The organism is Acidobacteriota bacterium (assembly GCA_016700075.1).
Classification (GTDB): domain Bacteria; phylum Acidobacteriota; class Blastocatellia; order Pyrinomonadales; family Pyrinomonadaceae; genus OLB17.
In genome coordinates this window covers 747,235-804,905 of record CP065000.1, presented here as the reverse complement: position 1 = coordinate 804,905, position 57,671 = coordinate 747,235, and the positions used below count along the sequence as shown (strand labels likewise).

Genomic DNA, 57,671 nt, shown 5'->3' with positions numbered 1-57,671 from the left:
GGAACTTAAGCTCGAACTCGGCCTCGCACGGCTCCGCGGCGGCCACGTATCGCCGATCGCTGAGGAATTCGTGCGGCTGTGCGTCGCGAGTTTCGCCGAACGCGAGAAGGAGATGAAAGCGAGAAGGTGAGACTTGGAGAAGAGGAGACTGAGAGACGGGGAGACTGGGAGACAGGGAGACAGGGAGACAGGGAGACAGGGAGAGGTTGTAATATGTTCCGCTTAGTTTCAAGAATTCCGTTTCTCTTGATCGTCGTTTCTTCTCTGTGTCTCTGCGTCTCTGCGGTGAATGTCCTTGCTCAGGGGCTACCCGTGGCAAAGCCTGCCGCGGTCGGCATGGATGCCGGCAGACTCGACCGAATCGAAGCTCTTGTACTCGCGGACATTGCTGTGAAGAAACTGCCCGGTGTGGTCGTTCTGGTCGGCAGAAAAGGCAAGATCGTTTATCGCAAGGCGTTCGGCAATCGCTCGCTCGTGCCGACCTTTGAGCCAATGACGGTCGATACGATATTCGACGTTGCAAGCCTGACAAAGCCCGTCGCGACAGCCACTTCGATCATGATCCTGATCGAACAGGGGAAACTGCAGTTGAATGACACCGTCGGCAAGTTCATTCCCGACCTCGAGGACGATCAGTTAAAAAGCGTAACGATAAAGCAGCTTCTCACACATACATCGGGGTTGAAGCCAAGTTTTGACCTCAGCGAAAAATGGACCGGCCGCGACGGCATGCTCGCCGCACTTAAGAAGGAAAAGCTCCGAAATCCGCCCGGTACAAAGTTCGTCTATTCGGATATCGGGTTTATGACGCTCGGCGAGATCGTGGAAAGGGTTTCAGGGGTTTCTTTGGATGGGTTTGCCGCTGTCAGTCTTTTCGGACGCCTCAATTCTGTTGATTCGACGTATAGACGGCGCGAGGGCTTTAGGCTTAGCTCGCCAATGCTCGATCCGAGTGAGGTCATAAAGGCATACGAATTAACAAGATATGCCCCGACCGAAACGGTGAAAGGTCAAAGGAGCTATTCGGGAAGCAACTTCTCTTTAGAAGAATCTGTTGGGAACGAAATGCTTCGCGGCGATGTTCACGACCCGACCGCATTTCGCATGGGCGGTGTTGCAGGCCACGCGGGGCTTTTTTCGACGGCAGACGATCTGGCTCGTTATTGTCAGATGATATTGAACGGCGGCGTCTTGTCAGAACCACCTGCGGTAGCGGGTGGTTTGACGCGAAACTCAAAGAGGCCGATATCTGTTCGTCAACCACCCGCTACCGCAGGTGGTTCTGACGGGCGTCGTATTCTTTCCGCACAGACCGTCGCGATGATGACAAGGCCTTACGTCGTTTCCGAAACAGGTGCGACCCGCGGGCTCGGTTGGGACATGAATACCACCTTCTCACGCAATCGCGGTGAGCTTTTCCCGCTGGGTTCTTTCGGGCACACGGGTTTTACAGGCACTTCAATATGGATCGATCCGACGTCGGAAACCTTTGTCGTTTTCCTTTCCAACCGCGTTCACCCCGACGGTAAGGGTGATGTCGGCGACCTGCGTGCGAAGGTCTCCACCGTCGTCGCGTCCGCAATAACAGACATTCCGCTCGAAAAATGGCGCGAAGCCGAGGCTCGGTATTACGCAGCCGTCAACGCCCAACTCGCGGCATTCCCAAAGACGCCGCCGCCGAAATAAGAGCGAATTCCTACAGACTTTGCGTCACTTTGCATACTTCGCGGCTTTGCGGGAAACAGATCTTTTCACCCGCGAAGACGCAGAGCCCGCCAAGCATCGCAAAGTTGATCCGCGGAAGTTCCAAAATCGTAAAATCGCCTTTGTCGCGATACGTTAATTTCTGTAAAGAAATGTAAAACCTGCCCTCAGCCGCTTGTTTTTGACGTAAAATCTTCGTGGTATGGATAAGGTCCTTATCATCGACGACGACGAGGAACTCTGCGAACTTGTCTCGGAGTATCTGGGAGTCGAAGGGTTCGAGATCGATTCTGTCAATGACGGAGCGGCGGGTCTCGAACGCGCGCTGTCTGGCGATTATGACATGGCGATACTCGACGTGATGCTGCCGAAAATGAACGGCTTTGACGTTCTTCGCAATCTCCGCGAGCAGTCCAAGCTGCCGGTGATCATGCTGACGGCCCGCGGCGATGATATGGAACGCATCGTCGGCCTCGAGATCGGGGCAGACGATTATCTGCCGAAACCTTTTAATCCGCGAGAGCTTGCGGCTCGTCTGCGTGCAGTGCTGCGTCGGACAACAGTTACTGAGAATGGCGATGCGGCAAGCGAGAAATTGGACGTTGACGGCATCGAGCTTTCGCCCGCGTCGCGGACGGCGATCCTGAACGGCGAGGAACTTAATCTTACATCGGTCGAATTCGAGCTGCTGCACGAATTGCTCAAAGAGGCCGGTAAGGTCGTCCGTAAGGAAACTCTGAGCGAGAACGTGCTGGAGCGGAAACTGTCGCCGTATGACCGCAGCTTGGATATGCATATCAGCAATCTCCGTAAAAAGCTCGGCAACCGCGAAGACGACAGCGAACGAATTAAGACTATCCGTTCGGTCGGTTATATTTACACCGTAGTATGAAGCTTTTCGTAAAGATCTTTCTCTGGTTTTTGCTCGCCATCTTCGCGACGATCGGCGTGATGACCTACATTACCCGCACCTTTCAGACCGAGCCGATGTCGAGCCGCATGGAACGCTCGCGGCGTAATCAGATGACGATCTTCAGCGGAACGGCGACACAGATCGCCGCCGCAGAAGGCGAGGCCGGCCTTAGGGCGTTTTTGACAAGGCTTCGCGACACAGATCCGCCGCGAAAAGTAGATCTGGTAGAGACGAACGGCAGCCTTTGGTTTGGTGACAGCGGCGAAATGGCAGGTTCGGCGGACGTTGTCAGCCGTGCGCTCTCGTCGGGCGTTATCGAATTGCAGTCTGACGAAGAAAAGGCTCTCGGCGCAGCTCCCGTGGATTTTCCCGATGGGCGCCGTTTGGTGCTCGTCATTCAATGGGACCGTCAGGCACCGCCGGCGTTGTTCTTCGGTTCGACGACGGGTTATTTGCGTCTTGCCGGACTTATCGCGACCGCGATCATTGCGTGCATACTTCTCGCGTTCTACATCACTTCGCCTATCCGCAAACTGCGTGAGGCGGCGAAAAGGCTTGCCGAGGGCGACCTTGCGACGCGAGTCGCCGGCAAGATCGGCCGCCGGCGAGACGAGATCTCGGACCTTGCCCGCGAATTTGACAGAATGACCGAGCGGATCGAATCGCTCATAAACAATCAAGTGCGTTTGAACCGAGATATATCGCACGAGCTTCGTTCGCCGTTGGCTCGAATGAATGTCGCCCTGGAGATCGCGCGATCCAAGGCTAACCCTGAAACAACGCCGATCCTGAACCGTATCGAATCAGAATCCGAGCGGCTTAATGATATGATCGGCCGTCTGTTGACGCTCGCGAAATTGGAAAGCGGCTCTCACGACATTGAGAGCCTGCGTATCGACCTGGACGAACTTGTTAAGGACGTCGCCGCTGACGCCGATTTTGAGGCTCGAGGAAAGGGTCGCTACGTTAACGTGTCAAAGGCCGATCATTGCGTTGTCCTCGGTAGTGAAAATCTGCTTCGAAGTGCCGTTGAAAATGTGTTGAGGAACGCCGTGCGCTATACAAAAGAGGGTACGGCGGTCGATGTTTCGGTCGTACGGCAGAATGGCAAGGCAGTGGTCACGGTCGCCGATCACGGCGGCGGCGTGCCTGAAGATGAACTGAAAAATCTCTTCCGCCCGTTCTATCGTGTAGGAGAGGACAGAACCCGCAGCACGGGCGGGATAGGTTTAGGACTTGCCATTGCAGAGCGTGCGGTAAATGCTCACAAGGGAGCAATTTCCGCACGCAACGAGAACGGCGGCCTTGTCGTAGAGATCAAGGTCGATGCCGTTAAGAACGGAAACAATTAATCAGCGGATCGTGCGGCGATGAAAGACCGCACCGCCAAGATCACAAAGATCAAACACAGCAGCCCCGTCACTATCATCGAGATAATGGCGGGGCTCATCGTCAGGCTGCCGGACCTTCGCACAAGTTCGGCCGACATTCCGATAAAACCAAGCAACGCGACCAAAACGGACGCATGCATCAGGTGTTTGCGAAGGTTTTCCTTCATTCCCGCAACCAGCCCGAAAATCGCCATTGGTATCCCGAAGAAAGCCGGTATCGCGGCCGTAATGCTCGCCATGCCGCTCATAAAGTAGCCGATGAGTCCGATCAAAGTAAGAAGTATTCCTATTGCTAGTGATAATTTAGGCATCTTGTTAGTTCAGAGGTGTGTCGATCAGCTTTTGCAGCCTTTCGGCCAGAGCCTTGTCCAATGCATCCAATTTGATCTTCTGCTGCCTAGCGAGATCAAGCCTTCCTTGCGCCCTGTAAACTATGCCGACGCCGTAAGTGGCGCCTGCATGCTGCTGATTCAGTGACAGGACCTTGTTGTATGTTTCCAGGGCAAGCGGCATCTGGTTCGTGTTGTAGTATGCATCCGCGAGGTAAAGCCAGCCCTGCTGGTAAGTCGGACTGATCTCGACAGTCTTTTTGTAATGCGGTATGGCCTCGGTATATTTCCGGTCATTATAGAACGAATTGCCGAGCCCTAAATGAGCCGTCGTGAACCTGGGATCGATCCTGATCGCGTTGTTGAAGGCAGCCTTAGCCTCCGGATAACGTTTTAGCTCGTTCAAGACGTCGCCCGCGGATTTGTACGCTGATGCGTTCGACGGGTTGAGCCTGGTCGCTTCCTGGTACATTCTGAGAGCATCGTCAAAGCGTTTAAGGTCGTAGTAATTCTCGCCGAGTTCATAATGTGCCCAGCCGGTCTTGTGGCCAAGTGCGATCGCCTTTTCGAACATCTTTGTCGCATCGGCGGGCCGCTTGAGTTCATTGTAAACTACGCCCAGTCGATATGGCGTCACGCTGTTCTGCGCGTCGAGTTCCATCGACCTCTCGAGATCTTTAGCAGCGAGTGGAAAATTCTTCTGAAGTTCGTGGGCGATCCCCATTTCGCGATAAACGCTCGCGTTGTTAGGGTCGTAATCGAGAATCTTGCGGTACTCTGCTATCGCTTCCGTGTACTTGCCGGCATAGTCAAGTGCATTCGCCATGAAAAGCCGCGCGTCCGTGTATTGCGGCCTGAGGCGTACCGCGTCTCTATAAGCCGCAATCGCTTCGTTATATCGTTTCAGTTCGTAATAGCTGCTGCCGAGCCAGCGATAGTATTCGGGGACGTCGGCCTTTATCCGAATTGCTGCCTGAAAATCATTGATCGCATTCTGATACTGTTTCAATTCGAAATAGCACAGGCCGATGTTGAAAGGAGCCGAGGGTTCATTCGGCATCAGCTGCTGAACACGGCGGAATCCTGCAATTGCGGACTCACATTTGCCGGCACGCAGATCTGCGAGCGCTTGGTCAAAAATAGCTTTTCCATCCTGGGCGGACGCAATTGCTGCAAGCAAGAAAATGATCGAAAGAGCGACGGTTACAAGGCGATGGTTCTTCATTGGATGAACTCCTTGAGGAGAGAATATCAGAAACTTCAATATGAAACGACGAAATATCTATTTCCTGAGATCTGCGATCATTCCGGCGATCGTGCTTTTCAGATGAGCGGTAACCAGTTCGTATGCCTTCTCATCGCCCGAGACCAGCTGATCGCCCAAAATGTCCTTTGCGTAGAACGGTTCGCCAATTCGTATCTTGACCTTCGCCGGGCGAATTTTCCATGATTTGCGAGCCCAGACATTTTGAAGTCCGTCGAGGGCGACGGGAACGATCGGCAGGTCCAGTTCGGTCGCAAGTATAGCGGCGCCCTTCTTGAATTCGTGCAGCTCACCATCGAATGCACGTTCGCCTTCGGGATAAATGTTCAGAACCCGGCCGCTTTTCAACCCAATAGCACCTGCCTTCATGGCGCGCATAAGCTCAGTGTCCGGATTTACCGGTACGACATAGAGAAGCTTTGCGACGCGCTGCATGAGTGACCCTTCAAAGAATTCGCTGGCGCCGACGTGGAAGAAATTCTTGAAAAGCCGAAACCTATATGTCGAGGTCAGCACGAAAGGGTCTAGGAAGCTCTGATGATTCGGACATATCAGGAAAGCCCTGCCTTCGCGCGAAGCAATGTCGAGGTTATCGCGGCCATGGACCTCCAGACGCATGAATCCCTTGCAGAATACGTAAAATCCGCGCATCACTAAGTAGGCGAATGTTGCGAACAAAGGTCGGTTCTTCAGTACGGATCGCACCTCAGGCAGGTCCTCGTCGGCGTCACGGACGATCTTGCCCCAGTTCAGATCGACGTTGACATCGCGTTGTTCGCCGCCTGTATGTTTCTCGATCAGGGCGACCACACTGTCCACGGTTATCGCGGCGGCCGCCTCCTCGCCGTCAAATTCCACACCGAACGCCTGTTCCAACGCCGCAAAGGTTTCCGCACGAGCCAGGCTGTCGAGGCCGAGGTCTATCTCGAGATTCATTGCGGGATGGACAATGTCCACGTCTTTAGCGTTGTTGCGTATCGCGGATTCAACCGCACGGGCGGTCGGCGATGCCATTCGCAGCTTGTCGGCGTCGGTCAATGTCCAGGCCTTTGTCTCGCGTGCCTCGCCGGCGATCACACCCGATTCGATCTCCTTTTTCAATTGAAAACGCTTGATCTTTCGCGTAGCGGTTCGCGGCAGCGGTTCGGCACGAATGATATAGTCGCGAACGCGCTGATATTCCGGCAGTTCGCGGCCGAGATTGTCCAAAGCGTGGCGGATGGCTTCTTTAGAATTTGCGATCTTTTCAAGCCGCAGGTAGTCAAAATCAGGTACCACAACGGCAGCGAGCTTTTCTGCTCCCGCACGTGCTTCGCTCTCGTCAGCGATGCCTACCACCGCAAGCTCAGCGACGAGCGGGCATTTGAGATAGTGAACTTCGAGGTCTTCGGGGTGGACGTTTTTGCCCGACGAAAGCACTATCACGTCCTTCGCACGCCCAACGATGTAAAGATGGCCGTCAACCAGTTTACCGAGGTCGCCGGAACGGAACCAGCCGTCCGCGGTGAAAGAATCGGCGGTCGCTTCCGGGTTCTGATAATAACCCGAAAATACCATCGGCCCGCGTATCAGCACCTCGCCGACGCCTTCGGCATCCGCACCTTCGATCTTAATTTCGGCACCGTGCATCGGCTTTCCGACGCTGCCGACGCGGTTGTCGTTCTCATAAGTAGCGGTCGCCGCTCCGCTGGTCTCGGTCAGGCCGTAGCCCTGCAGGATAGTGAAGCCGAGGCGATGAAAATCCAGCGCTACGTCCGCGTCAAAACGAGAGCCGGCGGATATCGCTCGGTGAAGTTCACCGCCAAAGCCTTCGTGAACCTCGCGGAATAATTTCTTGCCGAGATTGATGCCGAACATATCGCGCATCGCACCGTTCGTTCTGAGCATGCCACTCACCAGTGCCCGGACAGGAGCCGGTTTCGCGGCGATGGCGTCGAAGATCTTCTTGTGAAATACGTACCAGAGCCGCGGTACTGTGGTGAGCATTGTCGGCTTGAAACGCTTCATCGCGTCCGACAATTCAGCGGGCGTCAGTTCCTTCAAATAGCCGACCTCCACACCGTAAGTCGCTGCGACCCAGAGGTTTACTATCTGTAAATAGGCGTGAAAAAGCGGCAGAAGACTTAGAATGCGATCATCGGGTGTAATGCTGAGCACGGGATCGACGCCGGCAAGTTCGGCGACGATGTTGCCGTGCGTCAGCGGAACGCCTTTCGGCGTGCCGGTCGTTCCGCTGGTGTACATCAGCAGTGCGATGTCCTTTTCGTCGGTTTCCGGCACCGTTGCCGCGTATTCGCCGGGGAATGGCGTTTCCGCCCAATCTTCAAATCTTTGAAAGCCATTCATCGAGGGCTCGCCGTTCGTCTGCCAAACGACCGCCGGAACCTTTCGCCCAAGGCGTTCTTCTATTTGCTGAAAACGTTCTGTCTGATCGGGTGAAAGGAAAGCGACCTTTGCTTCAGAATTTTCTATAAAATTCGTGATCGTCTCGATCTCGCCGTGCGGGTCCATCGGGACGATGACGGAGCGGTTGTAGATGGACGCAAGATAGCAAATGGCCCATTTCGGATGATTCTCGCCGATCAATGCGACGCGGTCGCCGCGGCCCACACCTTCCTGGTCAAGACGGTAAGCGACCGAACGCATAATCCGCAGCGATTCGCCAAAGGTGTATGTCGCATCATCGGTCCCGACGATGCGCATCGCGACACGGTCGGAATGCGTTTCGAATGAATCAACGAGCCTTTGGCAGAATGTGCGCGACATAGGTTTCGGGAATCTTTAGCTTATTCCCGAACCAGCCTCTGTGCAAGCCCGTGAGCCTGTCCGCGTATCTCGGGAATGGCGGTAGATTCCCACAATATTCCTTTCATCGCCGTTCCTAGTGTGAATACTACGTTGGATGGCTTCCCGCCATTGTCTATCAGGCTACCGTCCGGCGTCGCCTCAAGCCCCAGACAAAGTTCGTCGCGGCATACCACGCCTTTGTCCAACAGGTCGCGGACGAGGTCGGAATCGAGCTTGGAATAATCGCATTCCGAACCAATGCAGTTAACAATGGCGTTGGTTTGAATGTGGTGCCGCTCGCCAACTACGGAAAACTCTGTGTCAAACACGCCGTCGGTGTAAGTTATGTCCTTTAGCCGTCCTTTCAGAATCGCGAGCTTGCCGTATTTCTGCAGTTCGTCCAGAACGTTGCCTACCTCAGCCGGCATGCGATGACGGGCGACATTCCAATAACGGCTGAGATGCTGCATGAAATACCGCTTTTCATTCGTCGGCAGGTCCATCCAGATCTGCTGCGTGTGCGGCCGCAATCTGTCGATGACCGCACGCCAGTTACTGCCGGTGGCGTGCGCGGTTCGAATGTGGCGGCGGACGGTTTTCAATATGTCAGTGATCCGCGTATTTCCTTTTATCTCGTCGTAAAACGACGGATATGTAAAGCCCAGTTTGTGCCGTGCCGGCAATAGCCCGCGCGTCGAGATCGCATAGATCCTGCCTTTTTGGCCGCGTGCGGTCAGCTGAATGACCACATCGACCATCGAAAGTCCTGTACCGATAATTAGTACCGAATCGTCGGGTGAGATCTTTTCCGTGATGGTTCTGTCCCACGGACTTCCGAAATATTTTGGGACTGCGGTAAAGCCGAGATCCGGGACATTCGGATGCGGCGGGTCGAAATTGCCGAACGCGAGCACGACCTTGTCCGAGGGGAGAACTTCCCCGGAGCGTAGTATCACGTCTGCCGAGGCAGAATTCGGCGACAGACCGATCGCCTCGTCGTCAACTAGGTTCAGCTGAACGCCGTTCATACCGTCGGCGATCTGCGTTGCAAAGATCGACCGGAGATACTCGCCAAAAAGGACCCGAGGAACGAAATAGTCAGGGCCATAGGGGAGTTCTCGTTCCTGCAGCCATTTGTGAAAATGTCCGACATCATCGGCGAACGCCCCCATCCTTCCGGCGGGGACATTAAGCAGATGGAGTTCATTCTCCGTTCCGAATGCCACGCCGCGGCCAAGCCGTGAGGACCGCTCGACCAGATTGAGGGTGACCGGTTCGTCGGAACCGAGTTTCAAAATGTTGAGAGCCAACAATATGCCGCTCGCACCGCCGCCGATAATAGTGATCCTTTTCATAGTTTTCCCCCAAGATACAAAAAAGAGCCGTGAAGCACAGTTCACGGCCCTTTGATAGACGATGAATGCCCTTCTTCGTGGCGCCTACGAGGTTAGCTGACGGGCGGGAAGCGAAGAAGTCTTCTTCTGAAATTCAGATTAGCCCCGATCCTGCGATCCGCAGGAAACTGGTTCCCCCGCGTTGTGAAACACAACTTCGGCGACAAATTTAGGAGAGTGTACACAATTATCCGGTTGCTTGGCAAGAAAAATCGTAATAGCTCGGCGTCACTTCGTTTTGATCCGCCACGTTGTCCCTAAGACATGCAGATCGCCCGTCCGTGAGGTGCCGTCGTTCTGCCGCATGTAATAGACATCTAGTGTGAGATGGTTATTTACCTTTCTGCTGATGCCGGCGCTGATGCGATTCCGCGAGAACCTTCCGGCGACAGAGACGTAGAACACTTCTTCCGTTATGAACAGTTTTGAATCTTTGATCCAGTTTTCAGGGAGTTTCTTTTCGACGGTCACAGCAGCACGGTAGCGCCAGAAATTCCCGAGCCTGCGGCTTTGGTATTCGTAGGTGCTGCGATGTGACAGGCCGATCTTTTTGACCGGAAAATTGTAGCCACCGCGAATTGTGTATCGGTGTTCGGTGAAAAACCGTGAAACCGCATTGCGAGATTCGATCAGCTGGTAATTAGCTCCGGCAGAGAAGCCTTTGCCTAGATCGATCGCGACACCTGCACCGATGCGTCCATGTTCGAAACGGGTGATGTTCTTCCCAAATCGTGCCGTCGCAAGCAGCTGCAGGTCAACCTTTTCACTGACAGGAATACTTATCTGCAAATCGTTCCAGGATTGATTGTCGGTATCGTCAGCGGTTTGAGAATGGAATACCGTGGCCGACGCGAGAACGAGGACAACGGCAAATAAGATTGATGACGAGCGAAGCATCTAAGCGTCAGCGACGCCTAGAGTCTAGTTAACAGAGAAAGCGGAACGCAAACGGAGACGTAACATTTCTGTAACATCGTGTTAACACGTCACTTGGGAATCCGCACTTTCAATGCATTCGGAATGATCTCGTAGATTGCGGGCAAGCGTCCGGGAAGTTCGCCGTCGGTTTCGATGTGAATTTCGCTGCCGTCCGATGATTCTACATAAATGCGACGAGCGAGTGTTGAACCGACCTCGCTGAGGCCGAGATGAGTGCCGCGATAGAGCGTGTAGGAATTGAGCAGAATACGTGCGGTGCCGATGTCGCCGATGTTCACGACATCAAAAAGGCCGTCATTCAGCCGAGCCTCAGGGGCGATCATCATTCCTCCGCCGAAGTACCGCGAATTTGCGACGCACAAAGCGATACTTTGAATTGTTCGCGGTTCTTTGTCATCAAACTGCACACGTACCGCGAAAGGCTCGAGTTCCGCGATCTCCTTCAGCGTCGATACGGCGTAATTCACCGTCCCGCGAAGGCTTTCGATCGGCAGCCACGACGCGGCTTTCGATGCTTTTACACGTTCGAGAATTGAAGCTGCGAGGCCGACAGACGACACGTTCAGGAAATAGCGTTCCGCGTCGCTGCCGTCGTGTGCCGTAAAGGTCACTTTGCCGACGTCGATCTTTCGTGTGACGCCCGTTCGTAGAGCAGCGGCCGTCTCGCGAGTGGACAACGGCAATCCGAGCGCACGTCGAAAGTCGCCGCCGGTTCCCGATGGAATTATGCCGAATTCGACGTCTTTGCCTGAACGTAGAATGCCGTTCGCCGTCTCGTTCGCTGTGCCATCGCCGCCGCATGCGATGATGAATTTTCTGCCGGAATTTGCTGCTCGTTCCGCAATAGAAACGGCGTCGCCGGGGCCTTTTGTGAAAGCGATGCTGAACGGCCCAAAATGAGCGCGAATATCGCTCGCCATGCCGGCCCATTTTTCACGGGTCGAACCGCCCGCGGAATGCGGGTTGACGATGATAAGCGGCAGGGAATTGTCGCCGTTTTGAATTTCGTTCGGCATCGGATACGTAAACCTACGCTTACAGATGTTACGGGTTTACTTTCCGCTGTCAAAACTGCCGTCAGTGCATCGCCGCGGTGAATACATTCTTGGTGCGTTCATCAAAGCGGCGGCTAAGCTGCACGTGCTTCGGAGCGGCTGCCATGAATTTTTCAATATCAGCTATCGTGCGCGGCAGGTCGCCGGTCATCCATTTGACGCCCGTCGGAGTGACGAGCAGGTCGTCCTCGATACGGACGCCGATGTTCTTGTACTTCTCGAATGCCGGCCTTACTTTTTCCTTGAAAGCCTTCATGTCCGGAGTGTCGGGCAGATTATCGAGTGCGTCCTCGCGAATGTAGATGCCCGGCTCGTTCGTAAAGACCATCCCGGTAGCCAGCGGCCCTGAATACGAACCGACGTCGTGGACGTTCATGCCGAGCCAATGGCCGAGGCCGTGCATGAACCAGATACGGAATTGTGCGGAATCCTTATCGGTGGTCAGGCCGAGCTTGAAGAGTCCTTCTTTGATGACATTTTGAGCGATAGACGTAAGTTGAAAGAACGAAACGCCCGGCTTCGTCGCGGCGGCGACCGCTTCTTGAGCGTCGTAAACTATCTGATATATTTCGGCCTGTTCTTTTGTGAATTTGCCGTTCACGGGAAATGTGCGGGTCACGTCGGCGGTGTAATTTTCATATTCCGCGCCGACGTCGAGCAGCATCAGGTCGCCCTGTTTGACCTCGCCCTGCGATTCGACATAATGCAGCGTCGTGGCGTTCGGGCCGCAGCCGACGATGGAAGGATAGCCCCAATAGTCAGCGTTGCGGCGGCGGAATGTGTATTCGACCTCCGCCTGCACTTCGTATTCGTAATTCGCACGTCCGATAGTTGCCATCGCGCGTCCCTGAGCTTCCATCGTGATATCGACGGCGTGCTGAAGCAGCTTGATCTCATATGGCGATTTGACGAGTCGAAGTTCTGCAAAGATCGGCTGCAGGTTCGTTACCTTATCGCCGGCAAGGCGTTTTGAGAATGCGTGCTCGCGGTCGAATTCCTTCATTCCCGTGCCGTCGTCCTCGCTCGACGGCAGCACCATATAAACGTTCTGTATTGTGGCATCGCGTTTTTCCGCGATGGCGTTCAGCACCGCAGGCTGTTCCGAGGCGTCAATGATCTGTTGAATCCCCGAAAGACGGCGGGCGTCTTCGTGCGAGTACATCTTTCCGTCCCATGTCTCGCGTGAAGCGTTGCGGCGCGGCAAATAGATGACTTCGGACACTCTGCCGGCAGTTTTTCGCATGACCAGAGTCGAGCCCGTCTGTTTCAGAGCGGTCAGGTAATAGAAGTTATTCTCCTGCCGGTAATGATAATTCACGTTCTTCGCGTAGATCTTCGGCTCGGCCGCGAACATCACCAGAACGCTGTTGTCCGCCATCTTTGCGGCGACCGCTGCACGGCGTTTTGCAAGTTCGGCATGCCGCTCGGCGTCGGTGAATTTCGGCGCCGCCGGCGTAATGCGGATCGGACTCGCGGGATCGCGAGCCTCGACCGCGAACGGAGCAAACGCAAGAAACGTGAAAACCAGAGCAGAAGCGATAAATTTCATCTTTTTACCTCAAATTGAATGTCCTTTGATGTGATATTGCCGAAAAAGTCGGCGGCGTTGACGCGTAATGTATAGATGCCGTTCGAGAGTGTCGAGATATCCAAGAAACCTTCGCGAAATTCGTCGCCGTTAACGAAATTGGTAACGATATAACGAAACCGCGTCTCGCCGGTCGCACCCGACCGGCTGCCATTGGCGTACGCAAATCGAACGGCGTCATTCGGCGGGAACCGAAGAAAATTCAGCGTCCAAACCGCATCGAAAACCGGCTGGCCGCCTGATGTCAATACCTCGTAGCCGGCGCGGTAAACGCCGAGCTTTCTGCGTTCGGGATTACCGTCCTTCTGATCGAAAGCCGCCGCGACAATACGGACCTTGCCGTTCAAGATTATACGCCCGCCGCCCGCAGGTGTTTCAATAGGCTCCCAATTCTCTTCGAAGAGCTCTACAACTTCGATCACGGGCGGACGCGAATCCGAGACGCCCGGCAGATCGAGCGCCGCGAGTGCATTAAGCTCATTTCCGCTGCGTCCCGCGATCAGATGGACGTGATTCATCGCATTCAAAGTACCGATCGGCTCGCCGGCGGAAAACTTCGTGCCGCGGCGGACGCGAACGTCAATTATCTTTCCCCCCGCGTCACGGTCGAACAGAAAACGCTCGTCGTCGAACGAAATATTGTTGACATCGCGGCCGAGCCGAATGTGGATATAGCCGAGCTGCGGCATTCGGATCAGTTCGCGAAGCGTGCCGAAGAGTTCAGCGGCATTCGGGCGCAACACCTTTTCAGTTCTGATGAACCTCGCGGTCTCGCCATAAGCTCCGGCGATGTCGAGCCCGTTATGGAACCATACTTGATCGCTGCCGGGTTCCATATCACCGCGTATCTCGGCAAGCGTGCCTGCGATATCGCGCTTTGCGTTTGGCGGATCGTAAGGCCAGCGGCCCCGTGCGAGCGAGCGAAAATTCTCGGTTGCTTCCGCTGCATCCGGCTTTCTGGCATATGCGTTAGCTTCCTCGATCGGCGATAAGATACGGATCGCAGCATTGTCGCTGTCGGCAACGAAAATGCGGCCATCGGGCATTTCTGCGATGCCGGAAGGGCGATTGAACCGGCCAAAAAGTCCCGTGCCGTCAGCGTGACCGCGCCGCTTTTGAGTAATTGTTCTGACCGTGGCGGCTGCGCCGCCTGTAATTGCTCGGACCGAGTCGCTGTCAGCAACGAGGATCGTTCCGTTCTCTAAAACACTGACCGCCGTCGGATGCGAGAAAGCGGCATCAAGGAGCAGCCCGTCATTGATGTCGTCCGAACCTGAACCGGCCAGCGTCCACGCACGCCCGTCGGCTTCGACCGCGACGATGCGGCGATTGCCCGAATCTGCAACGAGCAGCTTGTCGTGCCGGACCGCAAGACCGAGCGGCGTGCGAAAACGCTTTCCGTCCTCAGTTCTATCGGCGAGTGTCCTGACGGCACCGGTCTCGATAATGCGGATCTTGTCGTTATATGTATCGGCGACGTAGATCCGTCTTTCGCCGTCAACTGCGATGCCGACCGGGCCGTTGAACGTCGCATCAGCCGACGGTCCGTCGTTCGATCCGGCCTTTCCGCGAACGCCCGCAACGATGCTGCGCTCGCCTTTGGCATCGATCTTTTCGATGGTGTGGCTTCCAGTGTCAGCGACGAACAGATCGCCGTTCGAGTCGAAAGTTATATGCGAGGGTGTAACAAAACCTTCCGCAAATATCGAGAGTTCTGTGCCGGAAAGTTTCCAGATTATGCCTTTCTCGCCGTCGGATACGAATATCTGACGTTTCCATTCTGCGATCCCAAATGGCTCGCCGATCTCGCCGCCAGTGACATTCAAGGTAGCGACAAAAGCCAGTTGATTTCCGCTTTTACCTATCGCACATGCGGCAAAAACTACCGCCGAGATAACAGCGATCAGAGTTTTTGCATTGCCTGAGAAATTTGTGCGTGACATCAACGCGGTCGTTACGGCCAAGGAAGAGTGCCTGTGATATCATTATTGCAAGTCGGACAAACTAAATAAAAACGGGGGAGATAATTATGTTTTCATTACAGGACCTTTTAGGACAGGAACAGGGCGAAGCGGCAATTGGCGAGATATCGCAGACCGTCGGAGCTGATTCGTCGTTGGTTAATTCAGCTATACAGATGGCGCTACCAGCGATATTGAGCGGGTTGGCTAACAATGCAGCGACGCCTGAAGGAGCGCAGAGCTTGGACTCAGCTTTGACGAATGATCACGACGGCAGCGTTCTAGGGAATCTGGGCGGATTGGGCAGCCTAATTTTCGGACAGCTCCAAACTCCCGAACCGACGCCTCCTCAGCTTAACGCAGGCGGAATACTGAACCACATTCTCGGCAATAATCAAGCACCGGTCGTTGAAGAGGTAAGTACTAAAACCGGGCTGCAAATGGGCCAGGTCGCACAGATACTGTTGATGCTCGCACCGATCGTAATGGGTTATTTAGGAAAGGAAAAACGTCAACAAGGCGTCGGTGCAGATGGGCTGGGCGGCCTTCTCGGCGGATTGCTCGGCGGCGGACAGCAGGCCGCACCGCAGTCATCCGGCAACGCGATGATGGACCTTGCATCATCTATGCTCGACCGCAACCGTGACGGTTCCGCGATGGATGACATCGCGTCAATGGCGTTGAGTTACATCACCAAGCGTTGACTTATCAGCGGTGGAATTTTAAGCTTTTGTTTTGAAAACGTGGTGAGTTATTGCGACTTGCGGCCACGTAAAATAAACGGCTAAACAGCAAAGAGTCATGTGTTTTAGCGAGAACTCTGTGCTGCGATGCGGCACGGAGTTTTTGTTTGGGAGATCTGCCCGCTAAACACGCGAAAGATAGCGAAAAGGAAAAGCTCTTACTTTTTTATGTTTCGTGTGTTTCGCGGGAATGTGAATATGGAGTTTCTTGATCTACTAAAAGAGAAGATCATCGTCTTTGACGGTGCGATGGGCAGCAATTTACAGTCGCTGGAGTTGACGCTCGACGATTGGGGCGGAGCGAATTTTGAGAACTGCTCGGAAAATTTGCTCTACACGCGGCCCGATGCGATTCGGACGGTACATAAGAGCTTTTTGGATGTTGGATGCGACGTCATCGAAACGAACAGTTTTGGCGGAAGCGAGGTCGTTCTGACCGAATTCGGCATTGCGGATAAGACCTACGACGTAAATAAAAAAGCTGCCGAACTCGCGAAAGAACTAGCCCGCGATTATTCGACCTACGACAAACCGCGATTTGTCGCGGGTTCGATAGGGCCGGGCACGAAATTGCCGACGCTCGGGCACATCAGTTATCGTGACTTGAAAGAGGCGTATCGAGAGCAGGTTCGCGGGCTCATTGACGGCGGGGCGGACATAATGATGGTCGAAACCTGCCAAGATCTGCTGCAGACGAAAGCAGCGTTGGCGGCTATCTTTGAGCATTTTGAGAAACACAAGATGAAGCTGCCCGTGATCGCATCGGTGACGATCGAGGTTTTCGGGACGATGCTTAATGGCACGGAGATCGGGGCTGCGTTGACCGCACTTGAACCGTTTCCTATAGATGTCATCGGTATGAATTGCGGCACCGGGCCAAAGCACATGGCGGATTCGTTCCGCTATTTGTGCGAAAACTCGCCGATCCCTGTTTCCGTGCTGCCGAACGCCGGTTTGCCCGAGGTCAAGGACGGCAAGCAGCATTACGACGAGACGCCGGAGAGTTTCGCGGCTCAAGTCGAGCATTTTGCGAATGATCTCGGTGCAAACGTTGTCGGCGGATGTTGCGGAACATCGCCCGAGCATTTGCGGCTGGTCGTCGAACGACTGAGTGGCGTTTCGCCAAAAGATCGCGATGCTAAATTGCAGCCTTCGGCGTCGTCGATATACTTCCAGCAGCCGTATACGCAGGATGCATCGTTCCTTATAGTCGGCGAGCGGGTCAATGCGTCGGGATCGAAGAAGATGCGTGACCTGCTGGATGCCGAAGATTGGGACGGCCTTGTAAATCTGGCAAAATCGCAGGAGAAAGAAGGCGCACACATCCTCGACGTCAACGTCGATTTTGTCGGCCGCGACGGCGTGGCCGATATGCACGAGCTTGCATCGCGGCTGGTGACGAACGTCAAGATCCCGATAATGTTCGATTCGACCGAGTGGGAGAAGATGGAAGCGGGCCTCGAGCACGCGGGCGGCAAATCGATCTTGAATTCGACGAATTATGAGGACGGCGAGCCGCGTTTTCTGAAAGTTCTCGACCTTGCGAAAGAATACGGGGCCGCAGTCGTCATTGGTTTGATCGATGAAGAGGGAATGGCGCGCGCTTACGACGACAAGATCCGGATCGCACGGCGGGCATACAAGCAAGTGACGGAATACGGCATTCCCGGGCACGATATTTTCTTCGATCCGCTCGCTTTGCCGATCTCTACAGGCATCGAGGAAGACCGTAAGAACGCCGATGAGACGATCCGAGCGATCCGCGATATTCACGCGGAAATGCCGGATGCGAATATCATCCTGGGCGTATCGAATATATCGTTTGGGCTGAGTCCTGCGGCTCGAGTCGTGCTCAATTCAGTGTTCCTGCACGATTGTGTAGAGGCAGGGATGAATTCTGCGATCGTCAATGCCTCGAAAATACTGCCGCTGATGCGTTTTTCGGAGCACGAGATCGACACTGCGCGCGATCTGATCTATGATCGGCGGAAATTTGACGGCGATGTATGCGTTTACGACCCGCTGACGGAGTTTACTAAGCTGTTTGAGGGCAAAACTGCAGCTTCGATCAAGCCGGATATCACGAATCTGCCGGTCGAAGAACGCCTAAAAGAGCACATTATAGAGGGTGAGAAGATCGGCCTCGAAGATTCGCTCAAAGAGGCTCTCGAAAAGTATCCGCCGCTCGACATTATCAACAGTATTTTGCTCGATGGGATGAAAGTCGTCGGCGATCTGTTCGGTGCGGGGCAGATGCAGCTGCCGTTCGTGCTGCAATCGGCCGAGGCGATGAAGTCTGCGGTGAAGTTTCTCGAGCCTTTCATGGAAAAGGTCGAGGGATCGAACAAAGGCGTGATGGTATTGGCCACGGTCAAAGGCGATGTGCACGACATCGGCAAGAATCTGGTCGATATCATCCTCACAAACAACGGTTATAAGGTCGTAAATCTGGGCATCAAACAGAATATCGACGACATTTTGCGTGCTGCGGAAGAACATAACTGCGATGCGATCGGGATGAGCGGCCTTCTGGTCAAATCAACGCTCATTATGCGGGACAATCTCGAGATAATGAACGAACGCGGCATCAAAACGCCCGTTATTCTCGGCGGTGCGGCTTTGAATCGCCGTTATGTTGACAACGATCTCATTCCTTTGTTCAACGGCAAGCTGTTTTACGCCCGCGATGCATTCGATGGACTGCACGCGATGGACGAACTTACGGCCAACGGGACCGTTGCGGAGAACGCGGATGCCTTAACGCATTCGACGGAAGGCTCTGCTCAAACCGCTGAAGGCTCTACGCAAATTACCAAAGGCTTTGCGCAAACGGCGGAAGGCTTTGCGCAAACCGCTGAAGGCTCTGCGCAAACGGCGGAAGGCTCTGCGCAAACCGCTGAAGGCTCTGCGCAAACGGCGGAAGGCTTTGCGCAAACCGCTGAAGGCTCTGCGCAAACGGCGGAAGGCTTTGCGCAAACCGCTGAAGGCTCTGCGCAAACGGCGGAAGGCTCTGCGCAAACCGCTGAAGGCTCTGCGCAAACCGCTGAAGGCTCTGCGCAAACGGCGGAAGGCTTAGCGCAAACCGCTGAAGGCTCTGCGCAAATAATCGAAGGCTCGTTGCCAAATGTAGAAGACCTTGTCGGCGAGGATGCAAAGCTTGGCGTTGAGGCGGCGCGTATTTCTTCGCGGTCAAGCGGCGATACGTCGCATACGACGCGTTCTGACGTTGCCGAGCTTTCAGAAGTTCCGAAAGCCCCGTTTTATGGGACGAAGGTCGTCGCGATCACCGATCTGACGAAGGTTTTTGATTTTATAAACGAGACGGCTTTGTTCAAGGGGCAGTGGCAGTACAAGCAAGGGAAGTCGTCGGCAGAGGAATACGAAGAACTGCGGCGTTCGACGATCCTGCCGAAATACGAAGAGATCAAGACCAAAGCGATCCGCGAGAAACTGCTCGAAGCAAAGCTCGTTTACGGCTATTTTCCTTGTAATTCTGACGGAAACGACCTAATTATCTGGGACGATGACCTAAAGACCGAGCGTATGCGGTTCAATTTCCCGCGGCAACCCATCGAGCAACGCGGCGGTAAGAACCTGTGCCTGGCGGATTTCTTTGCCCCCGTCGGCGGCGTTACCGATGTTGTGGCGTTTCAGCTTGTGACGATGGGACGACGGGCGAGCGAACATTCGGCTGAGCTTTTCAAAGCGGATAATTATCAAGATTATCTGCTGTTTCACGGCCTCTCGGTCGAATCGGCTGAGGCCCTCGCCGAAATGTGGCACAAACGCGTCCGCGAGGAACTCGGCATCGCCGACGCGGACGCTCCGGAGATGGCAAAACTGTTTCACCAGGGCTATCAAGGCTCGCGATTCTCGTTCGGCTACCCCGCGTGCCCGCGTATCGAGGACCAAACAAAACTGTTCGAACTGCTCAAACCCGAACGCATCGGCGTTGAACTCACGGACGAATTCATGCTCGAACCCGAACAATCAACGTCAGCGATAATCATCCATCATCCGGAAGCAAAGTATTTTAATATCGAGTAGGTGGTTGTGGTAATATTCGGCTATGAGCTATAAGGACATCATCACGATCGAACCCAATAAACGTGGGGGAAAGCCGTGTATTCGTGGAATGCGAATAACCGTCTATGACGTTTTGGAATACCTTGCATCAGGTATGACCGAAGCCGAGATCCTCGAAGATTTTCCGTATCTGACTCACGAAGATATATCTGCGTGTTTGGCGTTTGCAGCGGACCGCGAGAAGAGCCTTCTCTTTGCCTAGGTCGATGCGACTTCTTTTTGACCACAACCTTTCACCAAAGTTGATCGACATATTGGCAGATCATTTTTCGGGTTCTGAACATGTCTTTCTACTCGGATTGGACAGGGCCGACGATCCGAAGATCTGGGAATACGCAAAAGAGAATGACCTTATCATTGTGACCAAAGATGCGGATTTCGGCGATATTTCAGTGCTTCGCGGATTCCCGCCTAAGCTGATCTGGATCCGTCGCGGAAATTGTAAGACTACAACGATCGCAACAATTCTAATTGAAAATCGTGATGCCATTTCAAATCTGATAGCGGACGAGCGTGCCGGAATGCTCACACTGCATTGAGTGATCGCAACTTCCCTGATCTAACGAGACGCGACGAATCGACCGAAGAATTCCAATTCGAACCCGAACGATCAACGTCGGCGATCATCATCCATCACCCTGACGCGAAGTATTTTAATATTGAATAGTTAGGTGCTAAAATTTGCCCATGAACACGGAAGTTGTATTGCCTCTCGACAAAATGACCGTCGCTGAAAAGATGGACGTCGTCGATCGCATAATGGACGATCTGTCGCGAAACAGCGCCGACGTCCCGGTGATCGGCTGGCACGGCGATGTTCTGGCTAAACGTGCCGCAGACATTGCGGTGGGACGCGACAAGTTCATAAGCCTCGCCGACGCTGAACAAAGAATTCGTGAAAAGACCGGCAGACAATGAACATCGTCATCACCGAATCTGCCGCCGACGATATTGCGGATGGTTTCTAATTCTACGAAGCTCAGGCCGTTGGGCTCGGTGAATATTTTGAGACAACGATCTTTGCGGAGATAAGGTCGCTAACGATCTTTGCTGGTATTCACGAAGTTCACTTCAATATTTATTTTCGAAAGATCACGGCACATTTTCCATACGCCATCTATTACACCATTGAGGACGACGCGGTCTTTGTACAGGCGGTGCTTGATACCCGACGTGACCCCGACTTGATATCGGAGAGATTATCGTAAATGCTGAGGAATTTCACTCGATTGACGAGTGGGAGACTGGATCTGCTGTCATTCGTTGAATGTCGGCTCGTTCGTTTTGTTTTAATATCTCGCTGATTGGAAATGTTCGCCTCGTGATTGTAGAATAGTTCTTCTTCGTTGGACTAGTTACTTTCCATTATGACAAAAACAATTTTCATCGCCGGTTCCGGCGGGATCGGTGAGGCCGCTGCGCTATTGCTGCGTGAGTGGAGCGAGTTTGATCTGACGCTTATTTTGGGCGATATCAGCGAAGGGAATTTGGCGAAGGCGAAAGAATCCGTCACCTCGGGTTCGGATAAGACGACGGCTGTCGAGACGGTTTTGATGCCGCGAGACGGCGAGTCGGACGAGATGATCGCGGCTTTCGATCGTGCTGACGTCCTGCTCGATTGTTCGCCGGGCGGGCAGGCGCCGCGGATGGCTCGGTATGCTCGCGATCATAAAATTCATTACGCGAACCTGACCGAATACGTCGCCGAAACCGACGAGATAATGGAGCTCGCGAAAGACGCCGAGACCGGATTCATCCTGCAAACGGGCTTGGCTCCGGGCTTTATCAACGTTCAGGCGATGGCGTTATATCGCGAGTTTGTTGCGAAATACAACAACGAAAAGGTCGAGCGCGTCGCGATGAAGGTCGGTGCGTTGACCGCACATGCACATGAGCCGCACTTTTACGGATTCACATGGTCGCCGATCGGCGTGGCGACGGAATATGTGAAAGACAGCCGCGTGATCCGCGATTACAAGATCGCCGAGCGCCCCGCGTTGACCGCTCGCGAGACGATCGTCATCGGTGCGCGGACCTATGAAGCGGACATTACGTCGGGCGGAGCTGCCGACCTGCCGGAATTCTTTGAGGGCAAGGCTCGCGACCTTGAATACAAGACGCTGCGTTATCCCGGCCATTATGATTGGGTGCAATCGATCATCGAGACACTGCCGCGTGGCGACGGAATGCCCGACGCTCTGCAGACGATGATGCAGCAGGCGATACCTTCGGTCGAGGACGACCTGGTCGTGCTCCATGCATCGGTTGACGGATTTGACGATAAAGGCGTCCGGCGAATGCTCGAAAAGGCTTATTTCGTCGAACCTCTCGAGATCAACGGCAAGCACCTGCGAGCGATCCAAACAACGACCGCCGCACCGCTGTGCGAATCGGCGATGATGCTGCTGACCGGAAATTACAAGGGCGTCGTTCTGCAGAGCCAGATCGATCCGGACAAATTCATCGGCGGGACATTTGTTTCGAACATATACAAATAGACCCTTTTTAGAGCGAAGCTGTAAGAAAAGGCCAGCCGCATATAATTAAGAAATAGCACGAATGTGAAGGCCGCAATTCAACGCGTCCACTCTCATTCGTGCTATTAATTTAAGAGCCCGCGGGCTCTTTCTTTATTCTTGTCCGGTGAAATTCAATCCCGATATATTTCCGCTTACGTTCAGATTTTGCGGCGTGAACCGGAATAGCCGCGACGCTACTGAGATAGTGTAGGGCCCCGTCGGAACGTCCTCCATCAGATAAAAGCCGAACGTGCTGGTCGTCACGCGGCGAACCACGCCGCCGCCGTTGCTGAGCGTGACCACCGCATTGCGAAGTGAGGCTCCGCCTGCCGTGAACACCTGCCCTGAGATCGAAGCGTTTGCCGCGACCTGGTTAACTGTAAAGTTCACATTCGACATATCCCAAAAGATATTGTCGACAGCTTCCACCTTGATGCGGCCCTGCGAGGTTGCAACATTCGGGATGGTAATCGATTCACTGCCGTCGTTAGGCGTGCTGTTGACCAGCACGGTCGGGAATGTCAGCCCAGCGTCGTTCGAGAACAGTATTCGCACGTTCGCGGCATTGACAGGGGCTGCATTCGAGCCTGCTACGTTCCATGTCACGGTCTGAGTCGAATTGCCGTCGAATGTCACGTTCGTATTCGGTGCCGTGACCGCAAAAGGACCGCTGTTGCCGTCAACATTTACCGATACCGTGGCGGTATTTACACCGCCGCCGCCCGCGCGATTGTCACGAACCAGCACCTGAAAGGTCATGGTTCGCGTGATCGCGGACATGAGCTCGCCGGTCAGCACACCGCTAGTGAACGTCGGCGGAACGTTGGCGTTATTTCTGATAAAACCAAGCGACGGGAAGTGCCGCGTAGGATTTGTGGTCGGCAGATAATTGCGGAAAAGAGGCCGCGGGATACCGTCGGCGTCGGAATTTGGCGTCGTGGACGCCGCGCCTGCAGATCCGCCGGCATTGTACTGCTGCCAATCGTAGGTCAGCGTGTCGCCATTCACATCCGTCGCGCTCGCTGTAAGCGTGAAAGGCGACTGTTTTGGAATATTGAATGTTGTTCCTGCCGGCACCGTGACCGTCGGCGGCGTGTTGCCCGTAGCCGAAGTCTGAGCGCAGGTGTTGCCGTTGCCAACTTGGCTAAATGCGACGATGACCTCAACACTGCGGACGTGGAACGACGCAATGCTGTTGAACGCTAGATCCTGAGCGTCGCAAAGCCCCGCATAGCCCATTATCGTAATGCCGCTGCCGGGCTCGAAAGAGTTCGTATTCGATCGATTGCCGCCGCAACCGCCGGTATTTGCATTGAACGTGTGGTTCGATCCCCATTGGTGGCCCATTTCATGAGCGACATAGTCGATGGCGAACGGGTCACCGAAAGGACTCGGCAAGCCGGTAACGCCCTGTGCCTTACTGCCGCCGCAGGGGCTGTTCAGCGTAGCGACTCCGCCGCCGCCCGTCGAGAATACGTGACCTATGTCGTAATTTGCAGTTCCGATCACAGTGTTGACGGCGCTCTGGTTCTGGCTCAGCATCGCAAATCCGTCATTATTCGTGTAGGGGTCGTTGCCCGACGTGCAGTTCGCGCCGCCGGTTCCGACAGGGCAGCCGGTATTGTTGCCCGCAAAAACGATCAGATCGTTGTTGGCGATGATGTTCATACGGATAGCGACATCGCGCTCATAGATCTGGTTGACGCGGTTCATGATCGTCACCTGAGCCGCAAGGCAGCCCGCAACAGTGTTGCTGCCGGCGACGTTGCAGTATTCCCAAGTTCCTGCGAGCGCCAGCCGATATTGACGCAGCTGAGTTCCGGAGATGACCTCCGGCGAGAATGTCGGCAGATACGCTGAATGGTCGATATCGATGTCGAAATTCAGTTTGTCGCGGTTGGTCCCGACCTCGCAAAAGAAGGAGTTAAGGCGCGGAAACTCGCTCTTGTCGTAAACGATGTAGTGCCGGTCGTCACCATCAGCGTATGGATCGATCATTTTCGTGCCTTCGGTCGAAATGACCATGGCGTGAAAGCCCTTTGGCAGATAGTCAAAGCGTACGGTTGCGGTTGGATCGTCGATGCCTTGTCCCGTGTAAGTCTCGCCAAGCTCGGGGAATTTCTTCAGCAGTCCGGGCTCTACGATCAGTGAATGATAAACACGAAAACGCTGCAGCGAACCGTCCGGCATCGGCAGAGTGATGATCATTTCTTCGCCGTCATTCGCAAACTCCTGCGGAGCCTGTGATAGAGCGGACCGCATCGCATTAACGTCGAGTGCGAACGTCCGGAATTCCTTGGGCCGCGGAGCGTTGCGGGCCGGGCCGCGGACGAGCGATTCGGCACTGACCTCACGCCACAGATCGGCAGATGCCGATGCTGAATAGACGTTTATACCCGCAAGAAAAATGATGGCCGTCAATACGGCGAGAACTGATCTAGACATAACGATTCCTTTAACTGAGCGGCCGGCGGCAGCTGCGAACTTCGAAACAAAAAGGTAAGGACAAGACACTTTAGTGCGTGCCGGCAATGAGGGGTTCTGCGATCGCTGCTCTGTCCTATTCATTCACTGTGGCAACGGTGATCTTACTGCAAGACGCGAGCGCTATCATCGAATTCACTTAATCCGAAATGATAACTAAGGATCTGGCTAATGTAAACACAAAAAAACCGCAGCCCGAGCTGCGGTTTTTGCTTCGAAAGGAAGGGCTGCCCATTTACATCGTTCTACTCAAGTCCGGTGAAGTTCAGGCCTGTCACATTACCGGACAGGTTGATCTCCTGCGGATTGAAACGGAACAACCGGGAGCTGACGGTCACAATGTAAGTGCCTGCCGGTACGTCATCGAATTGGTAGAAACCGAAGGAACTTGTATTTACACGCTGCAGATAGCCCTGTTCATTGGTGATCGTGACCACCGCATTACGCAAAGTACTGCCTCCGGACGAGAAAACCTGGCCCGAGACGCTTCCGTTAGAAGCGACCGTATTGACAGTGAAGTTCACGTCCGAGACGTCAAAGAATATGTTGCCGACGGCCTCGACCTTAATGCGTCCTGTTGTCGTATTGACGTTAGGGATGGTAACTGATTGACTGCCGTCATTTGGCGTGCTTTCTGCGAGAACGGTCGGGAATGTCTGGCCGCCGTCAGATGAGAACGAGATCTTCACATTCGCCGTATTTATCGGTGCAGTGTTAGTGCTGCTCACGTCCCAAGTCACCGTGTGGCTGCTGCCGCCCGGAAATACGACGTTGGTATTGGGCGACGTTACTTTGAACGGCGTGATCGTATTGACCACGGTAATAACGGTTGCCTGATCGGCGATGCCGCCCTTGCCATCGCGGACCGTCACGCGGAAATTCATTGTCCTGGCCGCAGACGGAAGGTCCTCGCCCGTAATACAAGTTCCCGCACATACCGCGCCGACCGCCGACGTCCCGGAATAGGTGATCGGGGCCTCGTTCTGGTTGTTCAGCACATACGTCATGCTCGGGAAATAGCGCGTCGGGCTCGCCGTGGGCAGATATGACCTGAAACCGGGACGGAATACCAAACTGGTGTCGTCGTCATCGGTCGTGCCGGGATAATTTGATTGCGATGCGCCCGGATCATTCTGTTCCCAATTGTAGGTCAAAGCATCGCCGTCGGCATCGGTCGCACTCGCCGTCAAAGCGAATGGAGTATTGAAAGGTATTGTGCGATTCGGGACAGATGCTACGACCGGGATGGCATTGGGCGTGGCGGTCGTGCCGCAGGTGCCGCCGGTCCCGCCCATAAACGTGATCATTTCGTTCAGGTTGTAGAAATGAAAGATATCAATGGAATTGCGCGATATATTCGACGTGCTGCTGCAGATGCCCGCATAGCCCATTATAGTCACCGCACTTCCTGGTTCGCGGCGTGCGGCCGTCGGCGAACTGCCGCAGTTCGCGGCTGCGTTGAACGTATGATTTCCGCCCATTTGGTGCCCCATTTCGTGAGCTACGTAATCTACGTCGAACGGGTCGCCCTGCGGATTCGGCAGCCCCGAAAGCCCTCGGGCTTTGCTCGTGCCGCAAACGGATGAAAGTTGAGCGACGCCGCCGTTCGCGGTCTGGAAAAGATGGCCGAAATCATAATTTGCCGAACCGATGACCGAATTCACATTGGTTTGGTTGGCGTTCAGATCAGCCGATGATCCGTTGTTCTGATAATTCGACGGAGTTTCCGGGTTGGTCACATAGGTCAGGTTGGTATCTGAAACGAGACTCAGGAACACGGAGAGTTCCTTGCGGTAAACCAAATTGATCCGATTCACACTGACCACGACCGCATTGAATGCCCGTGCCTGTGCCTGTGCGTCGCTGTCGCCGGTCAGACGGAAAAAGTTCGTGTATTCGAACGTTGTTGCGACAGCAAAACGGTATGTGCGTACATTCGAGCCGTGCGAGAATTCCGCCGTCGGCTGAGAGTTGAAAATGCTTTCGTCCGACTTCTTTGTAACCGATCTTTCGCTTTCCTCAAATGCGTCCTCGACCTCGCAGCTGAAGTTTTCGCGGGTCTGCGGGTAATGCTTCTTATAGAAAACTATGTAATTCTGCCTGTCGTTAAGACGGTACGGATCGATATTGAAAGAACCTTCTGACGTAAGCACATATCCGTGGAATCCGCTGTCGGTCCAATCCAGCCTGCCCTGCATCGTCGGATCGTCAACACCCCAAACGTGATAGGTCTTCCATGACGGGAACTTTGCCGCGACATGCGGGGCGAGCATAGGCGATTCGACAAGACGGAACCGCAGGAACTTGCCGTCCGGCGACGGAATCTCAAAGTTAGGCATTGCTTCCTTTGAGGGCCGTGAATCTTCGAGCGGTGCTTGTCGAAGCACGTTCTCAAGAGCCCCGGCGTTAAGCCGAAACACTTTGTAAAGTTCAGGAAACAGCTTGCGGTCATTGCTCTCGCGCATAGCTGAACTTTCAGCTACCTGTTTCCACACACCGTCCCGCGACGTTTGGGCATAAGAGTTGCCGGCCGCCGAAAACGCCAATACCGCCACCGACAAAGCGGCGAAGACATAACCTCTTAGTGACATATAATTCTCAATCCTAACGATACTTCGGCCCGCGACACGCGCCGAACATTTCGGAGGGCAACGAAAAGTTATTCCAAAAATGCCCGAAAGAACGTCATCTTTTGTCGGAACATTTGATTCCGCTATAATAGCGACTTTGAGGTGATTTGTCCACAATTTAAGCCTGTAACTTAAGCCCTCCTGATGAACCATACTGACAAGCCAAGTTCCGCGACGCTGCCCGTAAAGGCTGATGAACGGGGCATCGTGCCCACGGCCGAAGAACTCTCTGTCTTGGGGCCGATAGACAAGGCCGGGTTTTGGCTCACAGATCGAATGAACCGCGGCAGGTGGAAACGGCTGATGACGTTCTTTCAGCGGCACATCGGCTCGCTTTGGATCTATCTGGCGACGAACAATTTGATGAACGTATTCGGCATTGAGAACGTTGAAAATTCGGATGCATCGAGGCCGGTCGTTCTGGTCGCCAATCACCGTTCATTCTTTGATATGTACACGGTCTCGAGTGTGCTGTTCCGGCGGACGAAGCGGCCGATGGAACTTTTCTTTCCGGTACGTGCAAAATTTTTCTACGACAATCCGCTCGGCTGGGCCGTCAACTTTGTAATGGGCTGGATGTCGATGTATCCGCCATTCTTTCGCGAAGCAAGAGACGAGAGAAAGCGGGCATTCGACAAATTTTCGATGCGGAAACTGATCGAAATATGTGCGGTCGGCAAGAGCCGCGTTATCGGATTTCACCCTGAGGGCAAGCGCAACCTCGAAGGCGGGCCGTATGATCTGCTGCCGGCGCAGCCGGGCATCGGAAAGGTCGTTTATGCCGCACGGCCGCAGGTCATTCCCGTTTTTATCGCAGGCCTCGGCAACGATCTGCCGAAACAGATCCTCGGCAACTGGACCGGCGGCGAAAAGATACGCATTTGGTTCGGTGAAGTGATAGACCTGGACGAGTTTTACACGAAGCCCGACCGCCTGCGTACCCACAAAGAGATCGCAGACCATCTGATGGACAAGGTCAGGGAACTGGCCGACAAAGACAAAGCCGAGTTTGGGAATTGATCAGTTCGTGCCGGCAACGGGCGGTGCGGAATTGGCATCGGGACTTGTCGCAGTCGGCTGCTGAGCCTCATTCTGCAGCTCTTCGGGCGTTAACCAGCCGGCCTTGCGAAGCAGCTCGATCGCAAAACGGATCGGCACTGCCATATTCGCCGCCGTGCTTTCCGTAAATACTCCAAAGTTCACGCCTATAACGCGGCCTGCCTGGCCGAACAGCGGCGCGCCGGAACCGCCTTCAGCGGTCTTTGCGTCATGTACGATGCGGCGTGAATCGAGGTCGGTAATAAGGCCGGACGTGGTCAGCGGAGCGATACGCTGCGACTGTGCGAGGAAGTTGATAAGATTCGTCCGCGAGTTCCCAAAACGCTGATTTATGGATTTCGCTTCGTCATCGTCAACCATCGCAAGCAAACGGTCCGGTCCGTTCGGATAGCCCATCGAGACCACCGTCTTGCCGATAGCAACCGACTCGACGTCCAGATCGATGGGCAGCGTCGGCACCTCAGGCGGCAGCATAGCAGCGTCGATGGTGCCGACAGCGACGTCCTCACGCTGGCCGAGCTGACGCATGGTCAGCGTAAAAGGCTGGGCGAAATTCGGGAAGTAAATGACGAGTTTCTTCACACGCGGGCGTCCGTTGGCCATCGCCATCATTTGTTTGACCTGCTCGTCCTCTTCCCATGGCCTGACGACGTGCCGGTTGGTCACTATGTATCCGCCTCCGACGTGAAATCCGGTGCCTATGAAATCATATTCTACGGGCGAGCCCGAGCCTTCGGTCGTCAGCCCGAAGGCCGGCGGAAACTGCGGTGCCGAAGGGTCTTCGGACGGTGCTGCCTCATATACCTCGCCGCGCATGGATGCCGGGTCGGCATAACGAAGCTGCTTGCCGCTGCGTTTGTCCACGAGGTCGTACACGCCGACGATCAGGCACACTCCGCCGCCGTATTCCACCCGAAGATTCGGTGCCAGCGACACCGTCTTCATCAGATCCTTGTTCGTTTTATCGAGCTGGCCGATCTGTTCGTTGGTTTCGCCCAGTTTTTCCTCGAGCTTTTTGATGATGTCGCTTTGCTGTTCGGATTGACGGCGGCTTTCGTTCAATTCACGGCTGACCGCATAGCCGATATACAAAATTCCGGTAAGAAACGCCGCGACGAGTACCAACGATATCAGCTTTGTCGTCAGCGAGATCTCGCGCGAGAGTTCGCGGACGAATTCGCGGAGGAACATCTTCGCATCGTCGCGTTTCGCCGTAGCGGCCGACTCAAGAGCGGCCTCTTCGATGAACTGTGCGATATGGCGCTGTTCGCGTTTCGTAGTGATCAGCGACGAGCGGTTCTCGAATGAGAAGAACGAGAAAACGATGCCCGCTTCCTCGGCTACGATCTCGTCGCCGTCCGCGATCGCGATAAATCGGCGGATCGGATTCCCGTTAACGGTCAGCCCGAGCGACTCGTCAAAATCGACGATACGGTAAACGCCTTCAGAATCTTCCAGAGCGAGCCAGATCGCTCCTTCTTCCGAATCGGGATGGCGTATCTGCAGGTCGGCGCCCTCCAGCGAGCCGATCCGAATTCTCTCCTGCGAAAAGAATTCGGTCCGCTTTTCGCTGCCGAATGCGATGTGGATGACTATGCCTGCCGCCATTTATCGTCGAGCCGATGCCAAAATCAAATTCTAGCATAACGGCAATATTTGCAACGGAAAATCGTATTGGGCATACGTTTCAATTTTGCGGATTTTCGCGTGTTTTGCCGGTGTAAATTCTGATAGTCTATTCGAAGATGGCAAAGCCGAAATTCATAACCGACCGAGAAAAGCTGGAAAAGCTCGCACCGATGCTCAAGGCGCCGATAAAAAGGCAGGTTTTCGTCTGCACGGGCAAGTCCTGCTCCGAGGTCGGCGGCAGGGAAGTGATGGCGGAATTCGACCGGATTTTGGTCGAAAAAAACCTCCGCCAAGGTAAAGAGTCAAAAGGCCGAAACCCGATGGGCGAATGCGTCCTGACCGAATGCGGCTCGATCGGCTTCTGCTCCATCGGCACCGCAGTTATGGTCTATCCTGACGGCACAATCTACGGCCAGGTCCAGCCCGGGGACGTTGCCGAAATTGTTGAAGAACACCTCGAAAACGGAAATATTGTTAGGCGACTTGCGTTGATCGAGCTCTGATACCCGCAAAAAAAGGCTCCCTTTTGATCTAAGCAAGGGAGCCATATTCTATCTGCAAAAGTCGGCTACTGGTCTATCTCTTCGCCATCCGTGGCGGTCGGCGTAGTCGTTGTTATGGGTACCTGGATCGCGGTAAATGTTCCGGTTCGAATCGAGTAGAGATTGGTCGGAGTGGTCGCGGGTCCGGCGTTGTTTTGGACAAAGACCACGCGTCCGTGCAAAAGGCCGGTGTTGCCGTTGATAGCCTTAAATACCAGTGTGCCGGTCTCAGTTGTATTGCTGACCGGCAGCCGCACCTCGCCCGAAAAGCTCAAAAAGAAAGGCTGCGGCATATCCCACAACGCACGGTTCCCCGCACGAAGGTTTGATGTCGTCGTCGGCAGAGCATTGGCCGGCATGAAAAGCCCAGTTCCGTTCGCGTATTGAATAAAGCGTATCTGCCGCGTCACCGTGGTCGTGTTGTCGAACGTGTAGTTAATGTCCCAGATCGCAACAAGCGCTGCAGGGCTCGGCGTAATGTTCTCAACATCAGCCTTATCCTGTGCAAAGGCTGAAAAGGCAAAGAGGGAGATAACGAGACCAGTCCAAAATGTGCGTTTCATAAAAATTACCTCCGTTTCTAAAACCGCATCATATTCCGAAAAGCGGATCTCGGCAAGCGGAAATAAAGTATATAGGTGAAAAAACGGCCACTCCCCTTTGTAAGGAGTGGAGCACGCTACTGACTAACCCCGCATCGCGGTTAATATCTCGTCCACGACTTTTTTGGCATCGCCGAAGAGCATCAGCGTATTGTCTTTATAGAACAGCGGATTATCAACTCCGGCATATCCGGACGCCATCGAGCGTTTCATCACGACGGTGTTGCGGGCTTCCCACACGTGCAGCACGGGCATGCCGGCGATGGGCGAATTCGGGTCGTCGAGTGCGGACGGATTTACGATGTCGTTCGCGCCGATCACCCACGAAACGTCCGTGCCGGGGAACTCATCGTTGACCTCTTCCATCTCAAAAACGATGTCGTACGGAATATTCGCTTCGGCGAGCAGGACGTTCATGTGACCGGGAAGTCGTCCCGCGACCGGATGAATGGCGAATTTAACTTCTGTTCCGCCGTCTTTCAGGATCTTCACGACCTCGGCTAGCGAGTGCTGAGCCTGCGCGACCGCGAGGCCGTAGCCGGGAACAATGATGAGCTTTTTCGCCTGTTTCAGCATGTCCGCGGTGCTCGCTGCGTCGACCGAACGGACCTCGCCCGCCGGCTGTCCGTCTGCTGAGGCGACCGTGCCGCCTTCGGTACCAAATCCGCCCAGCATTACGCTGATGAACGAGCGGTTCATGCCTTTGCACATGATGTAGCTAAGGATCGCGCCGCTGGACCCGACAAGTGCACCGGTGATGATAAGCAGGTCATTCGACAGCATAAAGCCCGCTGCCGAAGCCGCCCAACCCGAGTAGCTGTTGAGCATCGAAACGACCACAGGCATATCCGCGCCGCCGATCGCCATAACGAAGTGCGCACCCAAAACGAACGTGATCACCGTTGCCGCGATCAAATAAGGATGCCCCGAAGTTCCCGGAGCCATCACGAACATCACGCCCATTGCGATCGTCGCTATCAGCATCAGTAGATTGATGATATGCCGGCCGGGCAGCATCAGCGGCTTGCCCGAAATAGTGCCCTGCAGCTTTGCAAACGCGATAACCGAGCCTGTGAACGTGACCGCTCCAATGCATACGCCGATGAAGATCTCGACCAGCAGCATCGTCGCACCCTCACGCGGTCCGCCCGTCGCGAACTGCGCCTCATACGTGCCGAAGCCGACCAGCACCGCTGCCAAACCTACAAAGCTGTGCAATATAGCGACGAGCTGCGGCATGGACGTCATCTGAACGCGTGCCGCAACCGTAGCTCCGATCAAGGAACCCATGAGTACAACGCCGCCAAGTATCGGCCAGCCGCTCGGGTTCATTGCCGCGACCGTCGCCGCCAGAGCGATCAGCATCCCGATGATGCCGTACCAGTTCCCGCGGCGTGCGGTCTCCTGCTTTGACAAGCCGCCAAGGCTCAAAATAAACAACGCACTCGCGGCGATGTATGCGATTGTGATCAGTCCGGTTTTCATTTTCTAAACATCGCCAACATTCGATTTGTGACCAAAAATCCGCCTGCGATGTTGATCGTGGCGATGAGAACGGCGATGGCGCCGAGGATGGTCGTCAGATTAAGGTCGCCCGAAAGCTGCAGCATGCCGCCGACGAGGATGATGCCGCTGATGGCGTTCGTTACGGACATTAGCGGTGTATGCAGTGCGGGCTTGACGTTCCACACGACCTGGAAACCAACGAAAATTGCCAGCATGAACACAGTAAAATGCGACAGCTTGCTTTCGGGTACGGCATAACCCAATCCAAGCAGAACGAGTCCGACCGCGACGAGGACTAGCGGATTCATGCCTTTCCCTTCGTCCGAGCCGTGAGCGGCCGCTTTGGCCGCGACAGATGCAGAACTCTTCGTTGGAACGCCCGGTTCGGGCGGAGGCGGAGGTGCGGGCATCTCCTTTACAGGGGCCGGCCACAGCATTTTCCCGTCGTGCAAAACGATCGCTCCGCGGACGACCTCGTCCTCGAGGTCGATGTGCAATTGGCCGTTCTCGTCCTGCAGATCCTGCAGTAACGCGGTCAGACAGGCTCCGTAAAGCTGCGATGCCGTCGAAGCCATACGCGACGGCAGGTCCGTGTAGCCGATGATCGTCACGCCTTTGTGCGTGACGACCTTGCCGGGTTCGGTAAGGACGCAGTTGCCGCCTTGTTCAGCGGCGAGATCGACGATCACGGAGCCGGGCTTCATCGATTCGACCATGCCCTGTGTGATGAGTTTCGGTGCCGGCTTGCCCGGAATCAGTGCGGTCGTGACGATGATATCGACCTGCATCGCCTGCTGGGCAAACAACGCCATTTCGGCTTTCAGGAAGTCGTCGGACATCTGTTTGGCGTAGCCGCCCTTGCCCTCGCCCTCTTCTTTAAAGTCGAGTTCGAGAAATTCCGCACCCATTGACGCGACTTGATCTTTTGTAGCAGAACGCGGGTCAAACGCACGCACGATCGCACCCAAGCCTTTCGCCGCACCGATCGCCGATAGCCCGGCGACGCCCGCTCCGATCACGAGCACCTTTGCCGGATCGACCTTGCCGGCAGCGGTTATCTGCCCGGTAAAGAAACGCGGGAAATGATTCGCCGCCTCGATGACCGCGCGGTATCCGGCGATATTTGCCATCGCAGAGAGCGTATCCATTTTCTGTGCACGCGTGATGCGCGGGACGGAATCCATCGCAAAAACGGTCGCTTTCCGTTTTGCCATTTTGTCAACGGTCTCGCGGTTCTGCCCGGGCCAGACAAAGCCGACCAGCCAGCCGCCTTCGCGTATCAGTTCGGCCTCGCCGTCCTCGGGCGGACGCACCTTCAGGATGACGTCGGACGAGGCCCACAGTTCGGCCGCGTCCTCGACGATGGTCGCTCCTGCCTCACGATATTCGCTGTCGATGCAATTGATGCCGTGCCCCGCATGCGTTTCGACCTGAACGTCAAAACCCATTTTCTTGAGCTTCAAGATCGTCTGCGGCGTCGCCGCCACACGCTTTTCGCCCGGATGCGTCTCTTTCGGGATGCCTATAATTGTCATATTTTGAATGAGTTGCGATGCGCCTTTGACAGGAATTTTATTTTGATATGTGGGACGGCGTCAAACAAAGAAGCCCGGTATTATCGCCTTTCGACGAAAACCGGGCTTTGGGGTCGTGAGATCAAGTGCGGAAACAAGGCCGCAAAACATGGAGCACTAAATATTTTCAGACCAATGCGAAACCCACTTATCTGCAAGCATCGGCAGTAGCAGCAATTGAGCAAATGCTGCGGGTATTCCCGGTGCCATCGCGGTGGCCAAATAGCTGCCGAACGATGTCGATATCCACCCGATCATCAACGCCGCAATAAGGAAAATCACGCGGCCGCCGACCAACGAGGCGAGAGCCGAAATTCGCGTCGAAAGCCCGAAAGACTGTCTGGCAAATCCCGCAAGGAAACCGTATGCGGCAAGCTCGAGTGTCATTGCCGGCAGCACTGCGGCGGGCGGCATTCCCGAAACGCCGAAACTCACAAGCGGCGCTGCGATGCCTATCAGCAGGCCCGAACGCCAGCCGTAACATAGCCCCGCGAGTACCACTGGCCAATGCATCGGCAGCAGCCAGCGGACAGGCAGCCCTGTGAGATGTGCGAGCGAAGGCAGAACGAATGCCGCTGATAGAAGCAGAACCGCCTGAACGATCACTGCGTCAGTTTTCAGAGCCGGCAGAACGAGCGGCCGTTGTGTGATGGTGTCGGAATTTGCCATATCTATTGAGTTGTAAAGATAATCTCAGAACCAGCGTTCCTACAAATAATCAGAATTACCTTTTTCGCAGAAACTCTTCGGGATCTATGTCTGCCTGCTTTAGTATTGCTCGCAGAGTACCTTACGGCATATCACCGGGATGATTTGGAATCGTGGTATATCTGTCCGTTTCAGAGGCGAACCAAATTTCGTGACTGCCCGCCGCCTGGCGATGAAATTCAAAGCCGAACTTCTTAAGAATGCGAACGATCTCGCGGTATCTGAAGCCCGAAAGGCGTCCCGTTTCAGACTCCGATAACGAGCGGATAGTCAAAACTATCGGCAAATAGCGGAAGTTCGCCAATTTCACCGTCCTGCGATTCGATCAACTTTTTAGCAACGTCCCTGGCGATCTCAACCGTTTCGGCAATGGTCCTTCCCTGAGCGACGAGCCCTTGAATACTGTCGGATGTCGCCAAATAAACGCCTTCCGGCAGCTTTTCGATATGAAGATTGATCACGCGTTCCATATCCCTTATCCTACGCAGATTTCGTCGAAAATTCCATATCCTGCTTCCAGCGAAGAACCGGTTTGCGTGCCGCGGCGGCTTCGTCGAGCCGTCCGATACGAGTTGAATGCGGAGCGTTGGTTACGAGTTCCGGACTTTCCGAGATCTCGCGGTCGATGCTCTTCATCGCGTCGATGAAAGCGTCCAGATCCGCACGCCCGACCGATTCGGTCGGTTCGATAAGCATCGCACCCTCGACGACAAGAGGGAAGTACACCGTCGGCGGATGGAAGCCGTAGTCGATCAAACGCTTTGCGATGTCGAGCGTGACGACGCCTTTTGCCGATTGATATTTATGCGAAAAGATCGCCTCGTGCATGCAGTCTGCGTCATACGGTTTGTGATAAGTGTCTTTCAGTCTTTCGGCGACGTAGCGTGCATTCAGCACGGCCGTTTCCGTTGCCTCGCGCAAGCCTTCCGCACCGTGAGTATAAATATAAGACAATGCCCGGACCATCATTCCGAAATTGCCAAAGAACGCTTTGACGCGGCCTATCGATTCAGGCAGGTCGTAATTGAGATGGTAGCGATCGCCCGTTTTCTCGACGCGCGGAGTAGGCAGGAATTCGCTGAGTTCAGCTGTGCAGCAGCAAGGGCCGCAGCCGGGGCCGCCTCCGCCGTGCGGCGTCGAAAATGTCTTGTGCAGATTCAAGTGAATAACGTCCACGCCCATATCACCCGGCCGTGCCACGCCGACTAGGGCGTTCATATTGGCACCGTCCATATAGACAAGCCCGCCTGCGGCGTGAATGGTGTCGCAGATCTCGCGGATGTTCTTTTCAAAAATGCCGACCGTGTTCGGATTGGTCAGCATCAGTCCCGCGACGCCGCCTTCATCACATAGCTGACGCAGGTGCTCCATGTCCGTCAATCCTTCGTCGGTCGAGTTGATCGTCTTGACCGTGAAGCCCGCAAGTGCTGCGGACGCAGGATTGGTGCCGTGAGCTGAATCGGGAATGAGCATTACGCGGCGGTCTTTCGATGCCTCGCCGTCGCGTTTGTCTAAGAAAGCACGGATCAGCATCACGCCCGTCATCTCGCCCTGAGCTCCCGCAGCCGGCTGCAGCGAGACGCCGGGCAGGCCGGTGATCTCGGCAAGGTCTTCCTGCAGGCGGTACATCAACTCAAGTGCTCCCTGCGATTCTTCTTCGGGAGCGAGCGGATGAAGATTTGTATAGCCGCCGATGCGAGCCATCTTTTCGTTCAGCCGCGAGTTGTATTTCATCGTGCAGCTTCCGAGCGGATACATTCCGAGGTCGATGGAATAGTTCCACGTTGATATGCGTGTGAAATGCCGTATAACGTCCACCTCTGACACTTCGGGCATGCCGTCCAGATCATCGTCGCGGCGCAGCTCCGTCGGAATGGCGTCCGTTTCGGGCACGTCCAGCTTCGGCAGTCGATAGCCCACGCGGCCGGTCTGCGACCGCTCAAATATCAAGCCCTCATTCTGTGTCGGGTGCTGTGTTACTTTTGTGATGCTCATATCAAATGTCCCCTTTTCGCTTCTATTTGAAAAGCGGAGTAGAGATCTCCTTAAAACAATGCCTGCAAAGATATGCCTCCGGATTAAGTGCTTTTCCGCAATGCGGACATGGCGACAATCCGCGCCAGCGTTCCTTTCGGTCCAATGCCAAATTCTGTGCAACAAATCCCAATCCGATAGTAAGGATAACGGCCATTACTACCGAAAGGCACAAAACTATCTCGAGCGCTCCGAACAACATACGCTCACTGAAAATCTAGCTGAGGGCGGCGATCAGCTTGTCGATGTTTTCCCTCGATGCCGTCTCAGTCACGGCGATCAGAATGTCGTTGTCGTGACCGGAGTAGTATTTCGACAACGCCAATCCGCCGACGATGCCTTTCTCGCGGACGGCTTCCAAAACTTCCGTTGCCGGACGAGGGCCGCGGACGACGAATTCATTGAACGTCGGGGCCGAGAACGGTATCGAAAAGCCGTTGACCTCAGCGATCTTCGTTTTCGCGTAGGCTGCTTTTGCGGCGTTCTGTTCGGCGACCTCTTTAAGGCCTTTTTTGCCCATCGCTTCCATGTAAATGGTGGCGGCAAGTGCGATCAGGCCCTGGTTCGTGCAAATGTTCGATGTCGCCTTTTCGCGGCGAATGTGCTGCTCGCGTGTGGAAAGCGTCAGCACGAAACCTCGATTGCCTTCCTTGTCATACGCGACGCCGCAAAGACGGCCCGGCATCTGGCGGACGAATTTTTCCTGGGTCGCGAAAAAGCCTACGTGCGGCCCGCCGAACGACATCGGAATGCCCCACGACTGGCCTTCGCCCACGACGATATCGGCACCGCACGAGCCCGGCGTTTTCAGTAAACCCAACGAAATAGCTTCGGTTACCGTGACAACAAGCAACGCACCGACCGCGTGTGCGGCGTCGGCAAGTGCCTGCAGGTCTTCGATGCAGCCGAAGAAATTCGGCGACTGCACGACGAGAGCGGCAGTATCATTGTCGAGAGCTTCTAGGCCCGCAACGCGCCCAGTTTCGTCGTAGCCGATCTCAACGATCTCAGTGTCGCCGTGCTGAGCGTAAGTAACCGCAACATCACGGTATTCCGGATGAACCGACTTCGCAACGACGATCTTATTTCGGCGCGTCACACGCTGAGCCATCAGATACGCCTCCGCCATTGAGGTCGAGCCGTCGTACATCGAGGCGTTCGCGACCTCCATTCCGGTCAGTTGGCAGACGAGCGTTTGAAACTCAAATATGTACTGCAGTGTTCCTTGCGAGATCTCGGGCTGATACGGCGTGTAGCTCGTGAAAAACTCGCTCCGCTGGATCAGATGATCGACTATCGTCGGCGAAAAATGCGAGTAAACGCCCGCGCCGAGAAACGACGGTTTCGTCGCTGCTGTGTTCTTTGCAGCCATCTCTTCCAACGCGGCGATCACCTCAGGTTCAGCAAGAGGGTCGGTTACCTTCAGCGGCCTGCCCATTTGAACGTCGGCCGGTATCGAGCGAAAAAGCTCGTCTGCGTTTGAGAGGCCAAGTTCGGCCAGCATTTCCTGTCTTTCTTCAGTTGAATTGGGTATGTATCTCATTAATTTTACCGCGCCGTCTAGCGGCGGGCAGCACTGCTAGATTCCCTACGATAATAGCAAATCGACGTCACTTTCTCGAAAGCTCAGACGGAACACGGGATTTGATATCAAGAATTAGCAAAATTTAAGTATTTCTGTGCAGGCAAAGCCAACTTCTAACGTTCAGTAAGGTATGGAAAAGTTAAGTTGACTATGTTTAAACATCTGATACACTTTTTTTGAGATCGCACTGACAACTTCGTTTCCTGCCGCAAGGCAGATTCTCTGAGGGATTCTGGGAGGGACTATGACACCTATTCGACCATTCGCCGTACAGATAGTGCTGTGCATTCTGTTATTTGCATTTACCTCAAATGCACAATCTACCGAGTTTACCTATCAGGGCCGCCTGCTTGATACGGGGCTGCCTACGACGGGCAGCTACGACTTCGAGTTCAGCCTGTGGGATTCACTTGTTTCGGGAACCCAGCAGGGTTCTACAGTGACCGTAACGGGCGTGGCCGTGACGAGCGGTATCTTTACAGTCCGACTGGATTTCGGCGCGCAGTTTCCGGGAGCAGCGAGGTTTTTAGAAATTTCGGTAAAACCTTCCGGTCCCGGCCCTTTTACTCCGCTCGCTCCGCGTCAGCCGATCACGTCGGGGCCGTATGCGATACGCAGTCTTAATGCGGGCAACGCCGACACGGCAACAAATTCGCTTAACCTCGGCGGAGTGCCGGCGGCCGATTATGTTGTGACAACCGATCCGCGAATGACGGATGCCCGTGACCCGCTGCCGGGCAGTACGAATTATATTCAAAACACGACCTCGCCTCAGCCGACAAGCGACTTCAATATCAGCGGAACCGGACAAGCCAATATATTGCGGGCTGAAACTCAATATAATATTGGTTCCAACAGAGTGCTGAGCATCGCGGGAACGGCCAACCTTTTTTCAGGTGCAGGTGCGGGTGTGAGCAATACAAGCGGCGGGTTCAACGCATTCCTGGGAAACAACGCAGGTAACCTAAACACGACGGGCTCCAGTAACGTTTTCGTGGGAGCGAACGCCGGTACCTCGAACACGACCGGCAATTCGAATGTGTTCGTTGGACGAAACGCAGGTCTGTTCAATGTTTCCGGAGTAAATAATTCCTTTTTCGGATGGAATGCAGGGCAATCCAACACAAGTTCTTCCAATTCTTTTTTCGGCGCGTCTGCCGGTTTCAATAATACCTCCGGATCCGAAAATGTTTTCGTGGGAGCGTCCTCAGGCACGCTGAACACCGCCGGTAATCTGAATACTTTCGTCGGACGCAGTGCGGGGCAATCCAACAGCACCGGGTCCAACAATGCATTCTTCGGAGCCCTCGCCGGCCTCAATAATATTGCAGGTATCAATAACACGTTTGTTGGAACCAACGCGGGCAGGATGAACGTATCGAGCGGAAACACGTTCATCGGGGCGAGTGCAGGCTTTGCAAACACGTCGGGTTCCGCCAACGTTTTCGTTGGAAACAATGCAGGAACGTTAAATACCACTGCTGCAGGCAACACGTTTGTCGGCTCGAGTGCCGGTCAGGCCAATATTACAGGCACCGATAATTCGTTCTTCGGTACCAATGCAGGCTTCTCGAACACGGAAGGCAGTTTCAATACATTTGTCGGCAGCTCATCCGGCGGCGCAAACACAACGGGAGTGTCAAATGCGTTCTTTGGTCTGAATTCTGGCGCTTCGAACACGGCGGGATCCAATAATGCCTTCTTCGGCACAACATCGGGCTTCTCGAACACGACGGGTAACTCCAACGCATTCTATGGCAACGCAGCGGGCTCGGCGAACACCACCGGTAGTTTCAACGCATTCTTTGGTACCTCTGCCGGCCTATTGAACACCACCGGCACCGGCAATGCCTTCTTCGGCAATTCCGCGGGTCAATCGAACACAATAGGCACCGGTAACGCATTCTTCGGCCGCTCAGCGGGACAAAATAACACCACAGGCGCCGATAACGCTTTCTTTGGCACCTCCGCAGGCCAATCTACCACGACGGGCTTCGATAACGCATTCTTTGGCAGGAATGCAGGATTATCGAACACGACGGGCGACAGTAACGCATTTTTTGGCCGGTCAGCGGGCCAGGCTAATACGTCGGGAGATAGCAACGCCTTCTTTGGCAGATTTGCAGGCTTTGCAAATACGACGGGCTTTGCTAACGCCTTCGTTGGCACACAAGCGGGCCAGGCTAACACTACAGGCGATAATAACGCTTTCTTTGGCAGGAGTGCGGGAATTTCGAACACAACGGGCGTAGCTAACGCTTTCTTCGGCTCGAATGCTGGCCCTGCGAACACGACAGGCGGCAATAACGCTTTCTTTGGCAATAATTCGGGCGCAGGGAACACCACGGGAGCTAATAACACTTTCATCGGAGCCAGTTCCAACGCCAGCGCAAACAATCTGACATTCGCCACCGCGATCGGGTCGAATACGATCGTTATGGCGAGCAGTCAAATTCAGCTTGGCCGTAACGGGTTGGATACGGTCAGGATCGGAACACTGGCCGCCGCCACCGCAACAAATGTGTGCATAAACGCTTCGAACGTGCTCGCAGTATGTTCATCGAGTGCCCGGTATAAAGAGAACATACGGCCTTTTAATGGAGGATTGGATCTTGTAAACAAGCTGCGGCCGGTAACTTACGACTGGATCGAAGGCCAGGCGGCAGACCTCGGCCTCATCGCCGAAGAGGTCGAAAAGGTCGAGCCGCTACTCGTCACCCGCAACGAAAAAGGCGAGATACAGGGCGTGAAATACGACCAAATAACCGTCGCGCTGATCAATGCGGTCAAAGAGCAGCAAACTGAGATTGACGTCCAGCGTTCGGCTATCAGCCGTCAGCACTCAGTGATCGAACTTCAGCAAAAGCAGATCGACGCGTTAAAGAAGATCATTTGTTCGCAGGATCTGAAAGCTGAGATCTGTAAGCCTTGAGCAATGGAAAAAGTACAAGAAGCTTTTGCGATGCAGCCACTGTTCGGGGATCAGACACCGAGTAATGTCAAAAAAGTTAAACGGGCAATGGCCTAACTTAATTCAATACTTGTTGGAGGTACTTTATGAAGCAAACAAAAGACCACGTTACTATGATCGGTATGGCAGTATTGCTTATGGTGGTTCTCTTAGCCGCCGGCGGTTCTGCTCAGACAACGGAGTTCACATATCAGGGGCGGCTCCTTGATACAGGGCTGCCGACGACCGGCAGCTATGATCTCGAATTCAGCTTGTGGGATTCGCTGGTTTCGGGCACACAGCAGGGCCCGACGCAGACCATAACGGGCGTTGCCGTAACAAGCGGTATCTTTACCGTGAGGCTTGATTTCGGCGCACAGTTTCCTGGGGCGGCGAGATTTTTGGAGATCGCTGTCAAACCTTCGGGTCCGGGACCATTCACTCCGCTCGCACCGCGGCAGCCGATCACGTCGGGGCCGTATGCGATACGAAGTCTTAATGCGGGCAGTGCCGACTCGGCGGATTCGCTCTCCGCGGGTTGCGTCGGGTGCGTATCTGCTGCACAGATCGGCAGCGTGAACGGCAGTGCTGTAACGGGCACCATACCTGTTTCAAGCGTTCCGGCGGGAAGCGACAACTATATACAGAACTCGACGGTGACGCAGCCGTTGAGCGATTTCAACATTAGCGGAACCGGCACGGCAGATATTTTCAGCGCCGGAACCCAATACAATATCGGCCTGGATCGTATCCTGAGCAATCCCGGTACGTCGAACCTATTTGCCGGTGCCGAGACCGGCTTTTCTAACACGACCGGAAGTCAAAATTCATTTTTTGGGCGTGGTGCAGGGTTTGCGAATACGACAGGTACGGGCAACTCATTTTACGGATCCAACTCGGGTCACCTGAACACAAGCGGAGATGAAAACTCCTTTTTCGGCTCCAATTCCGGGTTTGCGAATACATCAGGAATCGCCAATTCTTTCTTTGGAAGGAGTTCAGGTGTTTCAAATACCACAGGGGGCGCCAATTCCTTCTTTGGGCACTTCGCCGGCTTTTCTAATACGACCGCCGGCAACAATTCATTTTTTGGCCGCCGTGCCGGCTATGCGACCACGACGGGTGGCGGCAATTCTTTCTTCGGAGCTTTATCAGGCCAGTCCAATACAACGGGTTTCGGCAATTCGTTCTTTGGACTCTTGTCCGGCTCGGCCAATACGACCGGCAACGACAATTCTTTTTTTGGAGTTGAATCAGGCAGAGACAATACGGGCGGCACAGATAATGCCTTCTTTGGAGCCCGATCAGGCCAATTGAATACGACCGGCAGCGCCAATTCCTTTTTTGGCCGGTCTTCAGGATTTAACAACACAATCGGGGCAAACAATGCATTTTTCGGCTCAAATTCGGGGGCTTCGAATATCGATGGCGGCAGCAATGCCTTTTTTGGAGCATCTTCAGGACGATTTAACACCTCGGGCTCCGGCAATTCTTTCTTTGGCTCTGCATCCGGAGAGGCGAATACTACGGGAATAAGCAATTCCTTTTTTGGCTTCTTGTCCGGCGCGGTCAATACTACCGGCAACGAAAACTCATTCTTTGGACACTCGTCGGGTGTTTTCAACAATACGGGCTTCAACAATGCGTTTTTCGGCTCTAGTTCGGGATACTATAACACGACTGGCTCCAACAATTCCTTTTTCGGCCGGGCGTCCGGTTTTAACAATACCGTTGGGATAAGCAATGCCTTTTTTGGCACCTCCGCTGGCGCATCGAACACGACCGGCAGCTTCAACGCTTTTTTTGGTAGGAGTGCAGGCCAAGCCAACACGACCGGCGACCAAAATGCTTTCTTTGGCGCGTTTGCGGGCGTCTTGAACACGGTCGGATCGAACAACGCTTTCTTTGGCTCAAATTCAGGTGGGGCGAACACGACCGGCGCCCGCAACTCTTTTTTTGGCACGAGTGCAGGCCAATCGAACACGGACGGCAACTTGAACGCTTTCTTTGGCACGAGTGCTGGCCAATTTAACACGACCGGCGTTGAAAACGCTTTCTTCGGCGAGGCTGCAGGCCGAGCGAACACGACCGGCGACAGCAACTCTTTCTTTGGCACGGGTGCAGGTTTGGCAAATACAACCGGCAGTAAAAATACTGCTGTTGGCATTGACGCGGACTTCATCGCCAACAATCTGACCAATGCCACTGCGATCGGGGCCGGTGCTGTTGTTGACGCAAGCAATCGTGTTCAGCTCGGACGAGAGTTCTTCGACACAGTACGGATAGGGGCTTTGGCAACGGGCACCTCGACAAATCTGTGCATAAACGCTTCGAACGTGCTCGCAGTATGTTCATCGAGTGCCCGGTATAAAGAGAACATACGGCCTTTTAATGGAGGATTGGATCTTGTAAACAGGCTGCGGCCGGTAACTTACGACTGGATCGAAGGCCAGACGGCAGACCTCGGCCTCATCGCCGAAGAGGTCGAAAAGGTCGAGCCGCTACTCGTCACCCGCAACGAAAAAGGCGAGATACAGGGCGTGAAATACGACCAGATCACGGTCGCTCTGATCAATGCGGTCAAAGAGCAGCAGACGTTGATCGAAAGGCAGCAGAAGCAGATAGATGCGCTGAGGAAGACGGTATGCAAGCAAACCCCGACAGTCGAAGGCTGCAAGGAGGAGAAATGAGAACAGTTGTCAGTTGTCGGTGGTCGGACGGGACGCAGGCTGCCAGCCTGCATCCCGGTCGCGGTCGATCGCGTCAGTTATCAATGGCCGGTGGTCAGTGGTCAGTCGGAAAGGTCCTCATTTTGATCGCTCTGTGTCTCGGCGTCTCTGCGGTGGAAAATGCGGCCCAGACCGGCGGGCCGTATGACCTGTCGCACAATGTTATCGCGACCGGCGGCGGATCGAATTCGACCGGCGGAGCTTTCAGCATCAGCGGCACGGCCGGTCAGCCGGCGGCGGGCGTTTCGTCAACAAGCGCTCCGCCTCAATTCGACCTGCACGGCGGATTTTGGTTTCAGAACCTTGCGCCGACCTCAGCGGGCGTTTCGATAACGGGACGCGTGACGACTGCCGCGGGCAACGGCATACGCGGCGTTCGTTTGATCCTGACAGCTCCGGACGGAACGCGCCGGTCTGCGACCACGACGACGTTCGGTTATTACGCGTTTGACGGCTTGCCGGCCGGTAATACTTACGTTCTTGAGATCTCGGCAAGGCAATTTGTATTTGCAAATCCCTCCCGCGTTTTCAGCCTGCAGGATCACCTGACAGGCATGGACTTCTCGGCAATGCCGTGAAGATAATTCATCCGAAAATATTCGGCTGGCTTAGCAAACGCGGCCAGCCGTTTTTTCTGCGATTTGAAAAACCCGGGGCTTCCGCTTAAACTTTCCGAACGTCTTCCGTTGTTAAAAATATGATAAACAAACTGCGCTACTCGTCCATCGTCGTCGTCTTTGCATTTGCGGCGTTTTTCGTTCCTTTCGTTCCGGCACAGGCCGAGCAAAAGCCGAGCCCGACCCCCGAAGCTACGCCGCCGCGTGCGAAGGACGGCAAAAAGCTGCTTACGGCGATGGATCTGCTGAGCATTAAAGGTGTCGGCAGTCCGCGTATCTCGCCGGACGGCTCACGTGTGGTTTACACGCTCTCTGAAACAAAGACGGAGAAAGACAAGGAATGGAAAGCGACGACGCACGTTTGGGTCGTGCCGACCGCGGGCGGCGGTCCGCGGCAATTCACACGCGGTGATAACAGCTGCACTTCGCCCGAATGGACGCCCGACGGCAAGATGATCGCATTCCTGACCGACCGAGAAAAGGCGGGCGAGCGTCAGGTCTGGATGATGCACGCGGACGGCGGCGAAGCCTGGGCCGTAACTTCGCAGAAGGGCGGAGTCAGCGGATTTCGGATCTCGCCCGACGGCAAGAGTCTGCTATTTACCGCGACCGATCAGCCGACAAAGGATGAGGAAGATCGAAAACGGCTGAAAGACGACACGATCCTTATCGATCAAGACCTCAAAATGACGCATCTATGGCATTTTGATATCGAGAAAAAGGAAGCCAAGCGTCTGACTGAAGGATCGTTCACAATAAGCGATCCCCAGTGGTCGCCGGACGGCACGCAGGCCTCGTTCACCGCGCGTCCTACGCCAAAAGCCGACGACGGCGGCCTCGCCGAAGCGTGGATACTGAATATCGCAACCAATGAAAAACGCAAGGTCGAAGACACGCCGGGTTCGAGCGATTCGGTCCGCTGGTCGCCTGACGGCAAATGGCTTGCTTACACAGGCGGACGGACGATGGGCGACGGTGTGGCGACAACCTTTCTTTACGTGATCTCTGCCGCGGGCGGTACGCCGCGTGAGGTTTCGACGAATTTTGACAACAACGTCGGTCAGGCTTTTTGGTCACGCGACGGCAGGTCGATCTATTTTAGTTCCAATGCATTTCAGACGGTCGAAGCATTTTCGATCAACATCGAAAGCGGCGCTTTCACTCAACTCACCCGCGGCGGCGGCACGCTTGCCATCGCCGACATAAGCCGCGACGGGCAGACCGTCATCGGCACGTCGTCTACGGCCAACCGCCCGAATGAACTTTTCGCGGCGAACGTAAACTTCAACAACGTGCGAAGCATTACCGACCACAACGCGTGGCTCCGCGACTTTTCGCTTGGCGACACAGAGATAGTCCGTTGGAAGAGCAAGGACGGCATGGAGATCGAAGGCGTTCTCACAAAGCCCGTCGGCTACACGAGCGGTAAGGTCCCGTTCCTTATTAACCCGCACGGCGGTCCGACGGCGGCCTCGCTGAACAATTTTAACGGGCTCGTTCAGGTGCTCGCGGCGAATGGTTTCGCGGTTCTGCAGCCGAATTTCCGAGGTTCGACGGGACGCGGGCTCGCATTTGCCCAGGCGAACAAGAACACATGGGGCAAAGGCGACTATGACGACTGCATGACCGGCGTCGATCATCTGATCGCACGCGGACTTGCCGATCCCGACAAGCTGGGTGCCCTCGGCTGGTCGTACGGCGGTTACATGACGTTCTGGATGTTAACGCAGACCGACCGTTTCAAGGCCGTCAGCCCGGGAGCCGGATTGACGAACATCTATTCGATGTATTCGCAGAACGACATTCAGCGGTATCTGCGTTGGTTCTATGATGACAAGTCTCCGTGGGACGCGACCGAATTGTATTGGGACCGCTCGCCGATGAAATACATTAAGAACGTCAAAACGCCGACGATGATAATGCACGGGCAGAGCGACACGCGAGTGCCGATCGCACAGGCGCAGGAATTCTATATGGCATTGAAAGAAATGAAGGTGCCAGTCGAATTTGTCGTGTATCCGCGGGCGGGACACGGCATTACCGAACCGCGGCATGCGGTTGACCGCGTAAGGCGGTATGTCAGGTTCTTTGCGAAATATCTTGACACGCCGGTCCTTACCGAACCGGCGGTCAAGTAGAGGAGTTAGGCAGAATTAGTGGTCGATGCCTTCGAGGTATTCTTCGTACTCGGCGGCTGACATCATGCCGTCAGCGTCGCCGGGATTGTCCATTTTGATCTTGATGAACCATGCGTCGCCATAAGGGTCGCCGTTCACCTTTTCGGGCGTGTCGTTCAGTCCGTCGTTCACGGCAGTGACCTCGCCCGCGACCGGCGTGAAGACCTCAGAAACCGCCTTAACGGATTCTACCGAGCCGAACGATTCATGCGCGCCGAATTTGTCGCCTACACGCGGCATATCGATGTAAACCACATCGCCCAGCGAATGCTGCGCATAATCCGTGATGCCGATGGCCGCGACGTCACCTTCGACGGCAACCCACTCGTGATCTTTGCTGTAACGTAAGTTTTCGGGAATGTTTGACATAGATCTTATTTAGAATTCCTTTTATAAAAGGGTGTTGGTACGACCTCGGCGGCGACATGCCGGCCTCTCACATCAATTTTAATTTCCTGTCCCGGTTTTGCAAACTCCGGCGGCAGGAACGCGAGGCCGATATTCTTCTTCAAAAATGGTGCGGGCGAGCCGCTGGTGACAACACCGCACTTTTCACCGTTGACATAAACGTCGAAACCGTCGCGCCCGATGCCCGGCTCTTTCATTTCAAAGCCGGCAATCTTGCGGGAAAGGCCGTTCTGCTTTTGCTCCGCCAAAATGTCGCGGCCGATGAAGCCGCCTTCTTTATCCAGCTTGGTTATCCAACCGAGACCCGCTTCAAGCGGCGAGATGTCGTCGCCGAGCTCGTGCCCGTATAGCGACATCGCGGCCTCGAGCCGAAGCGTATTCCTTGCCGCGAGCCCGCAGGGAAGTATGCCGTCATCCTCGCCGAACCGCCCTGCTTCGAGCATCGTATTCCATAGCTGTTCGGCAAATTCCGGAGCGGCGTAAACCTCAAATCCGTCCTCGCCTGTGTAGCCCGTCCTCGAAATGATCGCATCTACGCCGTCAACTTGGCCCTCGGTGAACCAATAGTATTTTATCTGCGACAGATCGGTCTCCGTCAGTCCCTGCAGAATGGCTGTCGCTTCCGGCCCCTGGATGGCGATCTGGCAAAAATCTGCCGAAGCGTTCCTCAGGCCGACGTCCTCGTGTTCCGAATGGTGAGACTTGATCCAAGCCCAATCCTTGTCCGTCGTGCCTGCGTTAACGACCAGAAGCAGCTTATGGCTATTAAAACGATAAACGAGCAGGTCATCGACAACGCCGCCGTCCTTGTTGGGCATGCAGGAATAATGAGCCTGGCCGTCCTCGAGCTTCGAAACGTCGTTCGTCGTGAGGCGGTTCACGAAACTGATCGCGTCAGGGCCTTCAACCCAGATCTCGCCCATATGCGAAACGTCAAACAGGCCGCTTCGTGTTCGGCAGCGGTTATGTTCCTCGATCACGCCTGCCGAGTATTGGACCGGCATGTCCCAGCCGCCGAAATCAACCATCTTACCGCCGAGCGCACGATGCGCGTCATTGAGCGGGGTCTTTTTGAGTACGCCTTCTGTCATAATCATCATTGTCCGACCAAACCGTGAGGTTTTCAAACCGGCAGAGCAGACAAAGATAAGTTTTAATGTTCTATTCCTATTTAGAGGGCGGCGGCAGTTTTGAAAGCGAAGCGATCACTTCGTCGCACATTTCCATCGTCGCCGACAATTGAGCAATATCATCAGCCGAAGATGACCGGTCTATCTCGGCGGCGAGGGCAGGCCTGTAGCGAGCAGCGGCCGCAGCGAGTTCACGCACGGCCTTCGGGAAAAGCTTCGACATCGTCTCGCCTTTTTTCTTGCTGCTCTCCTCGATAACGGCAGAATTCGGGCGCTCCGAAAGATTGTCAATGTCATCGATCGCCTTCTGCATTATCCGCCTTATGTCGCGGATCAGTTCACTCTTCGTTCCCGTCGGCATCGGCCCCCAATCGCCCGACTTCTTTTTGGCTTCTTTCGGCGGTGACACGTTGACATTCATGACCTCGAATCGCCGGTCCATCGCCTTTACCAGAACTGCGATACGTTCGTCGATCTGCTGTGCGTCGCGGATGATCTCGATCTCCTCGGGCGTGAAATAATCCCGTTGAGCGGCTGCCGGCATCGCGGAGACCGCTGCGAGAAAAAGAATGCCTGCAAAAGCAGAAAAGACTTTCTTGTACATAACTAGTTTGGCCTTCGGACGGGAACGATGGTTTCGCTGAACATTGGATCGAGGGCACGCGACCTTGCCTCGCGCATCACGCGTATCAGCCTTCTAATGTAGGGCTCGTAGTCCGTAGGAGCACTTCGCCGCAGCAACTCCAACCGCGGAAAAAATCCCCTGATACCGATCTCGAACCGCTTCAGGTTGTCCAAAACGGATTTTGCCTTGAGGTCCTGTTTTTCCAAATGTTCGATGCCGTTCAGTGCAAGGGCATGAAAGGGGCCGAGTTCGGCAAAGACGGCATCGAAATTGGCATTGCTGCTATGCCGCTCCGCTGCCTTGAGACGCGCGTCCATCAGTTCTATGATGAGCCGCGTCCTGGCACGCAGGTCCTTGGCCTTGGCTAGTTGATCACTCTCTGCAACTGAAAACAGCAATTCCGGCGGCGGAGCACCTTCAATGGGGTCATCGTCCTGTGCCGGCACGGAACCGGCCGAAGCGAAAACGGCGCACATTAGTAGGACAGAGCAGCTAAGCCTCCGTACATATCTGCTGATAGTTGTTTCGCAAACAGTCTTCATCCGTTAGTTCCTTCGTTTGCCTTTGCCTTCTTTAACCAGCTTTGCCAATTGCGGCAACCGGATCTCCGCCTGCAATATCTCTTCGGCATTTTGACCGCGGTCCGCGTACTTCAGGAAAAGATTGTAATTCGCCGCGGCGTCGGCGTATTCGGTCATCTCGTCGTGTATGATGCCCAAAAAATAGTATGCGATGGGCGATGTCGGCCGCTCATCTGCAAGTTTTCGAAATTCTGCCAACGCTTCATCATGCCGCTTCAGTTTGAAAAGGGCAGTTGCGAGATTTGCGCGTGCGGTGTAGTTCTTGGGCTCAGCGGCAGCCGATTCCCTGAGGACCGAAACTGCCGGCTCATATTGTTTGGCCTGAACTAAGGCCGCTCCAAGTCCGATACGAAGGTCATTTCTCGCCGGAGCGGCTTCCATGCCGCGTTGGCAGAACACTATCGCCTTGGCAGCATCGGTGACCCGATACGCATTGCAAAGCGCTGCCAAAATGTCCACGTCATCCGGCTCGGATTCCAACTCCTTCTCCAGCAGCGACGCAGAGGTTGACTTAAGCACACGTATCTTCTTCGCCAGCGACTCGGCTTCAGATGTTCTTTCATTCAGTTGTTTGAGAAGGTTCTCGGCGTCGTCCAATCGCCCTTCGGCAGCAGCGATGCGTGCATTCAGCAGCAGAATGCGATCATCGGAAATACCTGTCGAGCGGAGCTTCGCAAATGCGTCCTTTGCCAATTCTGCATCGCTCTGCTCGATGCCGATCTCGATAAGAAGGTAATAAGCGGATCGGAAGCCTTTATCGATCTCGGCAGAGCGGGCGGCGCTCTTGCGTGCCTCGTTCGTTTTTCCCAAGGCTCTTTCTAAAGCCGCACGTGCACACCAGATCGCAGCGGTCGGATTCGCTTTTTCAGACAGATCGACGGTCCGAACGAGTATCTTTTCCAATTCACTCTTAGGGGCTTTGGATCTGATCAAAATCTCCGCAAGCGTCGCAATTGCCGGCGGATTCTGTGGGTCGATCTCGAGAGCCTCAGTGATCAGAGTTCTCGCTTCGGCTATCTTGCCGTCAGATACCAAAAGGGAAGCGAGCGAGGTCATTGCGAGCGTCCAATCCGGACGCAGTTCTACTGCTTGACGGAAATTCGCTTCGGCATTGCGGATGTCGCCTTTCGCCTGCTGTAGAGTTCCGAGCTGATATAGTGCTTCCGGAAATTCCGGCAGCTTTTCTATAGCCTTCCTGTAAAATTCTTCAGCCTCGCGCAGTTCGCCTTTCGAGTGGCGGTCCTGACCCATTTCGAAAAGCTCGATCGCCTCGGCCACGTCGTCGTCTTGTGCTGCGGCCGTCGTTGCGGTCCATCCGACCGCAAACGCGAACAGTATTAATAACGCTGCGACGCGATACTGGTGTATAGCGCCAGATGCCGTTTGGCCGATTGCGTAAATTACCTTTTGCACTCTCAGAAAAATCTTAACATCGCGAAAAAATCGCGTGCAATGCGGTCGATATTCAAATTCGGGTGCCTTTCGCACCGCAGTCATTTGCACGACCTTTTAAGGGTAAGTTAATATCTTGCGAAAGACCGCCGAGACGGCTATGCAATTCCTGCCTCTAGTGCAATCATCTTTACAAGAGCATTTTGCGATAACGTGTCCCGAAACGCGGCGCGGTTCGCACAGTTTTGTTACGATGCCGAAACGGTGAGTCTTTGTTGGTCGGCAATGGAATTTATCTGAATAGTACAAACTATCTTTAAGAACTGATCGGAGATTTTTTATGGCAAATCCAATGGCGGATGAGATGAGGCGATTCCGCGGAAGTGACGAAAAGAACCCTTTCGAGGCAATGAGCGAAAGGTTTGACCGTGCGGCACAGCTTTTGGGTCTGGACCCTGACCTCTATGCGGTCATGCGAGTTCCGAGCCGCGAATTAAAGGTTTATATCCCGGTGAAAATGGACACCGGCCACATACAGGTATTTGAGGGCTTTCGTGTTCAGCACAATTTTGCTCGAGGCCCCGCAAAAGGCGGTATTCGGTATGCTCCGGATGTTTCGCTCGATGAGGTTAAGGCCCTTGCCGCATGGATGACGTGGAAATGTGCGGTCGTCAATGTTCCGTTCGGCGGCGGCAAAGGTGGGATCATCTGCGATCCGCGTCAGATGTCGCTGGGTGAACTCGAACGGCTGACGCGCCGTTACACCGCTGAGCTGATCGATTTCATCGGGCCTGACAAGGACGTCCCTGCTCCGGACATGAATACCAACGAGCAGACGATGGCGTGGATCATGGATACGTACTCCATGCATTCGCGCCACACGGTCACCGCTGTGGTGACGGGCAAGCCGGTCGCCCTCGGCGGATCGCTGGGACGACGCGAGGCGACGGGCAGAGGCGTCATGTTCACTGTCAACGAGGCCATCAAGCGATTCAACCTGACGCCGCAGCAAACGTCTGTCGTCGTACAAGGCTCAGGTAACGTCGGCGGCATCGGTGCGGAGTTGATGTACGAGGCCGGCTACAAGATAACGGCGATATCTGATATTTTCGGCGGTATCTATAACAGTAACGGTCTCAATATCCCGCAGGTCATGGAATACCTTTCAAAGAACAAGACGCTTGAGGGCTACACAGAGGCTGATCATGTGGACAACAAGGCATTGCTGGAGATCGAATGCGATGTTCTGGCTCCTTGCGCCACCGAGAATCAGATCACCAGCGAAAACGCGGATCGCATTCGGTGCAAGATCCTTGCCGAAGGAGCTAACGGCCCAACCACGCCGAAGGCAGATAAGATATTGCATAATAAGGGCATCTTCGTCATTCCCGACATTTTGGCGAATGCCGGCGGTGTTACGGTTTCGTACTTCGAGTGGGTTCAGGACCGCATGGGCTATTTCTGGCCGGAACGCCAGGTAAATGAAAGGCTTGAAGAGAAAATGGTGGCGAGTTTCAACGAACTCTGCCACTATGCGGAAAAGCACGACGTTGATACCCGAACCGCGGCCTATATGCTTGCCATCGACCGTGTGGCATACGACACACGGATGCGCGGCATCTATGCTTAAGGCGTGACGGGCAAAGTGTTGAAAGCACTTGATTTTCGAATCAAGTTGCGTTATCTTTTGTCGAGGTTTAGGTTGGAGGAATCGCGCTGTCAGCGTTGACTTTCTCCGCCCTAAAGCGGTATAAGTAAGTCGTTAGTAGTGTTTTTTTAGCTTGGGCGCATATTGAGAAGCGGTCGTTCGCGGTTTCGTTTTTTCTTTGAAGAGTGCGCATAATACAAATGGAATCTGGGGTGTCGTTCATTATGACCGAATGCATCTACAGATAAGGAATTGAAACGAATTATTATTTTGTTAGCGGAGGAATGTGATGAAACTCGCTAGGTATGCGTCTCTTGCGGCGCTTTTGATGTTTACGCTCGTCTTTGCGGTGTCGGCTCAGCCGAGACCCGCCAGTGACGACCGCAATACCGCTCCTACAGTAGGAACGGGCGGTCCGGTCGGTGGCCCGACGGGCTTGTTCACGGTTTATGATGCTCAAACGCTTCGCCGGGGTGAATACACTCTCAGCATGGCGTACAGCAACTATGACAGGGATCCGGGCAATGCGGATTTCACCACGGTGCCTCTGAGCTTCCAGGTCGGTCTTCACGATCGGTTCGAAATGTTCTTCACCACCGAAGGATGGCGCGGCGTTAAAGTAAACAGCCCGCGGAACCTTTCGGGATTCTACCTGCCTAACTCGCAGGTCAGGATCGGTGCAGGCTGGACGACTCCGCCGGCGATTGTTCTCGCTCCGAATGGGCCGGGTGCGAATCCGTATATCAACACGGCGATCTTCAGACCGACGGGAGCTCCTTTCACGCAGTTCCCTTACACCGGCGGAAGCATCGGCACGCTCGGATTTAATCCTCCGTTTTTCTCAGGCCCGGCATTCGGTTTCCCTGCGGGCACCAATGCACTTCTCGGACCGCCGCGTCCGGGCGGCGCGTCTGATATGTTCCCCGGTGTCGGTTCGATCTATGGCAGCCTTCTGCCGGGCATCGTGCTGACCACCAATACGCTTCAACTTCCGAATGGCGGCCCCGGCGGCGAAGGCCCTGTCTCGTTCTCGTCAGCTCCGACCTACCTGCCGGATGCTCCGTTCATCAACCGCACCTACGGAACCTCGGCCTTTAACCATATGGCCGTCGGTTTCAAATGGCGTCTGAACAGCAACAACAGTGCGTGGGGCCACGGTATCAGCGCGTTCTATCGCTGGCAGCCTGACAAGGCGACCGGTTTCTCCGGCTTTAACATGATGCAGCGTGGTTCTGGTTCAGGTTCGGACTGGGGCGATATCGGCATCAACTATTTCATAGGTGCTCGTGCCACGAAATGGGCTGAGGTCTCGTTCAACGCAGGCTACGTTTATACGTCCAAGTCGAAAGGAACTTTTGGCGGAAACGAATTCACGATCCTCGACAACCCTGATGAACTTCAGTTCGCTGTCGGTGTTGACTTTCCGGTCAACAAGTACTTCCAGCCGATCCTTGAGTTCCGTGCTCTGCACTACGTAGGCGGCCGTACACCAAACGCTCTCGAGAACAACCCGTATGACGGCCTCGCCGGTTTCCGTGTGTTCCCGCGTAGATGGTTCGGTTTCGGTGCTGCATACAGGCATCACTTCAATCAGCAGGATGCTGACCGTTTCAGCGACAATTCTGCTACGACGGGCGTGACGCTCCTTTGCAGCCAGCTTTCAACGGTAGGCTGCCAGCCGACCGTGGTCTTTCGCCAGTTCAACGGCGTTCCTCCGGGCCTCGCCACGTCGAACGATCCGCACGGCTTTATCGGCCAGTTCTGGATCGGACGCCGTGAGAAGCGTGCTGAGGCAGTTGCCAACGTTCCTGCTAACGTCGATGCTGTCAACCTGAGCGATGAGACCATCGTTCTGCCGTGTCCTCCGGGAACGCGTTCGCGTTCGGGCAACTGCGGCGAAAGCGCGATGATCAACGTTTCGACCTCGGCATCTGATGCTGAGAATGACGTTCTCACTTACAACTACACGGTTTCGGGCGGACGCATTGTCGGCTCCGGAGCTAACGTTCAGTGGGATCTCGCAGGAGCTCAGCCGGGCACCTACACGATCACTGCAGGCGTTGACGACGGTTGCGGCATCTGCGGTCGCACGCAGACCCGCACCATCCGCATCGTTGAGTGTACTGACTGTGCACCGGTATGTGCTTGCCCGACCATTTCGGTCAGCGGCCCGTCCGGCTTGACAGCACCTGGTGACGTTATGACCTTTACGGCCAGCGTCAGCGGTGATGTCACGTACAGCTGGTCAGTTTCTGCCGGCGAGATCATCTCCGGTCAGGGAACTCCGAGCATCCGTGTTCAGACGACCCGCGACATGGCAGGCCGCAACGTGACCGCTACGGTCACCATTGGCGGACTCGATCCGAACTGCAACTGTGCTACGACCGACTCTGAAACGGCAGGCGTCGCTACCAAACCGGAAGCAAGCCTCGTTGACGAATTTGGACGTGCGGTTGATGACGTCGTCAAGGCCAGTGTTGACAACTTCTATATCCAGTTGAACAACAACCCGACGGCACAAGGCTACATCATCAACTACGGCACCCCGGCACAGATCCGTGCACGCCGCACTCAGATCATGAAGGCGATCAACTTCCGCCGTTATGACGCGAGCCGTGTGGTATTTGTTGACGGACCGAACACCGGAGCCGGCGTAAATACGAAGTTCTACCTCGTACCTGCCGGTGCTGACGTTCCGCAGCCGTAATGTCACGGTAACCTTCTCACCGCTTAAGCGGTGTGCTTAAACTGAAGAACGGCCGAGGCGGCCATCACCCAGCCTCGGCCGTTTTTTTGCGTATTTTACGCTTTGCCCGCTGCGCTTCATTGTTGTAATATCTGCTTAAAGGGGTTTCCCCAAATAGCGGTTTCGCTCGATGTCCGCAACCAATTGCTCGGGGCCGTCATCTAAATATCTTAACCGACCGCCCCTCCGCGGTTTTTCTTATTGTTTCGCAATTTTCCGTCATTTTTAGAGAGGGTTTATGTTCAGAAAGCTTACCGTCAATCTTTTTCTGTTCGCGCTTACGTTCAGCGGTATCGGGAGCATACTTGCTGCCGATGAGCCGCTTCCGTCGCCGGGGCCGTTTTCCCGTTGGGACATTGTCGGCCCGTCGGGCGGTGATGTACGCGTGATCGCGATAGATCCGGCAGACAAGGACAGGCTCTATTTGAGTACGCTTGACGGGCAGATACATGGCTCATCCGACGGCGGACGAACATGGCGGCTTCTGGTCAATCTTGACCAGCCTGAACTCATCCTCGATCAGCTGATCGTCGATCGCGAAGATCCGCTCCGTATTTACACCTCCGGCCATCGTCACCGCGGAGCTGGCGGCTTCTTCAAATCTACCGACGGCGGCAAGACCTGGAAGGAATCGAAGGACCTGCGGAATGAGTCCATCCACGCGATGACGCAATCCTCGCTTGACCCTAATGTGCTGCTTGTCGGGACGCTCCAGGGAATCTGGATCTCGCGCGACAAGGGCGAAAAATGGGAGCGCATGAATTCGTCAACGATGCCGATAAACATCGACTCGCTGGCAGTGGACCCTAGATCGCTGGATACGATCTACGCCGGCACATGGTGGCGCGCTTACAAATCGACGGACGCAGGCAAAAGCTGGCGATTGATCAAGAACGGGATGATCGACGACTCGGACGTTTTCGCGATCACGATCAATCCGCGAAACGCTGAGCATGTCATCGCTTCGGCCTGCAGCGGCATTTATGAATCTTATAACGGCGGCGAACGCTGGATAAAATTCGGTGGTATCCCGTCGAGTTCACGCAGAACACGTGATATCGTCCAACATCCTACACAACCGGCAACACTCTACGCCGGCACGACTGAAGGCTTTTGGATGAGCACGAACGGCGGAAAATCATGGGCGATGACCACGCAGCGAAATCTCGAGGTCAACTCGATCGCTGTGCACCCCGAAGCACCGAATCGTGTTTTCCTCGGAACGAATAATTACGGCGTGATGGTCTCAAATGACGGCGGACGCAGCTTTGCTCAGGCGAACGACAGCTTTTCAAGCCGGTTCACATATTCGGTCACTCCTGATGTCGAGAATCCTGAACGCCTCTACGCTGCGACGCACAACACGGCGACCGGCGGCGGATTCTTTTTCGTCAGCAATGACGGAGGCCGAAACTGGCAGCAGGCTCGAGGGCTTGATGTCGGACGCGTCCGCACTTATTCGGTGGAACAGGACCGGGCCAACCCCAACAATATTTATGCCGGAACGAATATAGGCATTTTCCGATCGACCGACCGCGGGACCTCATGGACGCAGGTTGTAGGTGTCGCCCCGAAGGCGCCCGTTCGCCGCGCACCGGCAAAGGCACCGGCTAAAGCCCCGGTTCGCCGTACCGCATCCACG

General features: G+C 54.7%; 44 protein-coding genes and 1 riboswitch (2 of these 45 only partly in view). Of the genes, 19 read left to right on the top strand and 25 right to left on the bottom strand.

Going from position 1 to position 57,671, the window contains the following annotated elements; genetic code table 11:
- The 4 genes from IPM50_03700 to IPM50_03685 all read left to right on the top strand — a co-directional run.
- Positions 1-130: the 3' end of a LysR family transcriptional regulator gene (locus IPM50_03700; GenBank protein QQS33699.1), read on the top strand. It extends 788 nt beyond the left edge of the window; only the last 130 of its 918 coding nucleotides appear in the window; its start codon lies off the left edge, out of view; its stop codon occupies positions 128-130.
- Positions 131-213: 83 nt separating this feature from the next.
- Positions 214-1,686 carry a serine hydrolase gene (locus IPM50_03695; GenBank protein QQS33698.1) on the top strand — a complete coding sequence of 491 codons (1,473 nt, stop codon included), beginning with the start codon at positions 214-216 and terminating at the stop codon, positions 1,684-1,686.
- Between the two features lie 220 nt (positions 1,687-1,906).
- Positions 1,907-2,596, top strand: a complete 690-nt coding sequence (locus IPM50_03690) for a response regulator (protein QQS33697.1) — start codon at positions 1,907-1,909, stop codon at positions 2,594-2,596.
- Entirely contained in the window at positions 2,593-3,969 is a 1,377-nt protein-coding gene (locus IPM50_03685; GenBank protein QQS33696.1) for a HAMP domain-containing protein, read from the top strand. Before IPM50_03690 ends, IPM50_03685 begins: the two co-directional genes overlap by 4 nt.
- Here IPM50_03685 and IPM50_03680 read toward each other — a convergent pair.
- From IPM50_03680 to IPM50_03645, 8 genes are all read right to left on the bottom strand, one after another.
- Positions 3,966-4,319, bottom strand: a complete 354-nt coding sequence (locus IPM50_03680) for a hypothetical protein (protein QQS33695.1) — start codon at positions 4,317-4,319, stop codon at positions 3,966-3,968. The genes IPM50_03685 and IPM50_03680 overlap by 4 nt on opposite strands.
- Positions 4,320-4,323: 4 nt before the next feature.
- The gene (locus IPM50_03675; GenBank protein QQS33694.1) at positions 4,324-5,562 is read right to left on the bottom strand and encodes a tetratricopeptide repeat protein; all 1,239 of its coding nucleotides are present in this window, start codon (positions 5,560-5,562) and stop codon (positions 4,324-4,326) included.
- Positions 5,563-5,619: 57 nt separating this feature from the next.
- Positions 5,620-8,367 carry an AMP-binding protein gene (locus IPM50_03670; protein ID QQS33693.1) on the bottom strand — a complete coding sequence of 916 codons (2,748 nt, stop codon included), beginning with the start codon at positions 8,365-8,367 and terminating at the stop codon, positions 5,620-5,622.
- 20 nt (positions 8,368-8,387) lie between these two features.
- Complete coding sequence (locus tag IPM50_03665; protein ID QQS33692.1) at positions 8,388-9,743, bottom strand: FAD/NAD(P)-binding protein; 1,356 nt, start codon at positions 9,741-9,743, stop codon at positions 8,388-8,390.
- A 267-nt stretch (positions 9,744-10,010) separates the two neighbouring features.
- Positions 10,011-10,571, bottom strand: coding sequence for a DUF2490 domain-containing protein (locus IPM50_03660; GenBank protein ID QQS33691.1), 561 nt, complete (start codon positions 10,569-10,571; stop codon positions 10,011-10,013).
- A gap of 197 nt (positions 10,572-10,768) precedes the next feature.
- Positions 10,769-11,737 carry a diacylglycerol kinase family lipid kinase gene (locus IPM50_03655; GenBank protein ID QQS33690.1) on the bottom strand — a complete coding sequence of 323 codons (969 nt, stop codon included), beginning with the start codon at positions 11,735-11,737 and terminating at the stop codon, positions 10,769-10,771.
- A gap of 61 nt (positions 11,738-11,798) precedes the next feature.
- Positions 11,799-13,325, bottom strand: a complete 1,527-nt coding sequence (locus IPM50_03650; protein ID QQS33689.1) for an aminopeptidase P family protein — start codon at positions 13,323-13,325, stop codon at positions 11,799-11,801.
- Positions 13,322-15,307 (bottom strand): hypothetical protein, encoded by a 1,986-nt coding sequence (locus IPM50_03645; protein ID QQS33688.1) that lies wholly within the window; start codon positions 15,305-15,307, stop codon positions 13,322-13,324. Before IPM50_03645 ends, IPM50_03650 begins: the two co-directional genes overlap by 4 nt.
- Before the next feature lie 86 nt (positions 15,308-15,393).
- Here IPM50_03645 and IPM50_03640 point away from each other — a divergent pair, with 86 nt between their 5' ends.
- The 6 genes from IPM50_03640 to IPM50_03615 all read left to right on the top strand — a co-directional run bounded on the left by IPM50_03640 (position 15,394) and on the right by IPM50_03615 (position 22,652).
- Positions 15,394-16,029, top strand: coding sequence for a DUF937 domain-containing protein (locus IPM50_03640; GenBank protein QQS33687.1), 636 nt, complete (start codon positions 15,394-15,396; stop codon positions 16,027-16,029).
- 29 nt (positions 16,030-16,058) lie between these two features.
- A riboswitch (SAM riboswitch) is annotated at positions 16,059-16,133 on the top strand.
- A 22-nt stretch (positions 16,134-16,155) separates the two neighbouring features.
- On the top strand, positions 16,156-20,115 hold the full coding sequence (gene metH, locus IPM50_03635) for a methionine synthase (protein QQS33686.1): 3,960 nt from the start codon (positions 16,156-16,158) through the stop codon (positions 20,113-20,115).
- 22 nt (positions 20,116-20,137) lie between these two features.
- On the top strand, positions 20,138-20,356 hold the full coding sequence (locus IPM50_03630) for a DUF433 domain-containing protein (GenBank protein ID QQS33685.1): 219 nt from the start codon (positions 20,138-20,140) through the stop codon (positions 20,354-20,356).
- A 4-nt stretch (positions 20,357-20,360) separates the two neighbouring features.
- Positions 20,361-20,693, top strand: coding sequence for a DUF5615 family PIN-like protein (locus tag IPM50_03625; protein ID QQS33684.1), 333 nt, complete (start codon positions 20,361-20,363; stop codon positions 20,691-20,693).
- A gap of 148 nt (positions 20,694-20,841) precedes the next feature.
- Positions 20,842-21,072 (top strand): addiction module protein, encoded by a 231-nt coding sequence (locus IPM50_03620; protein QQS33683.1) that lies wholly within the window; start codon positions 20,842-20,844, stop codon positions 21,070-21,072.
- Between the two features lie 449 nt (positions 21,073-21,521).
- Entirely contained in the window at positions 21,522-22,652 is a 1,131-nt protein-coding gene (locus IPM50_03615; protein ID QQS33682.1) for a saccharopine dehydrogenase NADP-binding domain-containing protein, read from the top strand.
- 132 nt (positions 22,653-22,784) lie between these two features.
- Here IPM50_03615 and IPM50_03610 read toward each other — a convergent pair whose 3' ends face one another.
- Together IPM50_03610 and IPM50_03605 are read right to left on the bottom strand one after the other, a co-directional pair.
- Positions 22,785-25,118: a carboxypeptidase regulatory-like domain-containing protein gene (locus tag IPM50_03610; GenBank protein ID QQS33681.1), complete on the bottom strand. Its 2,334-nt coding sequence runs from the start codon at positions 25,116-25,118 to the stop codon at positions 22,785-22,787.
- A 284-nt stretch (positions 25,119-25,402) separates the two neighbouring features.
- The gene (locus IPM50_03605; protein QQS33680.1) at positions 25,403-27,748 is read right to left on the bottom strand and encodes a carboxypeptidase regulatory-like domain-containing protein; all 2,346 of its coding nucleotides are present in this window, start codon (positions 27,746-27,748) and stop codon (positions 25,403-25,405) included.
- 183 nt (positions 27,749-27,931) lie between these two features.
- Between IPM50_03605 and IPM50_03600 the strand changes: the two genes are divergently transcribed.
- Positions 27,932-28,807, top strand: a complete 876-nt coding sequence (locus tag IPM50_03600; GenBank protein ID QQS33679.1) for a 1-acyl-sn-glycerol-3-phosphate acyltransferase — start codon at positions 27,932-27,934, stop codon at positions 28,805-28,807.
- Here the strand turns inward: IPM50_03600 and IPM50_03595 are convergent, their stop codons facing one another.
- Positions 28,808-30,454, bottom strand: a complete 1,647-nt coding sequence (locus tag IPM50_03595; GenBank protein QQS33678.1) for a trypsin-like peptidase domain-containing protein — start codon at positions 30,452-30,454, stop codon at positions 28,808-28,810. It lies immediately after the preceding gene.
- Between the two features lie 137 nt (positions 30,455-30,591).
- On the opposite strand from IPM50_03595, the gene IPM50_03590 reads away from it, so the two are divergent.
- Complete coding sequence (locus IPM50_03590; GenBank protein QQS33677.1) at positions 30,592-30,978, top strand: (2Fe-2S) ferredoxin domain-containing protein; 387 nt, start codon at positions 30,592-30,594, stop codon at positions 30,976-30,978.
- Positions 30,979-31,043: 65 nt separating this feature from the next.
- Here the strand turns inward: IPM50_03590 and IPM50_03585 are convergent, their stop codons facing one another.
- From IPM50_03585 to gcvPA, 9 genes are all read right to left on the bottom strand, one after another.
- Entirely contained in the window at positions 31,044-31,580 is a 537-nt protein-coding gene (locus IPM50_03585; protein ID QQS33676.1) for a hypothetical protein, read from the bottom strand.
- A gap of 123 nt (positions 31,581-31,703) precedes the next feature.
- A complete protein-coding gene (locus IPM50_03580; GenBank protein QQS33675.1) occupies positions 31,704-33,104 on the bottom strand; it encodes an NAD(P)(+) transhydrogenase (Re/Si-specific) subunit beta in 1,401 nt (466 codons plus the stop codon).
- Positions 33,101-34,660 (bottom strand): Re/Si-specific NAD(P)(+) transhydrogenase subunit alpha, encoded by a 1,560-nt coding sequence (locus IPM50_03575; protein QQS33674.1) that lies wholly within the window; start codon positions 34,658-34,660, stop codon positions 33,101-33,103. The genes IPM50_03580 and IPM50_03575 overlap by 4 nt, the downstream gene beginning before the upstream one ends.
- A 156-nt stretch (positions 34,661-34,816) precedes the next feature.
- Complete coding sequence (locus IPM50_03570; protein QQS33673.1) at positions 34,817-35,368, bottom strand: ECF transporter S component; 552 nt, start codon at positions 35,366-35,368, stop codon at positions 34,817-34,819.
- A gap of 121 nt (positions 35,369-35,489) precedes the next feature.
- Entirely contained in the window at positions 35,490-35,675 is a 186-nt protein-coding gene (locus IPM50_03565) for a type II toxin-antitoxin system HicA family toxin (GenBank protein ID QQS34448.1), read from the bottom strand.
- A complete protein-coding gene (locus IPM50_03560) occupies positions 35,653-35,877 on the bottom strand; it encodes a DUF1902 domain-containing protein (protein ID QQS33672.1) in 225 nt (74 codons plus the stop codon). The genes IPM50_03565 and IPM50_03560 overlap by 23 nt, the downstream gene beginning before the upstream one ends.
- 10 nt (positions 35,878-35,887) lie before the next feature.
- Complete coding sequence (gcvPB, locus tag IPM50_03555; GenBank protein QQS33671.1) at positions 35,888-37,402, bottom strand: aminomethyl-transferring glycine dehydrogenase subunit GcvPB; 1,515 nt, start codon at positions 37,400-37,402, stop codon at positions 35,888-35,890.
- Between the two features lie 22 nt (positions 37,403-37,424).
- The gene (locus IPM50_03550; GenBank protein ID QQS33670.1) at positions 37,425-37,643 is read right to left on the bottom strand and encodes a hypothetical protein; all 219 of its coding nucleotides are present in this window, start codon (positions 37,641-37,643) and stop codon (positions 37,425-37,427) included.
- A gap of 15 nt (positions 37,644-37,658) precedes the next feature.
- Positions 37,659-38,984: an aminomethyl-transferring glycine dehydrogenase subunit GcvPA gene (gene gcvPA / locus IPM50_03545; GenBank protein QQS33669.1), complete on the bottom strand. Its 1,326-nt coding sequence runs from the start codon at positions 38,982-38,984 to the stop codon at positions 37,659-37,661.
- Positions 38,985-39,270: 286 nt separating this feature from the next.
- On the opposite strand from gcvPA, the gene IPM50_03540 reads away from it, so the two are divergent.
- The 4 genes from IPM50_03540 (at position 39,271) to IPM50_03525 (ending at position 47,460) form a co-directional block, all read left to right on the top strand.
- Positions 39,271-41,958: a tail fiber domain-containing protein gene (locus IPM50_03540; protein ID QQS33668.1), complete on the top strand. Its 2,688-nt coding sequence runs from the start codon at positions 39,271-39,273 to the stop codon at positions 41,956-41,958.
- 125 nt (positions 41,959-42,083) lie between these two features.
- Entirely contained in the window at positions 42,084-44,666 is a 2,583-nt protein-coding gene (locus IPM50_03535) for a tail fiber domain-containing protein (GenBank protein ID QQS33667.1), read from the top strand.
- Entirely contained in the window at positions 44,663-45,283 is a 621-nt protein-coding gene (locus tag IPM50_03530) for a carboxypeptidase regulatory-like domain-containing protein (GenBank protein ID QQS33666.1), read from the top strand. The genes IPM50_03535 and IPM50_03530 overlap by 4 nt, the downstream gene beginning before the upstream one ends.
- A gap of 119 nt (positions 45,284-45,402) precedes the next feature.
- On the top strand, positions 45,403-47,460 hold the full coding sequence (locus IPM50_03525) for a S9 family peptidase (protein QQS33665.1): 2,058 nt from the start codon (positions 45,403-45,405) through the stop codon (positions 47,458-47,460).
- A 15-nt stretch (positions 47,461-47,475) separates the two neighbouring features.
- On the opposite strand, the gene gcvH is transcribed toward IPM50_03525, so the two are convergent.
- The 5 genes from gcvH to IPM50_03500 form a co-directional block, all read right to left on the bottom strand.
- Entirely contained in the window at positions 47,476-47,868 is a 393-nt protein-coding gene (gene gcvH, locus IPM50_03520; GenBank protein QQS33664.1) for a glycine cleavage system protein GcvH, read from the bottom strand.
- A 5-nt stretch (positions 47,869-47,873) separates the two neighbouring features.
- Positions 47,874-48,998: a glycine cleavage system aminomethyltransferase GcvT gene (gcvT, locus tag IPM50_03515; protein ID QQS34447.1), complete on the bottom strand. Its 1,125-nt coding sequence runs from the start codon at positions 48,996-48,998 to the stop codon at positions 47,874-47,876.
- Between the two features lie 76 nt (positions 48,999-49,074).
- Positions 49,075-49,641, bottom strand: coding sequence for a hypothetical protein (locus IPM50_03510; protein ID QQS33663.1), 567 nt, complete (start codon positions 49,639-49,641; stop codon positions 49,075-49,077).
- Positions 49,642-49,643: 2 nt separating this feature from the next.
- Positions 49,644-50,138: a hypothetical protein gene (locus IPM50_03505; protein QQS33662.1), complete on the bottom strand. Its 495-nt coding sequence runs from the start codon at positions 50,136-50,138 to the stop codon at positions 49,644-49,646.
- Between the two features lie 69 nt (positions 50,139-50,207).
- Positions 50,208-51,656 (bottom strand): tetratricopeptide repeat protein, encoded by a 1,449-nt coding sequence (locus IPM50_03500; protein QQS33661.1) that lies wholly within the window; start codon positions 51,654-51,656, stop codon positions 50,208-50,210.
- 319 nt (positions 51,657-51,975) lie between these two features.
- On the opposite strand from IPM50_03500, the gene IPM50_03495 reads away from it, so the two are divergent.
- From IPM50_03495 to IPM50_03485, 3 genes are all read left to right on the top strand, one after another.
- Positions 51,976-53,265, top strand: a complete 1,290-nt coding sequence (locus IPM50_03495; protein QQS33660.1) for a Glu/Leu/Phe/Val dehydrogenase — start codon at positions 51,976-51,978, stop codon at positions 53,263-53,265.
- Positions 53,266-53,572: 307 nt separating this feature from the next.
- Positions 53,573-55,990: a hypothetical protein gene (locus IPM50_03490; GenBank protein ID QQS33659.1), complete on the top strand. Its 2,418-nt coding sequence runs from the start codon at positions 53,573-53,575 to the stop codon at positions 55,988-55,990.
- Between the two features lie 277 nt (positions 55,991-56,267).
- Positions 56,268-57,671, top strand: partial view of a hypothetical protein gene (locus tag IPM50_03485; GenBank protein QQS33658.1) — the 5' portion only. The gene runs 717 nt beyond the window's last position; only the first 1,404 of its 2,121 coding nucleotides appear in the window; its start codon is at positions 56,268-56,270; the stop codon falls past the right edge of the window.

Coding starts and splice junctions, on each gene's coding strand:
- IPM50_03550 (QQS33670.1), bottom strand. CDS start 37,643: ATGTTGTTCGGAGCGCTCGAGATAGTTTTGTGCCTTTCGGTAGTAATG.
- IPM50_03670 (QQS33693.1), bottom strand. CDS start 8,367: ATGTCGCGCACATTCTGCCAAAGGCTCGTTGATTCATTCGAAACGCAT.
- IPM50_03615 (QQS33682.1), top strand. CDS start 21,522: ATGACAAAAACAATTTTCATCGCCGGTTCCGGCGGGATCGGTGAGGCC.
- gcvPA (QQS33669.1), bottom strand. CDS start 38,984: ATGAGATACATACCCAATTCAACTGAAGAAAGACAGGAAATGCTGGCC.
- IPM50_03490 (QQS33659.1), top strand. CDS start 53,573: ATGAAACTCGCTAGGTATGCGTCTCTTGCGGCGCTTTTGATGTTTACG.
- metH (QQS33686.1), top strand. CDS start 16,156: ATGCGGCACGGAGTTTTTGTTTGGGAGATCTGCCCGCTAAACACGCGA.
- gcvPB (QQS33671.1), bottom strand. CDS start 37,402: ATGAGCATCACAAAAGTAACACAGCACCCGACACAGAATGAGGGCTTG.
- IPM50_03665 (QQS33692.1), bottom strand. CDS start 9,743: ATGAAAAGGATCACTATTATCGGCGGCGGTGCGAGCGGCATATTGTTG.
- IPM50_03640 (QQS33687.1), top strand. CDS start 15,394: ATGTTTTCATTACAGGACCTTTTAGGACAGGAACAGGGCGAAGCGGCA.
- IPM50_03595 (QQS33678.1), bottom strand. CDS start 30,454: ATGGCGGCAGGCATAGTCATCCACATCGCATTCGGCAGCGAAAAGCGG.
- IPM50_03685 (QQS33696.1), top strand. CDS start 2,593: ATGAAGCTTTTCGTAAAGATCTTTCTCTGGTTTTTGCTCGCCATCTTC.
- IPM50_03575 (QQS33674.1), bottom strand. CDS start 34,660: ATGACAATTATAGGCATCCCGAAAGAGACGCATCCGGGCGAAAAGCGT.
- IPM50_03690 (QQS33697.1), top strand. CDS start 1,907: ATGGATAAGGTCCTTATCATCGACGACGACGAGGAACTCTGCGAACTT.
- IPM50_03590 (QQS33677.1), top strand. CDS start 30,592: ATGGCAAAGCCGAAATTCATAACCGACCGAGAAAAGCTGGAAAAGCTC.
- IPM50_03495 (QQS33660.1), top strand. CDS start 51,976: ATGGCAAATCCAATGGCGGATGAGATGAGGCGATTCCGCGGAAGTGAC.
- IPM50_03675 (QQS33694.1), bottom strand. CDS start 5,562: ATGAAGAACCATCGCCTTGTAACCGTCGCTCTTTCGATCATTTTCTTG.
- IPM50_03610 (QQS33681.1), bottom strand. CDS start 25,118: ATGTCTAGATCAGTTCTCGCCGTATTGACGGCCATCATTTTTCTTGCG.
- IPM50_03600 (QQS33679.1), top strand. CDS start 27,932: ATGAACCATACTGACAAGCCAAGTTCCGCGACGCTGCCCGTAAAGGCT.
- IPM50_03505 (QQS33662.1), bottom strand. CDS start 50,138: ATGTGCGCCGTTTTCGCTTCGGCCGGTTCCGTGCCGGCACAGGACGAT.
- IPM50_03530 (QQS33666.1), top strand. CDS start 44,663: ATGAGAACAGTTGTCAGTTGTCGGTGGTCGGACGGGACGCAGGCTGCC.
- IPM50_03695 (QQS33698.1), top strand. CDS start 214: ATGTTCCGCTTAGTTTCAAGAATTCCGTTTCTCTTGATCGTCGTTTCT.
- IPM50_03535 (QQS33667.1), top strand. CDS start 42,084: ATGAAGCAAACAAAAGACCACGTTACTATGATCGGTATGGCAGTATTG.
- IPM50_03605 (QQS33680.1), bottom strand. CDS start 27,748: ATGTCACTAAGAGGTTATGTCTTCGCCGCTTTGTCGGTGGCGGTATTG.
- IPM50_03620 (QQS33683.1), top strand. CDS start 20,842: ATGAACACGGAAGTTGTATTGCCTCTCGACAAAATGACCGTCGCTGAA.
- IPM50_03525 (QQS33665.1), top strand. CDS start 45,403: ATGATAAACAAACTGCGCTACTCGTCCATCGTCGTCGTCTTTGCATTT.
- IPM50_03680 (QQS33695.1), bottom strand. CDS start 4,319: ATGCCTAAATTATCACTAGCAATAGGAATACTTCTTACTTTGATCGGA.
- gcvH (QQS33664.1), bottom strand. CDS start 47,868: ATGTCAAACATTCCCGAAAACTTACGTTACAGCAAAGATCACGAGTGG.
- IPM50_03570 (QQS33673.1), bottom strand. CDS start 35,368: ATGGCAAATTCCGACACCATCACACAACGGCCGCTCGTTCTGCCGGCT.
- IPM50_03560 (QQS33672.1), bottom strand. CDS start 35,877: ATGGAACGCGTGATCAATCTTCATATCGAAAAGCTGCCGGAAGGCGTT.
- IPM50_03630 (QQS33685.1), top strand. CDS start 20,138: ATGAGCTATAAGGACATCATCACGATCGAACCCAATAAACGTGGGGGA.
- IPM50_03580 (QQS33675.1), bottom strand. CDS start 33,104: ATGAAAACCGGACTGATCACAATCGCATACATCGCCGCGAGTGCGTTG.
- IPM50_03625 (QQS33684.1), top strand. CDS start 20,361: ATGCGACTTCTTTTTGACCACAACCTTTCACCAAAGTTGATCGACATA.
- IPM50_03645 (QQS33688.1), bottom strand. CDS start 15,307: ATGTCACGCACAAATTTCTCAGGCAATGCAAAAACTCTGATCGCTGTT.
- IPM50_03655 (QQS33690.1), bottom strand. CDS start 11,737: ATGCCGAACGAAATTCAAAACGGCGACAATTCCCTGCCGCTTATCATC.
- gcvT (QQS34447.1), bottom strand. CDS start 48,998: ATGACAGAAGGCGTACTCAAAAAGACCCCGCTCAATGACGCGCATCGT.
- IPM50_03585 (QQS33676.1), bottom strand. CDS start 31,580: ATGAAACGCACATTTTGGACTGGTCTCGTTATCTCCCTCTTTGCCTTT.
- IPM50_03650 (QQS33689.1), bottom strand. CDS start 13,325: ATGAAATTTATCGCTTCTGCTCTGGTTTTCACGTTTCTTGCGTTTGCT.
- IPM50_03510 (QQS33663.1), bottom strand. CDS start 49,641: ATGTACAAGAAAGTCTTTTCTGCTTTTGCAGGCATTCTTTTTCTCGCA.
- IPM50_03540 (QQS33668.1), top strand. CDS start 39,271: ATGACACCTATTCGACCATTCGCCGTACAGATAGTGCTGTGCATTCTG.